The organism is Arthrobacter sp. efr-133-R2A-120, assembly GCF_030209835.1.
Taxonomy (GTDB): domain Bacteria; phylum Actinomycetota; class Actinomycetes; order Actinomycetales; family Micrococcaceae; genus Arthrobacter.
The window spans coordinates 1-57075 of sequence record NZ_JARVRF010000029.1 but is presented as its reverse complement, the minus strand read 5'-3'; the positions used below and the strand labels follow the sequence as shown (position 1 = coordinate 57075).

Below are 57075 nucleotides of genomic sequence, written 5' to 3'. Positions count from 1 at the left end.
GTGGCGGCGGACCCCGAGGCCAATCCGGAATTGGTAGCCCGGGCCATTGTTTTGCGCCAACTGACCAACTCGCCCAAGAGCAGGCTTCAGCTTGCACGCAAACTGGCTGAGCGGAATGTGCCGGAAGATGTGGCCGAAGCAGTGTTGGACCGCTTCGAGGAAGTCCGGCTCATTGATGACGCCGACTTCGCCGAGATGTGGGTTCGCAGCCGTTCCCAGTCGAGGAAACTCGCCCGGGGTGCGTTGAGGCGCGAATTGGCGGACAAAGGCATCGACACCGAAACCGCAGAGCAGGCACTGGCGCAAGTGAGCGATGAGGACGAGCTGAGTGCGGCCAGGGACCTGGTCGCGCGCCGTTTGAGGTCCGGCACGGACCTTTCCGACAGGACTGAGCGGGACAAGCAAACCCGGCGGCTCGCGTCGATGCTTGCCCGCAAGGGCTACCAGCCATCGGCGGCGTTCCGGATTGTTGGCGAGGTCCTGGACGAAGCCTTGGCGGGGGAACCGGAGTCCTACCGTACCGGGCCGGAGTCACACAGTATCGGGTCACTCGGTGGTCCGGACCCGGACGACTTCGGCTAAGCTGCGCTGCCTGGGAAACTGAGAGCTGCCTGTGAGTATTGCCCCGGGCAGCGGGGTTGGGTGGCTTCTTGATGGTCGTCGGCTAAGGTTCTTGACTAGTGTTCCGAGTCGGGAAGCAGGTCAGATCCAATGCATCCGTTGTCGTTACGGCTTTCGGCAATCATTGTTCCCTTGCTCGTCGCGTCGCTTCTCCAGGCAGGCCCGGCCTCCGCAGACGATGATGCGCCGCCGTCGGGCTATCCCAGTTGGGCAGAGGTACAGCAGGCCCAGGGGAACGAAGCTGCCGCAAGCGCCGAAGTGGACCGTATCAACCAGTTATTGGCCGGCCTCCAGCAGAAGTCCGGAGAACTCGGCGCGGCAGCCATCAAAGCGGGAACCGAGTACGCGAAGGCCCATGACGCGCTGCAGCATCAGCAGGCAGTCACCCAGAAACTGGCTGAGGCGTCCCGACAGGCCAAGGCAAAAGCCGATTCATTGAGGAAGGCCACTTCCTCCCTGGTGGTCAAGGCATACGAGTCGGGCGGCTTCGATCCCGGGCCGTGGTCCCTCGCGAACGCCGCCATCGCACCAGACAACATTCAGAATTTCGCCTTGCTGAACAGGGTTCTGGATCGTACTGCGAAGCTCCACGATGATGCCCTGAGCGCGTCCCAGGCATCCGCTGCCGCGACCGCCCAGGAACAAGCTGCCCGCGACGTCCTGGCCCAATTGGACAGCGACGCCGCGGCAAAGGCGCAGGCCGCAGAATCTGCCAGGCGTGCTGCCGAAGACAGCGTTGCCGCCACGGACGGCCAGCGAAAGACCATGGTCGCCCAGCTCGCGTCCTTGACGTCCACTTCTGCCGCAGTTGCGCAGAAATACCAAGAAGGCCAAGTGGCGCTTGCCGCCTATCAGGCCGCCCAGGAAGCCAAGAGGGAAGCGGCGCAGCGCCAAGCGGAAGCCGCTGCGGCGGCCGCCGCGGCGGCAGCTGCCAGTAACCAGCCAGTCGTCCAGCCGCCGATCAGCAGCGGCGGTGGCGGCGGCTTCGGAGGCGGGGGAGGCGGCGGGGGTAACGTCGTGAACGACCCCGCAGGTGCACGACAATATGCGTCATCCCGCCTCGGCGCCTACGGCTGGGGCCAGGACCAAATGCAGTGCTTGTCCCTGCTGTGGACCCAGGAATCAAGCTGGATGACGGATGCCACCAATCCCAGCAGCGGTGCCTACGGCGTTGCGCAGGCGCTGCCGCCGGACAAGTACTATTCGGCAGGCAGCGACTGGCTCAGCAACTACCGGACCCAGATCGATTGGGGCCTCGGCTATATCCGCGACCGTTACGGTTCCCCCTGCAACGCTTGGCAGCATGAGATGGGCTTCAACTGGTACTAGTCCGAGGGGCTACCCTAGATTGGTGAGTTCCCCTTCCGCAGCACCAGCACCAGCCTCCATCCAGCAGCCCACTCCGGCCCCTGTCATCGATCCGGCACCCGAGTTCGGGGCGAAGCGCACCTACCAGGTCCGCACCTTCGGTTGCCAGATGAATGTCCATGACTCCGAGCGCATGGCAGGACTCCTGGAGGATGCAGGATATGTGCCCTTCGACGGCGGTGTCGCCGACGTCGTGGTCTTCAACACTTGCGCCGTCCGTGAGAACGCCGACAACAAGCTTTACGGCAACCTCGGGGAACTCAAGCAGGTCAAGGCCGCCCATCCGGGCATGCAGATAGCCGTGGGCGGGTGCCTGGCGCAGAAGGACCGCGAAACCATCGTGCGCAAGGCCCCGTGGGTGGATGCCGTGTTCGGGACCCACAATGTGGGTGCGCTGCCGGCGTTGCTGGACAGGGCCCGCCACAACAACGAGGCGCAGCTTGAAATCCTGGAGTCGCTGGACGTCTTCCCGTCTACTTTGCCCACCAAGCGTGACTCCGTGTACTCGGGCTGGGTCTCCATCTCCGTCGGGTGCAACAACACCTGCACCTTCTGCATTGTGCCGTCGCTCCGCGGCAAGGAGAAGGACCGCCGTCCCGGCGAGATCCTTGCCGAAATCCAAGCGTTGGTGGACGACGGCGCAGTCGAGGTCACCCTGCTCGGCCAGAACGTGAATTCCTACGGCGTCGAATTCGGGGACCGTATGGCCTTCTCCAAGCTGCTGCGCGCCTGCGGTGACATTGACGGCCTCGAGCGGGTCCGCTTCACGAGCCCGCACCCGGCTGCCTTCACCGACGACGTCATCGACGCGATGGCCGAGACCGCCAATGTCATGCCGCAGTTGCACATGCCTCTCCAGTCCGGCTCGGACAAGGTCCTCAAGGAAATGCGCCGCTCCTACCGCTCTACCAAGTTCCTGGGGATCCTGGACAAGGTCCGTGACAAGATTCCCCACGCCGCGATTACCACCGATATCATCGTGGGCTTCCCCGGCGAGACGGAAGAGGACTTCCAAGCCACGCTCGACGTCGTCGAGAAGTCACGCTTCGCCTCAGCCTTCACTTTCCAGTACTCCAAGCGCCCGGGCACCCCGGCCGCGGACCTTCCGGACCAGCTGCCCAAGGCCGTTGTCCAGGAACGCTACGAGCGGCTGACCGCCCTCCAGGACCGCATCGCGGCCGAGGAGAACGCGAAACAGCTCGGACGCCGGGTTGAACTCCTTGTCACGGCGCAGTCCGGCCGCAAGGCCGAGGAAACGCATCGCTTGTCCGGTCGCTCCCAGGACCAGCGGCTGGTCCACTTCTCCGTGCCCGAAGGCGCTGAGACCCCACGCCCCGGGGACTTCGTCACCGTGACGATCACCGAGGCAGCTGCCTTCCACCTCGTTTCAGATCCGGCGACGACGGCGGACTACAGCCTGAGGCGCTCCCGTGCCGGCGACGCGTGGGACCGCTCGCAGGCCGATTCCTGCGGCGCTCCGGCACCGACTGCCGCAGGGACCGGGTCCGGCGGCCTGAAGGCCGTCTCCCTCGGCATGCCGTCGCTCCCCGTGCGACGCGGCTAGCCCGACATGGCTGCAGCACCACCGGCCGGATCAGCTGATCCGAAGCCACCCGTGATCGCCGTCGTCGGGCCCACAGGGTCCGGCAAGTCCGATCTCGGCGTCGCCCTCGCCCTTGCGCTCGACGGCGAGGTCATCAACGCCGATGCCATGCAGTTCTACCGGGGCATGGACATCGGCACGGCCAAGATCAGCGTCGCCGAACGCAGGGGAGTACCCCACCACCTCCTCGACACGATGGATGTCACCGAGGAAGCCAGCGTCTCCGCTTTCCAGGCCGACTGCCGGGCCGCCATCCGTGATATCCATAGCCGCGGGAAGCGTGCCATCCTGGTGGGCGGCTCCGGCCTCTACGTTCGGGCAGCGTTGGATGTCCTGGAGTTTCCTGGCACGGACTCCGACGTACGGCGGCGGCTGGAGGAGGAGCACGAAACATCCGGTCTTCCAGCCCTCCAGGAACGACTCCAACATGTCGACCCCGTTTCGGCGGCCAGGCTCGGCGACGCCCGCCGCGTCATCCGCGCGCTGGAGGTTTTCGAGCTCACCGGCCGCCCGTTCAGCTCCTTCATGCCGCAGCGCGAGTACTTCCAGCCGGCCGTGCAGATAGGGCTCGACGTCGACCGTGGAGTACTCCGCGAGCGTTTGGCCGAGCGCGTTCTGGGGATGGTGGACGCGGGACTTCTTGAAGAGGTCGCCCGATTGGACGCCGCCGGACTGCGACAAGGCAAGACGGCATCGCGGGCTCTCGGATACGCCCAGTTCCTTAGGGTCCTCGATGGCGAATCCGACACGGCTACCGCGGCCGAAGAAACCATCGTGGCCACCCGGCAATTCGCCCGGCGCCAGCTCACCTGGTTCCGGGCCGACCCTCGAATCCACTGGCTTGACTGGCAGGATCCGGATTTGGTGGCCAAAGCAGTAGAAATCTGCGCGAGCCCGGCGTCGGTGATTTAGGCGCAACCCTTAGTACAGGTAGCCTTGAGCCATGGATGAAACCCTTGCATTTTCCGCCCCGCAGCCTACCGCTGCCGGCGGTTCCGTGCCCGCCTCCGGTCTTCACGGATTGGCCTTTTCCAAGGGGCATGGAACGGGCAACGACTTCGTCCTCATTGCGGACCCCGAAGACGCGCACCAGATCTCTCCGGAGCAGGTGGCAGCCCTCTGTGACCGCCACCTGGGCGTCGGCGGGGACGGGCTCATCCGAGCCGTCCCTTCACGGTTCCTGCCCGAAGGCGTCCAGCTGCTCGAAGCAGATTCCGATGCCGAGTGGTTCATGGACTACCGGAACGGCGACGGCTCGCTGTCCGAGATGTGCGGCAACGGTGTCCGCGTCTTCGTCCAATTCCTCATCGAGCAGGGTCTTGTCACGCTAAACGCCGGTGAATCCCTGACCATCGGGACGCGCGGCGGTATTAAGAAGATCGTCCGGACCTCTGAGGGATATGCGGTGGACATGGGTCCGTGGGAGTTCATTTTCCCCAAGGATGCCACCAGTAAAGCAATGGACTCCCTCGTCAGCGCCGACGGACTGGAAGTCGCCCGCCCAGCCCTTTCTGTCAGCATGGGCAATCCGCACACTGTGGTGGCATTGGCCGAGCTTTCAGAGCTCAAATCCACGCAGCTCTTCAAGGCGCCCGTCGTCGATCCCAAGCCAGCCAATGGCACCAACGTCGAATTCGTGGTTCCCGCGGAGCCCCTCGTCCACGAAGGCGTCGGAAACATCACGATGCGCGTCCACGAACGCGGCGTCGGTGAGACCCAATCGTGCGGCACCGGCGCCTGCGCGGCCGCCGTCGCGATCCGCCACTGGGCCGGCGAAGGCGCACCCGACACGTGGCGCGTCAAAGTGCCGGGCGGCGTCGTCGGCGTGCGGTTCTTCCCTGGAGAAAGCGGCCGCGAACACGTTGAGCTCAGCGGGCCCGCCGTGATTGTCGCTAGCGGGACGCTTTCCTGATCCGCAGGATGCGGAACGATTTCGACGTGCTCTCCCGGGACACCGAGAAGGAATCGTCGAGGGTCTCGGCCAGCCAGCGCTGAAGCGAGTCCGCTCCGAGGTTTTTCTGCACCACGAGCCACGCGTTTCCGCCTGGGGCAAGCCGTGGCAGCCATGTGAGCAGCAGCTCGTGGAGTCCATCCTTGCCGATGCGGATGGGCGGGTTGGACCAGATGGTGTCGAACGTCACGGCCGGGTCGACGTCGTCGGGCAGGCTCGCGGTGACGTTCCCGAGCTCCAGCAGGGCCGCGTTCTCGTTCGTCAAGGTGACGCAGCGCTCGTTGACATCCACGGCGTAGACGCGTGCGTGCGGAGCCATGAGCCCCATGGTCAACGCAATGGGACCCCAGCCGCAGCCGATGTCCAGCAGGTTTCCCTGCGGCGCCGGCGGTGGAACCTCGGAGAGAAGGATTGCGGTTCCCTTGTCGATCCCGTCGGGGCTGAAGATGCCGCCCGAGGTCTGGAGCCGGCGGGTCGCGCCGGCCAGTTCCACCGTGAGGGGCTTGCGGGTGAACGGCCCCGCGGGCTGTGCGCTGAAATAGTGAGCAGACTCCATAGCTTGCCAGATTAGTGGCCAGCAGCGGGCAAGGGAAACCGCGGGTGGGCAAGGCTGAACTTGACGGGGTCTGATAGTCTGATGCGCATGTTCTTGATCTTTGAGTAGCTGGCACCGCCCGCGACGTAGGCCTGCCTCATGTGCAGCGCCATTCCGCCTTGGCATGTCCGTTCCAGTCGTTGCTTCGTGACGCCTGGACACTCAGCAGATCGTCCCCTCCCCATCCCGGGATCTGTGCACGCAATCCGCGCAGCCCGTCCCGGATGGAGACCCCAGACAGTCAGCAGAGCCTTGCCAGGCATCAGCCCTGCGCGAATTCCGCGCCACAAGAGACGAAACGGCACTATTCTGGAAGTGCCGAACCCCCTAAAGGAGACCATGACCACGCAGAAGAACACCGGACCCGATTCCGACGCCCAGGACATGAGTCCTGAAGAAATCCAGGCTGTCATCGACCGGATTCTCTCCAAGGACGCACCTGCCATAGTTCAGGACCGCGACGAACCGAGGGGCGTGTTTGGCAAGGCCCAGGCGATCTCCCGCCTGGACGAAGAACACAGCATCTACGACGGCGATCAAGAGGATCTGGCCGAGCGCCGGGCCTTGCGCCGTACTGCGGGCCTGTCCACGGAACTTGAAGATGTCACCGAGGTCGAATACCGGCAGTTGCGCCTTGAGCGCGTGGTGCTGGCAGGCCTCTGGACCGAAGGCACCTTGGCCGACGCCGAGAATTCCCTGCGGGAACTTGCCGCCCTGGCCGAAACGGCCGGCTCGGAAGTCCTGGATGGCATTGTCCAGCGCCGCATGAAGCCGGACCCCGGCACGTTCCTTGGCTCGGGCAAAGCCATGGAGCTCAAGGACATCGTGATGTCCACCGGCGCGGACACCGTGGTGGTCGACGCCGAACTGGCGCCGTCCCAGCGGCGCGGCCTTGAGGACATCGTCAAGGTCAAGGTGGTGGACCGCACCACATTGATCCTCGACATCTTCGCGCAGCACGCCAAGAGCCGGGAGGGCAAGGCCCAGGTTGAGCTGGCACAGCTCGAATACCTGTTGCCGCGCCTGCGTGGCTGGGGCGATTCCATGTCCCGCCAGGCCGGTGGCCAGGTGGGTGGTGCCGGTGCCGGCATGGGTTCCCGTGGTCCTGGTGAAACCAAGATCGAACTGGACCGCCGTCGAATCCGCACCCGCATGGCCAAGCTACGGCGCGAAATCGCCGCGATGAAGCCATCGCGCGAGACCAAGCGGGCCAACCGCCGTCGTAATGCCGTTCCTTCGGTTGCTATCGCCGGTTACACGAACGCCGGAAAGTCGTCGCTGCTCAACCGCCTGACGGATGCCGGTGTCCTCGTGGAGAACGCGTTGTTCGCCACCTTGGATCCCACGGTGCGCAAGGCCCAGACCCCCGACGGGATCGGCTACACGCTCTCGGACACCGTCGGCTTCGTGCGTTCGCTGCCCACCCAGCTCGTGGAGGCTTTCCGCTCCACGCTGGAAGAGGTGGCCGACGCCGATCTGATCCTCCACGTGGTGGACGTTTCGCATCCCGATCCGGAAGGCCAGATCGCGGCCGTCCGCACGGTGTTCAGCGAAGTGGATGCCCGCAAGATCCCGGAAATCATTGTCCTGAACAAGGCGGACGCCGCGGATCCGTTTGTCATTGAGCGGCTCAAGCAGAAAGAGCCCCGCCACGTCGTCGTGTCCACGCGCACAGGGCAGGGCATTGCCGAACTCCTTGGAGCCATCAGCGAGGCTATTCCGCGTCCCGGCGTGCGCCTTGAGGTTCTGATTCCGTACAACCGGGGCGAGCTCATCAACAAACTGCACAACACCGACGCCGAAATCCTCAGCCTTGAGCATGAGGAGGAAGGCACCCGCGTGGTGGCCATGGTCCACGAGAACCTGGCAGCCGAGTTGGAGTCGTTCGTCAGCAATGGTTGATCCAGAGGCGGGGGAGCGCGGCGAAACCGTGGGGGAACGGACCGCCCTCGAACTCCTGGACAAAGCCGTTGCCGGTATGGGCGGGCAAAACCGCACGGGCCAACACCAGATGGCAAGGCAGGTGGCGCGGGCGATCGAGACCGGCGAACACCTCCTGGTTCAGGCGGGCACGGGCACGGGCAAGTCCCTCGCGTACTTGATTCCGCTGATTGCGCACGCAATGGAGAGCAACAAGCCCACCCTCGTGTCCACGGCCACCCTCGCCCTGCAGACGCAGATCGTGGGCCGGGACTTGCCCAGGCTCCTGGAAACCATCAATCCGGAGCTGGAGCGCCCGGTCAGCATCGCCCTGGTCAAGGGCCGGGCCAACTATGTGTGCCGGCACAAGCTGGAGGGCGGTTTCCCCAGCGAGGAGCCTGCCGAGGGGCAGTTGTTCTCCCTCGGCGAGGACACCAGCGTTCCGCACCTCGCCGCAGCCATCGGCGGGCCTGCCTCGCAGCTCGGCAAGGAAGTCCTGCGGCTGCGCGAGTGGGCCGGGAAGACCACGACGGGGGACCGGGACGAACTCATGCCGGGCGTTACGGACCGGGCCTGGCGCCAGGTATCCGTCACGTCAATGGAGTGCCTCGGGGCCCAGAAGTGTCCGATGGCGGAGGAGTGCTTCAGCGAGCTCGCGCGCCACCGTGCCGCGGAGTCCGACGTCGTGGTCACCAACCACGCGATGCTTGCCGTCAGCGCCTTCGAAGGCCTGGCCGTGCTGCCCGAATACGACGTTGTCGTGGTGGATGAGGCCCACGAACTCCAGGACCGCGTGACGGGTGCCGTGTCCGGGCAGCTGTCCGTGGCGATGATCCACGCCGCAGCCTCGAGCGCCCGCAAACACACGGCCATCACCGTGGACGCGCTGAACGCGGCCGCGGACCGCTTGGAACTCGCGATCATCGGTGCACCGTCAGGCCTCCTGCCCAACGGGCTCAATGACGAACAACTTGATTGCGTGGACCAGCTCCGGGAAGCCTGCCGTGCGGCCCTTTCCGATTCGAAGGGGGATTCCTCCAACGCGGTCGACGGCGGACGCCAGCTCGCGCGCTCACGGCTGATGCTGATCCTCGAGCTGTGCGAACGGCTGCTCTCCGCCCGGGAAAACAGGGAAGTCGTCTGGCTCTCCCGGAACAGTACCTTCGATCCGCAGCAGGGCTACACCGCGCCCGACGAGGACTCGCCCGCGCTCATCAACATCGCGCCGCTCAGCGTTGCCGGACGCCTCCGGGAAGGGCTCTTCGCGGGCCACACCGTGGTCTTGACCTCTGCCACTTTGGCTATCGGCTCCGCATTCGAGGCCACCGCCGGGGGGCTGGGCCTGACTGGCCAGGGCGCCCCCAGCTGGACGGGCGTGGATGTAGGCTCGCCCTTCGACTACCCGAAGCAGGGCATGCTGTACGTCGCCAAGCACCTGCCCAAGCCGGGGCGCGGCACTTCGCCCGAAGCGCTTGACGAACTTGAAGAGCTCATCAGGGCCTCGCACGGCGGGGCTTTGTGCCTCTTCTCGTCCCGACGTGCAGCCGAGGACGCCGCGGAAGCGATGCGGTCGCGCCTGGACGTGGACATCCTGTGCCAAGGCGAATCGACCATGGCCGCGTTGGTCAGGCAGTTTGCCGAGGAGGAAGACACGTGCCTGTTCGGCACGATGTCCCTCTGGCAAGGCGTTGACGTTCCAGGCGGCTCATGCCGGCTGGTAGTGATTGACCGGATCCCGTTCCCTCGTCCGGACGATCCCCTGATGACGGCACGGTCCCGCGCGGTGGCGCAGGCCGGAGGCAATGGTTTCATGGCCGTGTCTGCCACGCACGCGGCTATCCGGCTGGCACAAGGGGCGGGCCGCCTCATCCGCTCAACGGGGGACAAGGGCGTGGTGGCAGTACTGGATTCACGGCTTTCGACCGAGCGCTACGGCAACTTCCTCCGGGCAGCGTTGCCGCCCTTCTGGCCCACCACGGACCGTTCAGTAGTGCGCGGTGCGCTCGAACGGCTTTACGCCGAGTCGGCTTGAAGAGACCGCATCAGCAAGCAGCGGCCTCAGGCCCGCGAATCCGGCGCTTGTTTCCGACCCCGGAGCCGGTTGGCCCGGAGTTGGAAACAAGCCCCAGTGGTGGTCATCCGTCGTGCCAGTGCGAGGGCACTTCCAGATCCGAGGGCAGCAGAGTTGCGCGACTGCCTCTGGCGGCGTTGAGCTGCGGCTGGGTTAGATACATTGCCTTGGATAGATCAGTGCGTTCAAGCCATGCATCCCTGAGGTCTGCGCCGAGCAGATCGGCCCCCGATAAGTCACTGTCCCGCAGATCCGCGGCAATCAGGTAGGCCCCTCTGAGGTTTGCCCCGCATAACCGGCGGGACCTGAGATTTTTGCCCATCAGATCAGCTCCCGGCTTCAGCGCGGAATCAAGATGATCGCCTCCGGTGGCGAAGTAGGAGGCCCGTACTTCTTCGCTGACTTCCATGAGCGTTGACCTCACCTGGGAGTGAAGTTCTTGAATGTCCAGTGAAAGCAGGTCCGGCAGCTCGCCGCCGACTGCCTGTTCGATCGTGTTCCGGAGCTGTATCGCACGATGTGAGGAGTCGGGATCGAAAGTTCGTGCCTGTGCGTCAGCCAGGTACCAAAGCATCTCATGTAGCCGTCTGGCGGCTTTGAATGCCGAAAACATCTCGTCTTTTATATCAGGGTACGCAAGCCAGCTCTTTCCGGCGAAGAACCCTTGCGATACGTTCTGGCCGGCCCCGAAGCAGTCAAAGACCGTGCAGCCACGAAAGCCTCTTGGGCGCAGGCTGTCGTGGATTGTGCAGGAGAAGTCAGCTGCAAGGTTTTGGCACGGAGAGCCTGCGGGTTTGTCGAGTGCGAAATCTGCAGAGCGGGAGAACCCGAACGCTGTGCAGCAGAGGGCAAAGCAGTTTCCGCAGTCAGGGCGCAGGGATTGCCGGTCGAGGGAAGGTGATGAGGGTTCGGTATGGTTCGCTGACGTTGTTTGCATGTGATCTTCCAGGAGTGAGTTCGGTGTGGGCCGGTGAGCAGGGGAAGTCCATATGGAGTTCCCCTCGCGGGCGCACGGAAACACTGCTCGCTAAGGAGCGGCCTGGAATCGCTGAGAGGCCTGTGGGTCACAGAGAAAGATGAAGTATCACTGGCAGCAGAATACCTGACTACTACCACCGGCGGAGAGGCGGCAGGCCACGGGCCCAGTGCCGTCAAAGCTACCGTGCCGTCAAAGCTACCAAGGACTAAAGCGAGCGCAGGACCGAGACGACTTTGCCCATGATGGTGGCATGGTCGCCCAGGATAGGCTCGTACTGCGTGTTCTGGGGGAGCAGCCACGTGTGGCCGTCGCGCTGCCGGAAGGTCTTGACGGTGGCTTCGTCGTCCAGGAGTGCGGCCACGATGTCGCCGTTGAGTGCGTCGTTCTGCCGCCGTACCACCACCCAGTCTCCATCGCAGATAGCGGCGTCGATCATGGAATCTCCGGCGACCTTCAGCATGAAGAGCTCGCCATGTCCTACCAACTGCCGGGGCAGCGGCAGGACGTCTTCAACGGTCTGGTCCGCCAGGATGGGTCCACCGGCGGCAATGCGCCCTACAAGGGGAACCATGGCCGTGTCACTGGCACTCGCGAGCTCGGTGACGGCCAGGCCGCCGGCGCTACGGAGTTTCGCCGGCGCTTCAACGCCGGGGATGACGGAGCCGCCGTCAAGGGTCAACGGCATGAGGACTTCCATTGCGCGAGGGCGCTTGGGATCGCGGCGAAGATAGCCGAGCTTCTCGAGCTGTGACAACTGGTGCGTGACGCTGGACAAGCTGGCCAAGCCAACGGTGTCCCCGATCTCGCGCATCGACGGCGGATAACCGTGATCGTTCACTGAACGTTGGATGGTCTCCAGGATTTTCTTCTGGCGGACGGTCAGGCTCTTGGGGGCCTTTTGCGGCTGCTGGCTCCGCGCCGAGGCCGACCCGCTGCCAGTGGCTTTCGCTGCCATGTTCGCCAACGCCCTTCCGTTCCACCCGTGCGGCCCTGAGGCGCTTGCCGGGACTAGCGGCCTGAAATGTCAGACCCTCCTGTTGCACTGATTCAGTGCTCGTTCCTTCACTCAAACGTAGGGCAGGCGCAGGCGTTTATCAAACATTTGTTCTAGCGAGTCTCGACATCGTTCGTTGATAAGTGCTAAAAATGTCGTAGCAAAGTTCGAATATGTGTTCTATAAAAGTGATGCAGGCTCCGGTTGTTCGTTCGAATCGTTCGAAGACAACAACGAACAACCGTCCTGCAAGCACTGACTGAAGGCAAGAATTGGCAGCCGCAACCAGGGATTCCGGGACGCGGCATTGTTCAGAAGGGCTCAGCTCATGTCCGCAATCACCATCACCCACACGCCCGGCCGCAATGCGGCACGTGGCCGGCTCCGCCTGACCCGCCGGGGCCGCATGGTCTTCTTCGGCTTCCCGGCAATGCTCCTGGTTGCAGCCCTGCTGAGCCTGGCGGGATTCCTGAATTCGCCGGCCAAGGCTGCTGATTCCACCGCGGAGCTGCAGCCCACCTCCAGTACGAGCGTCACGGTACAAGTGGGCCAGTCTTTGTGGGGGATTGCGGGAATTGCCGCACCGTCCCGGGATCCGCGCGACGTTGTGGCCGAGATTATCCAGCTGAACAACCTCCAGGACGGCCACATCGTGCCAGGCCAGCAACTGTTCATTCCTGCCACTTAGCAGCAACGTTGACCGGGTTGCATGTGCCTGGAACGGTCCCCGGGCCGTCACAGTTTCAGGGCATCCGCCGCTGCACCTTAAACTGTCATGGTGAGTGAGCAGCTTGAACGACTTGACCGACTTCCCCTCCGGACCAACCTCCGCGGCCTGAGCCCGTATGGCGCGCCGCAGCTTGATGTTCCGATTTTGCTCAACGTCAACGAAAACACTCATGGCGTACCAGCTGATGTCCAGGCGGCCATCACCGAAGCTGTCGCGGCGGCCGCCGTCGGACTGAACCGCTATCCGGATCGCGAGTTCACCGAACTGCGCGAGGCCCTCGCGGAATACCTCGGCCACGACCTTGCGGCCGAGAACATCTGGGCAGCCAACGGCTCCAATGAAGTGTTGCAGCAGATCCTCCAGGCTTTCGGTGGCCCCGGCCGGACCGCGCTCGGTTTCCCGCCCACGTACTCCATGTACCCCCTGCTGGCCAGCGGAACCGACACCGCGTACATCGCGGGAGTCCGCGCTGAAGACTATGGACTCGATGCAACCTCGGCCGCCGCGCAGGTCCGCGAGCTCAAGCCGAATGTCGTGTTCCTCTGCTCTCCGAACAACCCCACCGGCACCGGACTCGGCCTCGACGTTGTCGAAGCCGTATACAAAGCCGGCGAGGCGAGCCAGACAATGGTGATCGTGGACGAGGCCTACCACGAGTTCGCCCACGACAACACGCCAAGCGCATTGACGCTCCTCCCCGGCCGGGAGCGCCTTATTGTCTCCCGCACCATGAGCAAGGCGTTCGCCCTTGCCGGTGCACGCATCGGCTACATGGCAGCTGCCCCCGAGGTCGCCGATGCGATCCGCTTGGTCCGCCTTCCGTACCACCTCTCCGCCATCACGCAGGCAACCGCGCTGGCGGCCCTCCGGCACCGCGAAGCCCTCATGGCCGACGTCGAAGACATCAAGGTCCAACGAGATCGCATTGTCAGCGAGTTGACCCGGATGGGCTTCAAGCCGGCCGCCTCGGATTCGAACTATGTGTTCTTCGGCGGAATCGACAACCCCCACGCCCTGTGGCAAGGCCTGCTGGAGCGCGGAGTCCTGATCCGCGACGTCGGCATACCAGGCCACCTCCGGGTCACGGCCGGCACGGAGCCGGAGACCACGGCCTTCCTTGAGGCGCTTGAAGCCTTGCTGGACGGCCAGGCCTCCACACCGGCCTAGACTTGGACAAGCCCCACCACTCCTTCCTCCTAAGGACATATCAATGAGCGAAAACGGCGCCAGCACGGCGGCCGCCCGGACAGCACGCATGGAACGCACCACAAGCGAGTCCTCCGTCCTGGTTGAAATCAACCTCGACGGCACGGGAGTCTCGGATATCAGCACCTCGGTGCCGTTCTATGACCACATGCTGACGGCGCTCTGCAAGCATTCGCTCATCGACATGACCGTCAAGGCGACGGGGGACACCCACATCGACGCCCACCACACCGTGGAGGACGTGGCCATCACCTTCGGCGAGGTCTTGCGCACCGCCCTGGGTAACAAAGCGGGCATCCGTCGCTTCGGCGAGGCCACAGTTCCGTTGGATGAAGCGTTGGCCCACGCCGTCGTCGACGTCTCCGGACGCCCCTATCTGGTTCACGGCGGTGAGCCCGCCGGCCAGGAATACCACCTGATCGGTGGACACTTCACCGGTTCGCTGACCCGTCACGTCTTTGAGGCCATCACCCTGCACGCCGGCATCTGCCTCCACATGAATGTCCTGGCTGGCCGGGATCCGCACCACATCGTGGAGGCACAGTTCAAGGCATTCGCCCGTGCACTGCGTTCCGCCGTTGAGTCGGATCCCCGCGTCGAAGGCATTCCGTCCACCAAGGGTGCCTTGTGAGTACGCACATCCTCAAGGATGGCGCGGTGGTGGATCCGAACGCTGCCGGCCGCATCGTCTCGCCTGAGGGAAAGCCGACCGTGACCGTCCTTGACTATGGCTCGGGCAATGTCCGCTCGGCGGTCCGGGCGCTTGAGCGTGCCGGCGCGGCAGTCACATTAAGCGCCAAGCCAGAAGATGTCCTGAACGCCGATGGGCTCCTGGTGCCCGGCGTCGGCGCCTTCGAAACAGTGATGCGCGAACTCAAGGCAGTCGACGCCATCCGGATGATCGGCCGTCGTGTTGCCGGGGGCAGGCCCGTCCTGGGTATTTGTGTCGGGCTCCAGGTGCTGTTCGAGGCCGGAGTGGAGCACGGAACCGAGGCCGAAGGGATGGGCGAGTGGCCGGGCAAGGTGGAGCTCCTTCCCGCGCCCGTTGTCCCGCACATGGGCTGGAACACCGTGGACGTGCCGGAAGGCTCAAAGCTGTTCGCCGGCGTCGAGCACGAACGCTTCTATTTCGTGCACTCGTACGGCGTGCAGAAGTGGGAATTCGACGTCGTCCAGCCCCGCATGGCTCCGCCGAAGGTGACCTGGTCCGAACACGGCGCCCCCTTCATTGCCGCCGTGGAAAACGGACCGTTGTGCGCCACGCAATTCCACCCCGAGAAGTCGGGCGACGCCGGAGCGCGGCTCCTGCGAAACTGGGTTGAGGGCTTGCGACCGCAGGCAAAACCCCAGCCGCAGGCGAGCGAAGCCGGAGGCGCTGCCTAGTATGTGGTCCGTTATCTTCATGGGCACCGCCGGGCTGCTGGTTGGCGGAGGAATCTCCTTCCACCAGCAGAAGCGTCCCGCCTGGGTCTCCATTTCGTTCTACGTACTTGCCGGCTTGGCATTGCTGGCCGCCTACCTCTTCACCCTGCCTGCCAAATAACTGCGCCTGCCAAATAACTTGCCGGGCAATTGACGCCCGTCCCCACAACACCGAGGACTTCAATGACCACCGCCTCCGAACTGCCTGTTCTGGAACTCCTGCCCGCCGTCGACATCGTGGACGGCCAGGCCGTCCGTCTCCTTCAGGGAGAAGCCGGCTCCGAGACCAGTTACGGCACCCCGCTCGAAGCAGCACTTAACTGGCAGAACGCCGGAGCCGAGTGGGTGCACATGGTGGACCTGGACGCAGCGTTCGGCCGCGGCAACAACGCCGACCTCATCAGCGAAGTCGTCTCGCAGCTGAACGTCAAGGTGGAGCTGTCCGGCGGATTGCGCGACGACGAATCCCTCGAGCGCGCGCTTGAGCTCGGCGTCGCCCGCGTGAACCTGGGTACCGCCGCGTTGGAGAACCCGGAATGGACCCGCCGGGCCATCGACCGCTTCGGTGACAAGATCGCCGTCGGGCTCGACGTCCGCGGCACAACGCTCGCGGGCCGGGGCTGGACCAAGGAGGGCGGGGATCTCTGGGAGGTTCTGGCCCGCCTTGAGGACGCCGGCTGCGCCCGCTACGTGGTCACCGACGTCACGAAGGACGGAACCCTGCAGGGGCCCAACGTCGAGCTGTTGCGCCAGATGGTCGAAAAGACCGGCAAGCCTGTCGTTGCATCGGGCGGCATCTCCAGCCTCGAAGATTTGCGCGTCCTGCGGGAACTCGTTCCGCTCGGGGTCGAAGGAGCGATCGTCGGCAAGGCGCTGTACGCCGGTGCTTTCACGCTCCCGGAAGCCCTGGACGTCGCCGGCCGTCGCTGATGTCGCAGGATCCACAGTCCCCGGCTGCCCACAAGGCTTCGACTCCGGCCCCACGGCAGTTGCCTGGGCACATCGCGGCGGCCCTGGCAGGTGCGGGGGGCGCAGGCGATTCTGCCGGCCAGCCCTGGGCCGGCCGCGACCTGAGCAGCGACGCCGCCAAGATCCATAATTTCGAGGACGACGACGGAACGGCCGACGCCGGGTACCTCGCCGCCGTCGCGGCCCTGCTCGCCGGTACCGGCACCGAGGCGGGCGTGGTGGCTTCCTTGGCAACGGCGAGGGTGTTTGTCCCGGTGGTGGCCCAGCTCGCTGAGGAAGCCGAGGGCGTGGACGGACTCCATGCGGACAAGCAGGCCGACATGGCGCTCGTGACCCTGAAGGCGCCGGACGGCCGCACGGCCATGCCTGTGTTCACGTCGGCTGCCGCCCTTGAAGCCTGGCATCCGCAGGCCCGTCCCGTCGCTGTTTATGCGGCCCGGGCGGCGCTGTCTGCAGTCTCGGAGGGAGCCCAGCTGCTTGTCCTGGATCCCGGTTCGGAGGTCACCTTCGTCGTGCGCCGGCCTGCCATGTGGTCACTGGCACAGCAGCGCGACTGGACGCCGTCGTACCTTGATGATGAACTGGAGTCTGCTCTCAATTCCTTGGCAGGGATGTACCCGGCCGTGCGGCGCCTGGAGGTGCGGCCGGGATCGGGAATGGCTTCGCGCACGGCTGACGGATCGGCCATGGCCGGCGGGGGACCCGGGCCCGAATTGCGCGTGGTGCTGTACCTCGAAGACGGCCTGGACGCCGCCGCGGTACAGGATCTCGTCTCCGGGCTGAACGGGCGTTGGGCGCAGAACGAATTGTTCGCCGAGCGGGTTGACTCGATCGAGGTCAGCTTGCAGCGGGCGGCACAGTAGCCGAAGGCACAGGGGGAACGTCCTTGTCCTGCCCTCGGCAGAACAGAGGATGTAGCTCGTGAATTTCTCTCTCTACCGGGAGATGCTGTCCATCACGTCCGTGCGGCGTCTCTTGTTGGTGGGCATGGTGGCCCGCATACCGCACTCGGCAGCGGGGGTCCTGCTCACCTTGCACATCGTGCTGACCTTGGGCAAGGGATATGCTGCCGCCGGCGCTGCCGCCGCGGTTTTCACCATCGGCATCGCCATTGGCGCGCCGTGGCGCGGACGGCGCGTGGACACCGTGGGCCTGCGCAAGGCGCTTATTCCTTCGGTGGTGTCGGAGTTGGTGATTTGGTCCGTAGTGCCGCATGCGAGCTACGAATGGATCCTTCCGCTCGTCTTCGTCGGGGGCCTGCTGACGCTGCCGATCTTCAGCGTCATCCGGCAGTCCCTCGGTGTGCTGGTTGACGGCGAGCAACGGCGTTCGGCCTATGCCTTGGACTCCATTGGCACCGAAGTGGTTTTCATGATCGGCCCCGCGGTGGGCGCGGTCGTGGCTACCAGCGGCTTCACGGTCCTCGGCCTGACCATCGTGGGTGTGTGCACTTCGGCCGCAGGGCTCTTCCTGCTGTGGTTCAACCCGCCCACCCGCAGTGAGGGCGTCCTGGATGCCGGCCAGACGGCCGACCGGGATGCGGACGAGCTCCATGCGGCTGAAGCCGCAGTGGTGGCATCGGCGCCGGCCCATCTCCAGGAAGCAGCTTCAGAGATGGCACCGACGGCTTCGCAGCCTTCGGGGCTGCGGGGGAAAATGGCCAGGAACTTCACATGGTTCACTGCGGCGGTAGCTGCCGTGTTCGCCGTCGCCGCAGGATCCGGCATGGTGCTGAGCGGCACCGACGTCGGGATCGTCGCGGTGTTGCAGCGCGGCGGGCACGAGAGCCAGATCGGAATTGTCTTCTTCTTCTGGTGCGCCTCGTCGGTAGTCGGCGGGCTCATCTATGGTGCCATGCACCGGCCCGTCTCACCCATCCTGCTCCTGCTTGGCATGGCGGCCCTGACCATCCCGATGGGCTTCGCCGGGGACACCTGGACCCTTGCGTTGTTGTCCCTGCTTCCGGGCCTGCTCTGCGCGCCGGTGTTGTCGGCGGCGTCGGAAAAAGTCGCCGACCTCGTGGATGAGGAGCGGCGCGGCGAGGCGATGGGCTGGTATGGCTCGGCTCTCACAGCAGGCGTGGCCTTCGGTTCGCCGGTTGCAGGCCTCTTTATCGACGGCGTGGGGCCGTGGGCCGGCTTCGTCGCCATCGGGACGGCGGGAGTGGTGCTGTGCCTTGCCGGGCTGCTCCTCCAGCTGCGTCGGCGCCGGATCATGACCACCACCCAGGCCGGCGCGGGGGACCCCGCCAACTGAGTTGCGCCCAAGCCGCCGGGAGACGACGACGGCGGGCCGGCCGAAGAGGCCAGCCCGCCGTCGCGGTCCAACAGGTGGTCCGGGTCAGTTGACCGGGCCGGTGAACTTCTCGCCCGGGCCCTTGCCCGGCTCGTCCGGGATCAGTGACGCTTCCCGGAACGCAAGCTGCAGGGAGCGGAGGCCATCGCGCAAGGGGCCGGCGTGCTGCGAGCCGATTTCCGGCGCTGCGGCGGTGACCAGTCCGGCCAAAGCGGTGATCAGCTTGCGGGCCTCGTCCAGGTCCTTGAGCTCCTCGGCCTCGGGGTCGTCGGCCAAGCCCACTTTGACGGCTGCTGCGCTCATGAGGTGGACGGCGCCGGTGGTGATGACCTCAACAGCCGGAACTTCCGAAATGTCGCGGATCTGCTGGCCTACTCCGGCGTCAGTGCCGTTGGGCTCGTGGTCGAGGGAATTGCTGTCTGAAGTGCTCATGCTGGTAAGCTTGTCACAGACCGACTGGAAGTTGCCATTTTCCATGGCACACGCAGAGCTCGGCCACCCATCGTTAATGTGCGGTTGGTTGCCGATTTCTGTAGAATTGATTTTCAGTTTGCAAGCGGAGTTCTCTCCCACCCGCGTCAGCCGTTTCCCTTCGGGGATGTAAGTTGCCGGGTACCTGGTCGGACACCGTTCAAGGTCAGCCTTGGATGGTGCGAACGCCCCCATTGAGGGGCAGTATCCGATCTTCGAGGCCTTCGATTGCGCCAGCAATTGGGGGCCTTCTCTATTTGCCGGTGGAATACTCATCACAACAACAGGAGCTTTGACATTAGCGAGCCAAGAATCAATGAGCGTATCCGCGTCCCCGAGGTGCGTTTGGTCGGTCCTGCCGGCGAACAGGTTGGAATCGTCCGTATTGAGGACGCCCTACGTCTGGCTGCCGAGGCTGACCTGGATCTCGTTGAAGTTGCACCGCAGGCGAAGCCTCCGGTGTGCAAGCTGATGGACTTCGGCAAGTACAAGTACGAAGCCGCTGTTAAAGCCCGTGAGGCCCGCAAGAACCAGACCAACACGGTCCTCAAGGAAATCCGCTTCCGCCTGAAGATCGACACCCACGACTACGAGACCAAGCGCGGCCACGCGCTTCGCTTCCTGGGCGCCGGTGACAAGGTAAAGGCCATGATCCAGTTCCGCGGACGTGAGCAGCAGCGCCCTGAAATGGGCATCCGCTTGTTGCAGCGCTTCGCTGAGGACGTTGCCGAAGTTGGCGTGATTGAGTCCAGCCCGCGCATCGATGGCCGCAACATGGTCATGGTGATCGGTCCGTTGAAGAACAAGGCCGAGGCCAAGGCCGAGGCCCGCCGCGCGGCGCAGCGTGCAGAAGCCAAAGCCCAGAATGAAGCCAAGGCTGCAGGCCGGATTGACGTTTCAGGCGAGGATGCTCCCTTGACCCAGTCACTCGCGGACTTGCTCCCGGCAGAACTCTTGACCCAGGTTGAGGAAACCCAGGCCGAGGAAACCGCGCCGGAGGCCGTTGAGGCGGAGGTCGCTGAAACCGAAGAGGCTCCGGTCGCTGAAGAAACGGTTGCCGACGAGGCCCCTGTGGTTGAAGCAGTTCCGGTTGCTGAGGAAGCAGTTGTTGTCGAAGAGGCTCCCGTGGTTGAAGCAGCTCCGGTAGTCGAAAAGGCTCCCGTAGTTGAAGCAGCTCCGGTTGCCGCACCGGCACCGGCAAAGGCTCCGGAGCAAGCAGCTCCGAAGCCCGTTGTGCCGGCTGCTCCCAAGCCTGCTGCCACACCAGTACCGAAACCGATGGCGAAGCCCGCGGTTCCGAAGCCTGCAGCTCGACCGGCAGCCCCCAAGGCCGCTCCGAAGCCAGCGGCACGCAAGACCAACTAGTCACGCCGCCGGAGGTATCCCCTCCGCCCGGCTCGAAAGCAGCAGCCGCCCCCTATGGGATGGCTGCACGAAAGAACTGCAGACCCAGTCTGCGGACACGTAAGGAGATCGGTTCCCATGCCGAAGATGAAGACCCACAGTGGTGCTAAGAAGCGCTTCAAGCTGACCGGTACCGGCAAGCTGAAGCGTCAGCAGGCCAACCGCCGCCACTACCTGGAGCACAAGTCCTCCACCCTGACCCGTCGCCTTGCCGGCGACAAGATCGTCTTCAAGGGCGATGCCAAGGTCATCAAGAAGATGCTCGGCGTCTAAGTTCCAAGTTTTCTGGTCGCTGCCATCCGGTAGCTGCCGACTACACCAAAGCCTTCTCAGGCCGGCCGGATTTCCCGGCAGTAGCAGCTTGGGATAAGAATTTTGAAGGAGTACGCACGTGGCACGTGTGAAGCGGGCGGTAAACGCCCACAAGAAGCGTCGGGTTGTCCTTGAACGGGCCAAGGGTTACCGCGGTCAGCGGTCTCGCCTGTACCGCAAGGCAAAAGAGCAGCTGCTGCACTCGTTTGTGTACAGCTACGGCGACCGCCGCAAGAAGAAGGGTGACTTCCGTCGCCTCTGGATCCAGCGCATCAACGCTGCATCCCGCGCCAACGGCCTGACCTACAACCGCCTGATCCAGGGCCTGAAGGCCGCTGAGGTCGAGGTTGACCGCCGCATGCTGGCAGAGCTGGCCGTCTCCGACGCCAACGCTTTCGCCGCGCTGGTCAAGGTTGCCAAGGACTCCCTGCCTGCCGACACCTCCGCTCCGGCCGCCAAGGCCGTGGCAGCTCCGAAGGCCGCCGCCAAGGCTGCTCCGGCTGCAAAGACCGCTACCGCTGTCAAGGCCTCGGTTTCCGAGAAGCCTGCCATCGAAGGCGCTGTTGTTGCCGTTGAAGGCGAAGCTGCACCGGAAGGCCACGCCATCAAGGGCAACGCCGAGTCGAACAAGTACCACGTTCCGGGTTCCACCTGGTACGACGTCACTGTCGCCGAATACTGGTTCTCCACGGTTGAGGCAGCAAAGGCTGCAGGCTTTGAGCCTGCCGGCGGCGAAGCCCGCCAGCAGATCAAGAACTAGTCGCAACTGCCACTAAAGTTCTGTATATGAACGAAACCGGGCGCCCGCAAGAACTTCCGATGTCCAACCCCCGAGCCGATCGGGTCAGGGATGTCGCAAAGCTTGCAGGGCGCCCGGCCCGTTTAAAGCGCGGCCGGTTCCTCGCGGAAGGGCCCCAGGCTGTTCGCGAGGCGCTGGTACTCCACCGGGAGCGGACGACGGCGGGGGAGCCCGGCGTCGTACACGAAGTCTTCGCGAGCGAAAGCTGCCTGGACCGGCTCCCCGAACTGGCCGAGCTCGTCGACGGCGTTGCCCTGCGGCTCGCGAATGACGATGTCCTGGCCGCCATGGCGGATACCGTCAATCCCCAGGGGATTGTGGCCGTCTGCAGTTTTGTGGACGTCAGCCTTGAATCAGTGCTCGACGCCGGGCCGCGGCTGATCGCCGTCATGTGCCAGGTGCGGGACCCCGGCAACGCTGGAACAGTGCTTCGGGCCGCTGATGCGGCCGGGGCGGATGCCGTGGTCTTGACTGCCTCCAGCGTCGATATCTACAACCCGAAGGCTGTGCGGTCCACGGCAGGTTCACTCTTCCACTTGCCGGTAGTCCTGGGAGCGGACGTCGAGGAACTCGTGGCCCTCTGCAAGGAGCGCGGCATCGGGATCCTCGCAGCGGACGGCTACGGCACCCTCAATCTGGACAAGCTCCAGGACGAGAACGCGGCGCGCCGCCTGGGTGCTTCGGCAGCCGCCTCCGACTACGCCCTCGAAGCCCCGACCGCCTGGCTGTTCGGTAACGAGGCGCAAGGACTTTCGGACTCCGAGCTGGCCCTTGCCGACCATCGTGTCGCAGTTCCCGTTTACGGCTCGGCAGAAAGCTTGAACCTCGGCACGGCCGCCACGGTCTGCCTTTACGCCAGCGCACGCTCGCAACAAGGTTCCTGACACTCTCGCTACAGGTACGGTATTGCTTGCAGGGACGCACCCCCTTACGATCCGTTCCTGCCGATTCACTCACATCCCCTGAACCGAAGAAGAGGTGGAGCCCCCGTGGCTGCAAATGGCGGTACCAAGGCAATCGTGGCGGCATTGAGCGCCAACCTGGCGATCGCTGTGCTCAAGTTCGTCGCATTCGTCCTGACGATGTCGTCGTCCATGTTGGCCGAGGCAATCCACTCCGTAGCCGATTCCGGCAACCAGTTGCTCCTGCTGCTTGGCGGGAAGCGGGCGCAGCGGGCCGCAAGTCCCGAGCACCCATTCGGCTATGGCCGTGAGCGCTACATTTACGCCTTCATCGTCTCGATCGTGCTGTTCAGCGTGGGTGGCCTTTTCGCACTGTATGAATCCTGGGAGAAGTTCCAGCACCCCCATGCCATCGAAGGCGATTTCTGGTGGGTCCCACTGGCCGTGCTGCTCGGTGCCATCGTGGCGGAATCCTTCTCCTTCCGGACCGCCATCCACGAGTCCAATCCCTTGCGCGGCAAACAGAGTTGGATCAAGTTCATCCGCAACGCCAAGCAACCGGAATTGCCCGTGGTCCTCCTGGAGGACTTCGGAGCCCTCCTGGGCCTTGTTTTCGCGCTGTTCGGCGTGAGCCTGACCCTTCTCACCGGGAACGGTGCGTGGGACGCGGCGGGAACAGGAATGATTGGGCTGCTGCTTGTGGCAATCGCCGTGGTGCTCGCGGTGGAAACCAAGTCCTTGCTGCTCGGCGAATCAGCCACCAAAGAGGACAACGTGCGGATCACGGAAGCCATTGAGTCCGACGGCACGCGCATCATCCACCTCAAGACCATGCACCTTGGCCCGGAAGAGTTGCTTGTCGCTGCGAAGATCAGCGTGGGCGCGGCAGATACCGGGCAGGCGATTGCTAAAGCGATCGACGACGCCGAACTCAGGATCCGCACGGCAGTACCGATCGCCCGGGTCATCTACCTGGAGCCCGACGTCGAGCGCGTCCAGGTCTAAGCAGCCCCGGGGCAGCACTATGCGGCCAGCGGCCTCTTCCGTTCCAACCAGCCGCTGATGCCCGCGACGCCGAGCCCCAGGATTGCCAGGACAGCCCCGACAAGGGCTGGTGCAACGTAGCCCCAACCCCAGGCGATGACCACCCCGCCGAGGAAAGCGCCAAGGGCGTTGGCGATGTTGAGTGCGGAATGGTTGAGCGAGGAAGCCAGGGAAGGTGCGTCCGGCGAAGCGTCGAGGAGGCGCGTCTGCAGGGGCGGGATAAGCATGGAGCCGATGCCGCCCACGATGAAGACCATGACGTATGCCGACCACGCCCAGTGGGCTGCGACCGCGTAGACCACCAGCGCCAAGGCGATGAGGGGCAGGACCCGGTAGATGGTTCCCATGACCGACTTATCGGCGATGCGGCCGCCCAGGATATTGCCTGCCACCATGCCGAGTCCGTAGAGGGCAACGACGAGGGGTATCAGCGCCTGCGGGATTCCGGCCACGGACGTCATGGTGTGGGAGATGTACGTGTAGGTGGCGAAGAAGCCGCCAAAGCCGATGACGCCGATCAGCAACGCCAGCCACACCTGGATGCGCTTGAGGGCACCAAGTTCCCGGCGGATACTTGCCTCGGGGTGGGCAGGCTCAAAGGGGACAAACTTCCACAGCAACACGCTGGTGGCCAGGCCGATGACGCCCACAACCACGAAGAGCAGGCGCCACCCGAAAGTCTGGCCGAGCCACGTAGCCGCGGGAACGCCGATGACGTTGGCGACCGTGAGACCGCCCATGACCATCGAAATCGCCCAGCCGCGCTTAGTGGGCGCAACCAGGCTCGCGGCGATGACTGCGGCGATCCCGAAGAAGGCGCCATGGGGCAGTCCTGAGGCAAACCTCGTGATCACCATGGTCCCGTAGTCCGGTGCAATGAAGGACGTCAGGTTTGCTATCGACAGGAACAGCATGAGTCCCAAGGCAAGTTGCTTGCGGGGGAGCCGGGCGCCAAGTGCCGCGAAGATAGGCGCCCCCACCACGACACCCAAAGCGTAGGCGGAGATCAGGTTCCCGGCCTCGGGAGTGCTGATGTTGAGTCCTTGCTCGATCTCCTTGAGCAGGCCCATCATGGTGAACTCCGTGGTCCCGATGGCAAATCCGCCCATGGCAAGGGCGAAGATCGCCAGCGCAACGTGCCGGCTTCCGGTCTTTTGGGAGGTCTTGCTGACAGCGGTAGTGGTCATCGTCCTGTTTCTTGGGGGCGAGCGGGAGGCGACTCGAAGGGAACAAAGCCGACTTTCAAGCTTAGTGCGAGACTCCGGCGAATGACCCTGAATGTGACAACTTCCATAGATGAGGGTGGTTACCTGAGGGCCAATAGACTGTTGCGGTGACTGGACTAATAAGCGTGGCCGGCGCCGCCGTCGTCGATTCCCTTGAAAATCCGAAGCGGCTGCTCGTCGCAAGGCGCAGCGCCCCTCCGCAATTCGCGGGAATGTGGGAGTTCCCCGGCGGCAAGCTGGAGGCCGGGGAATCCTTCGAAGACGCGCTGCACCGCGAACTTCTTGAGGAACTCGGGATCACTGTCCGGCTCGGGTCTGAGGTTGAGCCGGACGCAGGCGCCGGTTGGCCGCTGAACGAGCGGGCCGTCATGAGGGTATGGTTCGCCGAGCTGCTTGACGGCGAACCGCGTCCGCTCCAGGACCACGATGAACTCCGGTGGGTTCCGCTTGGCAGTGGGGACGAGGCGTTCACCTTGCCGTGGATTCCTGCCGACCTGCCGATTGTCCGTGCACTGTTGGAACGGGTGGCTTCCGGCCTGCTCGGCTAGAAGAGCGTTGGCTAGAAAAGAGTGGGCTGGCCCGCAGTTGGAAAGGAAGCAGTTGGAACGGAACCCGGCGTTTCCTTGCCCGCAGTGGCGTTCCTGTGGCTGAAGCCGCTGCTGCCGGAGAAACCGTGACGAGCCTTGAAGTACTTGATGCGGCCAGTCAGCCACGTCCGGTATTCCTTCGAGGCATACGAGCCTTGGCCGTAGAGACGCCGGTATTTGCCTACGAGGCCGGGGTGGTTTTCCGCCAGCCATTGCATGAACCATTCCCGCGTGCCTGGTTTCAGGTACAAGGCCCCGGCGGTGACACCAGTGGCACCGGCGTCGGACAGGGCCGTAAAGAGCGACTCCAGGGCCTCATCGCTATCCGTCAGCCACGGCAGGATGGGCATGGCCATGACACCACAAGGCAGACCGGCCTCGCGCAACCGGCGGATGAGCTTGAGCCTGGCGCGTGGTGCGGGCGTGCCGGGTTCCACGGCCGAGGCCAGCGCTTCGTCAGTCATGGCCAGCGAGATGCCCAGATCCACGGGCACCTGGCTGGAGGCGTGCTTGAGGAGGGGGATGTCGCGGCCCAGGAGGGTTCCCTTGGTGAGGATGGAGAACGGAGTACCGGAATCAGCCAGGGCCCGGATGATCCCCGGCATTAGCTGGTAGCGCCCCTCTGCCCGCTGGTACGGATCCGTGTTGGTGCCGAGGGCCACTTGATGGTGGCCCCACGACGGTTTGGACAGTTCCTTGCGCAAGACCTCGGCCGCGTTGATCTTCACAATCACTTGGGAATCGAAATCGTGTCCGGCGTCGAACTCCAGATAGGTGTGGCTCTTGCGCGCAAAGCAGTAGACACAGGCGTGACTGCATCCGCGGTAGGGGTTGACCGTCCATTCGAAAGGCATCTGGGAACCGGACGCCACCTTGTTGAGCACCGATTTGGCGGTGACCTCATGGAAGGTGACTCCGGAGAATTCGGGGGTTGAGACGGAACGCACAAGCCCGGCCAGCGGCAGCAGTGCGTCCGTTGCTGGGGCGGCTCCGGACGGAACGCTGTTGCTGTTGTCTCCGGGTGCCGGATCACGTTGTGGTGAAAGTGCTTGTGCGTCCCATCTCATGGCCTCCATTCGAATATATGTTCGAACTCTTGTCAAGGCCCGTCGAAAGAAAGCCTGCTGAAAGTTCGAACGGGGAACCCGGAAGCCGGGTCAGCTGTTGCTATGGTGGCTTCATGATTCTGCTGACGGGATTCGAGCCTTTTGGTGGCGATTCCAGCAACCCTTCGTGGGCTGCCGTCCTCGAAGCGCAGGAAATTTTGCGCTCCGAAGGGCATGGGGTGGAAACGCTCGAACTACCGTGCGTTTTCGGTGAATCAGCTGCGGTCCTGCGCGAGGCCATGGGGAGGCTGCGCCCGGATCTGGTCATCTGCGTCGGGCTCGCAGGAGGCCGGGAACGGCTCTCCCTGGAGCGCGTGGCCATCAACTGCGATGACGCCCGGATTCCGGACAACGCCGGAAACAGGCCCATCGACGAGCCGGTGGTCCCGGAGGGCCCAGCGGCGTATTTCAGCACACTGCCGGTGAAGTCCGCGCTCCGGGCGCTGCAGATCGCGGGAATCCGCGCCGAAGTCTCGCAGACTGCCGGGACCTACGTTTGCAACCACGTGTTCTATGCCCTGATGCACGAGCTCGCCGGGGCTGTTGCGTCCCGCCCGCGGGGCGGCTTCATCCACGTGCCCTATGACGAGGCCCAGCTGCCGCAGGGTAGTGCCGCGCCTGGCATGGCGACGCTGGACATGGGCCGGGGGATCGCCGTCGTCGTGCGGACTACGCTCGAGACTCAGGTGGACGCGAAGCTGTCCGCCGGCGCTGTTCACTAGGCCGGCGCTGTTCATTAGGCCGGCGCTGCCGAGTCCAGCTCCCACTGCACCACCACGTTCGCGGAAACCGCCACGGATCCAGCTTCAATGGGCACGCCTTCTCTCGCCGAGGCGCGTTTCATGTCGCCCATCATCGGCACCGGCGATCCGTGCTCCGGCCGCTGATCGACGGATAACACGCGCCCCAAGCGGCCGCCGGCAAGTGACGCAAAGCGGGCCGCCTTCGCTTCGGCCTCCCGCCACGCCGCCTCCTGTGCGCGCGCTGCGACGGTGGAGGAATCCGTGAATCCTTGTTCGATCCCGTTGATGCGAAGGCTGTCACCGCCTGCAGCCACCGCCGCGGAGATGGCCGCGGGGGCCGCCGACGGCGGGCCGAACCGGGCAACCATGGTGGTTGATGCAACATAACCAGTGACCTTTTGCCCTTGATTTTCGGCCCAGACGAGTTCGGCACGCAGATTGAGGCCGCTCGTCCGCAGGTCAAGACCGGCCACGCCGTGCCCCCGCAAGGCCTCCGTCACCGCCGAGGCGACCTCACCGGCGCCGCCATAGGCCGCTTCGGCGGCGTCGCGCCTGACCTCGACTGCGAGCGTGAGCGTAAGAAGGTCGGGAACGGCCTCGGCGGTTCCCTCTCCGGTGACAGTGATGGTGCGGACCGGTGTCATGAGGCCATGCTAGCCCCGGGCACCGGCGAACGGCGGCCCAGCCGTGTCACGGGTTAAATCCCCGCCGGACCCTTCTACTAGACTGGGTGTTAGTGCCCGCCGGACCCGTCCAGCGAGCATCGCTCCTGCTTTTGCCATGGCACTGCCTGGTGAAGACCATTTCCGACTCGTAGCTAAGAACAGTAGATGACTGACACTTTGCCGGGCGCTGCCATCCCGAACCCTCTGGATGAAGCCGCCATCACCGCTGCCGTTGAGGATGCCGTCGCCGCGATTGCTGCTGCATCCTCCCTCGAAGAACTCAAAGCCGTCCGCTTGGCGCACACCGGCGAGAAGTCGCCGTTGAGCCTTGCCAACCGTGAAATCGGCAGCCTGCCCAAGGAGCAGAAGGCGGCCGCAGGCAAGCTCATGGGTTCCTCCCGTGGCCGCGTCAACCAGGCGCTCGCAGCACGGACCGCTGTGCTCGAAGCGGAAAACGACGCCCGCATCCTCGTGGAGGAAACCGTCGACGTCACGGCAGCGCCGCGGCGGCGCCGCGCCGGTGCCCGCCACCCGCTCTCCACGCTGCAGGACCGCGTGGCGGACATCTTCGTCGGGATGGGCTGGGAAATCGCCGAAGGACCCGAGGTCGAGTCCGAGTGGTTCAACTTCGACGCCCTCAACTTCAAGCCGGACCACCCGGCCCGCGAAATGCAGGACACCTTCTTCGTGGAACCTCCCGAGGCCCACCTGCTCATGCGCACGCACACATCACCGGTGCAGGTCCGGTCCATGCTGGAGCGCGAAGTGCCCATCTATGTGCTGTGCCCGGGCAAGGTCTTCCGCACCGATGAACTCGATGCCACCCACACGCCCGTATTCCACCAGTTCGAAGGCCTGGCCATCGACAAGAAGCTGAGCATGGCCGACCTGCGCGGCACCTTGGAGCACTTCGCCCGGCAAATGTTCGGTGATGAGGCACAGATCCGCCTGCGTCCCAACTACTTCCCGTTCACCGAGCCCTCCGCGGAGCTGGACATTTGGCACCCCGGTGCCAAGGGCGGGCCTCGCTGGATCGAATGGGGCGGCTGCGGCATGGTCAATCCCAATGTCCTGCGCGCTGCCGGCATCGACCCGGACGAGTATTCAGGCTTTGCCTTCGGCATGGGCATCGAGCGCACGCTCATGTTCCGCAACGAGGTCGGCGACATGCGCGACATGATCGAAGGCGATGTACGTTTCAGCGAGCACTTCGGGATGGAGATCTAACAGTGCGTATCCCACTTTCATGGCTGCGTGAATTCGCGCAGGTTCCGGCCGACGCCACGGCCGAAGACGTCATGGCGGAACTCGTCAAGGTCGGTTTTGAAGAAGAAGCTGTCCACCGCCCCACGGACGAACTCAAGGGTCCCATCGTGGTGGGCCAGGTCCTGAGCCTCGTCAAGGAACCGCAGTCCAACGGCAAGACCATCAACTGGTGCCAGGTCCGCGTGGTCCCCGAAGGCCAGGAGCAGACCCTGACCGGCAAGGGCATCGACCCGTCCGGCGTGCAGGGCATCATTTGCGGCGCCCACAACTTCGTCGAGGGAGACAAGGTTGTGGTGACCCTCCCGGGCGCCGTGCTCCCGGGTGATTTCCATATTTCCGCGCGCAAGACGTACGGGCACCTTTCCGCAGGGATGATCGCCTCGGTTCGTGAACTCGGCATCGGCGAGGACCACGACGGCATCCTGGTGCTTTCCCGCATTGGCCTCGATCCGGAAATCGGCACCGACGCCATGACCCTCCTTGGCCTCTACGACGAAGCCGCCGAAATCAACGTCACTCCGGACCGCGGCTACGCGTTCTCGATCCGCGGCGTGGCTCGCGAGTATGCCCACGCCACCGGAACCGTCTTCACGGACCCGGCTGCCAAGGTCAATGCCCCCGCGGCACTCTCGGGCGGCTATGGCGTCAAGCTCAACGACGACGCTCCCATCTACGGCAAACCCGGTTGCGACCGCTTCGTGGCCCGCACGGTCCGCGGCGTGGACGCCACCCGCCCCACCCCGCCGTGGATGGTCTCCCGGCTGCGCCTGGCGGGCATCCGCTCCATTTCGCTGCCTGTGGACATTTCCAACTACGTGATGCTCGAACTCGGCCAGCCGAACCACTGCTACGACCTCGACAAGCTTTCGGGCGACATCGTGGTGCGCCGCGCCGTCGCGGGGGAGAAGATCACCACCCTCGACGACAAAGTGCGTGCGCTCGACGTCGAAGACCTCCTGATCACCGACGACTCCGGCGCAATCGGCATCGCCGGCGTCATGGGCGGAGCGAACACCGAGGTTTCCGATTCGACCACCAACATCCTGGTCGAGGCAGCGCACTTCGACGAGGTGTCGATCGGGCGCTCGCGCCGCAGGCACAAGCTGCCGTCAGAGGCGTCCAAGCGCTTCGAACGCGGAGTGGATTGGCAGGTCGCCAACGTGGCTGCCCAGCGCGTCGTTGACCTTCTGGTTGAACTTGCCGGCGGGACGGCGGACGAAGCCGGTACCGACGTCGGGACGGCGCCCGACGCCGTGACCATCGAGCTTCCGGCAGGCTACGCGGCCTCCCGGATCGGGATCGACTTCACGGAAGAACAGATCACGGGTTCCCTCAAGGACCTGGGCGCCATTGTCCTGAAGGACGAAGTGGGCGGCTCCTATGTGGTCACGGCACCGAGCTGGCGCAATGACCTGGAAACCAAGGAAGACCTCTCCGAGGAAATCGCGAGACTCTTTGGCTACGACAACATCCCGGCCACCCTGCCCGTGGCCCCTCCAGGCCGCGGCCTGACCCGTACCCAGCAGCAAAAGCGCCGTGTGGTCCAGGCCCTCGCCGACGCCGGGCTCACCGAGGTCCTCTCTTATCCGTTCGTCTCCAAGTCGGCCAACGATACCTTCGGCGTGGCCGAGGAAGGCGCGGCACGGACCGCCCTCAAGTTGGCCAACCCGATCAGCGAGGAACACGGTTACCTTCGTACCTCGGTGCTTCCCGGCCTGATCGAGGTTGCCCGCCGCAACCACTCCCGCGGGTTCCGCGACCTCGCCCTCTTCGAGGCAGGCTCGGTGTTCCTTCCCGACGGTCAGCTGGGTACGGCGTCCATCCCGCCGCTGGGCGTCAAGCCTTCCGACGAGGTCCTTGACGGACTGTACGACGGCGTCCCGGACCAGCCGCTGCACATCGCCGCTGTTTTGACCGGCCATGATTCCCCGGCCGCCGCGGCCCACACTCCGCGTGCCTGGGACTGGGCCGACGCCTTGGATATTGCCCGGCTCGTCGGCGACGTCCTCGGCGTGGAACTCGTGGTCCGCCAAGGCAGCCACCAGGCGTTCCACCCGGGCCGTGCCGCCCAGTTGGCGCTTCGCTCGGGCGACGTCGTGGGCTACGCCGGCGAATTGCACCCGAAGCTGCTTGCAGCCCATGACATGCCGGCACGCTCCGTGGCCCTCGAGCTCAATGCGGACGCACTGTTCGACGCAGCTCCGGACGTCATCGTTGCCAAGCACATCTCCGGTTTCCCGGTGGCCACGCAGGACGTTGCCCTCGTGGTGCCGCAGGATGTTCCGGCAGACGCCGTACTGGCTGCCCTCCGGGAAGGCGCCGGCGAACTCCTCGAAGACGTCGCCTTGTTCGATGTCTACGCGGGCCAGGGCATCGAAGACGGCAAGAAGTCGCTCGCCTTCGGGCTTCGGTTCCGTGCCACGGACCGCACCTTGACAGCCGACGAGGCATCGGAGGCCCGCGAGGCCGCCGTCGCCGTCGCCGCAGAGCGATTCGGAGCAGTCCAGCGCTGACGAGTATCAACCCGGGGATCCAGGGGCTGGCTGTTCACATCCAGTCCCTGGATCCTGCCGATTCCGCCGCCATCGAAAAGATCGCGGCGGAATTGCTGTCTCCGGCCGAAACCCTTAGGGGAAACGCCATGGCACCGGCCCTGCGCCTCGAGTTCCTGGCATCCAGGCTGGCCCAGCAAGACTTTGCGGCCACCCTTCTGGGTGTTCCCGCCTCGAAGCTCCAGGCGGCCTATGAGTGCCCGGACTGCGGCTCTGGCCCGGACGTTGTGCATGGACGGCCCGGATACGTCCTCGACGGCGTCCGCGCACCCCTGGCGCTCAGCGCCTCACGGTCATCGGGCTGGGTGCTGTTTGCCGCCGTCGTGCATCCGGAGCCTGGGCTCCGGGTGGGCGTCGACCTGGAAAACGCGGCGGGCACAGAGTTCGCCGGCTTCGACGACGTTGCCCTGACCGCGCGCGAGCACCGCCGTCTCGACGCGCTCAAACCCGGGCGCCGGGCCCATGAGCGCGCACGATTGTGGGCACGCAAGGAAGCATGGTTGAAGATGACGGGCGAAGGGCTCAGGGTGAGCCCGGACTCCCTCGATGTGCTTGAAAGGCCAGGGTTGTGGGACCTGGATCTCCCGGCCAGCGTTGACGGCCGGGCTCTTCCGCCGGGACTGCTTGCCGCCCTCGCGGTAACGTCCCGCTGAATCCTTGGATTGCCTGAATTCCAGGGTCAGCCGAAAGCGGGCAGCCTTGCCTGGTACAGCCACGGTTCCAGGACTGTGGCCGCGTCGAGTCCCGGGACGTAAGTGTTGGCCGTAGCGATGAATTCCGCCGTGGACACCGAGCCGTGGCGCTTGGCCTCCGTCCAATGCCGCAGCAATCCGAAGAACGCTGCGTCACCGCACGCACGACGGACGGCGTGGAGGGCGAGAGCTCCGCGCTTGTAGACGCGGTCATCGAACATATGCTCCGGTCCGGGGTCGCCGATCACGAGGTCCTGTGCGCCCATGTCGAGCTTGCGCCACGCGGCCCTTGCGCGGTTGGCGAGGGACATGACGCCGGCTTCCTCGGACCAGATCCACTCCGCGTAGCAGGCGAAGCCCTCATGCAACCAGATGTCCCGCCAACTGCTCACGGTGAGCGAGTTGCCGAACCACTGGTGGGACAGCTCGTGGGCAATGAGGCGCTGTGCGTCCCACGATTGCTCCATGTGGTTCCGGCCGAAGATCGAGAGGGTCTGGGCCTCAAGGGGGATTTCCAGTTCGTCCTCGGTCACGACGGCGGTGTATTCCGCAAAGGGATACGGGCCGAAACACTCCACAAAGGTACGCATCATGTCGGCCTGCCGTGCCAGGCCTTCGCGGGCCTCAGTCAACAAACCGGGGGAGACAGCAACGAATTGGGGCACCGGAGCCTGCCGCAGGGCTTCGGCGTGATGGGCCGTTCCGGTGCGGAATCCGCCGAGGGCGGGGCTGAGCTGGTGAAGCCGGTAGCGCCCGATTTGTACGGTGGCGAGATAGCTTGCCATCGGCTCGCCCTGTTCGTAGACCCAGGTTTCGCGGCTTGATTTCCTGCTGTGGGAGACGAGGCGGCCGTTGCAGATGGCGCGGTAGTTGTCGTCGGTGGTGATGCTGATCAAGTAGCTGGACTTGTGCCGCGGATGGTCGTTGCACGGGAACCAGGACGCCGCGCCGTTCGGCTGCCCGGCAACCAGCACGCCGTCTTCGAGCTCTTCCCAACCGACTTCGCCCCACAGGCCCCGGCGCGGCTGCGGATTCCCGTCGTAGCGGAGCTCAACCGTGAAGTGCTGGCCTGCCCGCAACTGCTCTTTTGTGGTGATCACGAGGTGCTCGCCGCGCGGGCTGAACTTCGGCACTTTCTTGCCGTCGACAAGGATTTTGGAAGCCTTCAGGCCCACCAGGTCCAGGATCACGGAGGCCGTGTCTTCCAGCGCTACGCACCGGAGCAGCGCGCGGCCGTTGAGCCGGTTGCTGCCCAGGCTGTAGTCCAGGTCCAGCTCATACCTCAGCACCTGGAATGCCGTGCTCCCGTGGTGCAAGGTGTACGGATCGGCGGCAGTTGTGGTTGTTTCCTGCGCTTGGGTTGTTCCGGGTTCGCTGCGGCTCATGTGCGCTGGCTGCCTCCGTCTAGCTTGGCGTGCTGCTGTCATTGTGGGCTTATATTTCACGCCCTCTTGCCAATCTATGCTACGGCCCCGACCAAGGGCTGACGGGGTTGCCCATCCAGTACGTGCCCGCGGGCACAGTTTCGCCCCGCATGACGAGCGACGCCGGTCCAACCGTTCCGCCCGCCCCGATACTGGCGCGCGGCAGGATGACGCCGTGCGGGCCCATCGTGGCGCCATCTCCGAGGACCACGGTGTCTATGCTCATGATGCGGTCGTGGAAGAGGTGTGTCTGGACCACGCAGCCACGGTTGACCGTGGAGCTTTCGCCAAGCGTGACGAGGTCCGCTTCGGGTAGCCAGTAGCTTTCGCACCAGGTACCCCGGCCGATTTTCGCGCCGAGCGCCCGGAGCCACCACACCAACGCAGGCGTACCGGATGCCGAACGTGCGAACCACGGAGCGCTGACCATCTCGATGAAGGTGTCCACCACTTCGTTGCGCCAGATGAACGAGCTCCACAGGGGATGCTCGCCCTCTTTGATGCGTCCTACCAATATCCATTTCGCGGCGACTGAACTTGCCGCAGCCACGGCACCTGCCGCGAGGACCACGACGCCCCCCAGGACGGCTGCGAGCCAGTAGGTGGTCTCAGTGGCGATCCAGTCGAGGACCAGCATGATGCCGACGGCGATCCCCACCGTCAGGATGACCGGCACCAGCCGGCACAATTCCCAAAGTGCCCGTTTGGTCTTGAGTGCCAGTGGCGGGTTGAAGGTCAGGCTCTGATCTGCGTTGACGGCGGTCCGGCGCAGCCGGACGGGCGGACTGCCCAGCCAGGAGGTGCCCGATTTGGCCTTGGCCGGCGTGGCGGACAGCACGGCGACCAGCGAATTCTTGGGCACGCTGCGCCCTGCGGCGGTCATGCCGGAGTTGCCGAGGAACGATCGTTTGCCGATCTTGGCCGGTCCGATCTTCATCCAGCCGCCGCCGAGCTCATAGGAGGCCACCATGGTGTCGTCGGCGAGGAATGCACCGTCGCCGATGGTCGTCATGCGTGGTAGCAGCAGGACCGTGGAGGCCTCCACGTTACGGCCTACTTTGGCGCCCAGCAGGCGCAGCCACACAGGCGTGAAGAGGCTGGCGTAGATGGGGAAGAGCAGATCCCGCGCCATGTCCAAGACCCGTTCAGTGGCCCAAACCTGCCAACCGACGCGGCTGCGAACGCGGTAGTACCCCTCGGCGAGACCGATGCCCAGCATCCGGGTTGTCGCCAGGATCAGCAGGAGATTACAGAGGAACCAGGCCAGTGCTGCCGGAGGTATAGCAAGCAGGATTTCCGGGAAGGCATCCTGCAGGGAATTCTTGCCTTGGATGAAGGCCAGGACCACGCTAGCGCCGACGAATGCCGAGACGTAGGGGATCAGCGCCAACAGTGCTGAAGCCGAAGCAAATGCCGCGAACCAGAGCCGGCCGATCAGATGGTGCGACGACGGGGTCTCCGGCCACCCGTTCTTGGCTTTGCCACGGCGTTCGGCGGGGGAGCCGGCAACAAGGTGCCCGGCCTTGACCTTGCCCAACACCGCGGAACCGGGCTCCACGCGTGCGCCCGCGCCGATACTGGTTCCTGGCATGAGGGTGCTGCGGGAGCCCACTGTGGCGCCGGCGCCTACATGGATGGAGCCGATGTGGACGTAGTCGCCGTCGATCCACCAGGCGGAGAGATCCACTTCGGGTTCGATGTTGCAGCCGCTGCCCAATGAAAGCAGTCCCGTGACGGGAGGCAGGGAATGCAAATGGACGTTGTTCCCGATCTGCGCCCCCAGTGCCTTGGCATAGTACGGAACCCACGGCGCGCTGGCGAGGCTGATGGCTCCCGAGAGGTCCTGGATCTGTTCCGCAAGCCACAACTTCAAGTGGACTTTGCCGGAGCGCGGGTAGGTTCCGGGCCGGACTCCACGCAAGAGGGTCCTCGCGGCAAGGATCGAGATGGCCATGCGTCCCGGCGGGCTGACGAACACGAGCCAGGATGCTAGGATCCACCACCAGGACACCACGGGAGCGGCTGCGAAACCGGCGAAGTCGGCCAGCACATGATTGGCGGCCATCAGGTAGGTGAGCCATCGCATGCCCACCAGGATGTTGAGGAAAATCCCCATCAAGGTCTGGAAGATCTGCGATTTCCGGGAGGTCGGGCGAACCGTGCGTTCGGATGCCGGCCCCAGGATGCCGCCTTCCGGCAGTGACTGCCGCGCGGCATCGATCAGGGCACCAACTCGCGGGGTCGCGTAGATTTCCGCCACGGTGATGGTGGGGTACCGCACGCGCAGGGCCGAGACGAGCTGGGCCGCGGCGAGGGAGCCGCCGCCATAGGCGAAGAAGTCGGCGTTGAGCGATGTGACGCTGGAACCTAGGATCCTTTCCCATTGCTCGACCACCCAGTGGGCGTCCTCGGGCAGGTTGAGTGGTGCCTTGTCGGCATCCGCGGCGCCCGCGCCCGCCAACGGCCAGGGAAGGGAATGCCGGTCCACTTTGCCGCTGGTCTTCGTCGGAAGCGAGTCCACGACAGTCAGCAGGGGGATCAAAGCAGCGGGAAGGCTTTCCGTGAGCAAGCCGCGGGAAGCTGCGAGGTCGATGTCCTCGGGTCCGGCCGGAGCCAGGTAACCGACCAGTATCTGGTTCCCGGCCGCCGTCGTGCGGACCGCGGCGGCGGCGCCCGCGACTCCCGGGAGGGCCTGCAGGGCGGCGTCGATTTCGCCGAGTTCGATGCGCCGGCCACCAAGCTTGACCTGTTCATCCGCGCGGCCCTGGAAGATGAGGCCGGCTTCCTCGTAGCGGACCAAGTCGCCGGAGCGGTAGGCACGTTCCCACCCCAGGGATGGCATGGGGGCGTACTTTTCGGCGTCTTTGGCCGGATCGAGGTAGCGGGCCAGTCCGACGCCGCCGATGATCAGTTCGCCTGTTTCGCCTTCCGCGACCGGAGCCCCGGCGGCATCGACGACGGCGAGGTCCCAGCCGTCCAGCGGCAGTCCGATCCGGACAGGGCCGTCCCCGCCCAGGGGAGCCGCGCAGGCCACGACGGTAGCCTCGGTGGGGCCATAGGTGTTCCACACTTCGCGGCCGTCCACTGCGAGGCGCTCGGCGAGTTCGGGAGGGCAGGCTTCGCCGCCGAAAATGAGCAGGCGCACGTTCTCGAGGGCTTCCGCGGGCCATAGCGCCGCGAGCGTGGGAACGGTGGACACCACTGTGATGCCGTGGTTGATCAGCCAGGGCCCAAGGTCCATGCCAGAACGCACCAGAGCGCGCGGGGCCGGGACGAGGCAGGCACCGTGCCGCCACGCCAGCCACATCTCTTCGCAAGAAGCGTCGAAGGCCACTGAAAGGCCGGCGAGCACCCGGTCCTGCGGTCCAATCGGATCTTCCTGGAGGAAGATCCGAGCCTCGGCGTCAACAAAGGCTGCGGACGAACGGTGCTGCACGGCCACGCCCTTGGGCGTGCCCGTGGACCCCGAGGTGAAGATGACCCAGGAATCGTCATCCAGCCCTGGGGCACGCGGAGCCGGGTGCGGTGTTGGGCGCTCCCCGGATACCTCGATCCTGCGGCCCTTTGTGACGACGGCAGACACTTTGGCTTCTCCGAAAACCAGCCGTGCCCGTTCCTCGGGATCGTCCGCGTCGACGGGCACATAGGCGGCCGCGATCGAGAGGATTGCGAGGATGGCAATGTAGAGATCGTTGGACCCGGAGGGAACCCGCACGCCGATCTTGTCTCCGGGTCCCAGTCCGGCTGCGTTGAGCGTGGCCGCAAAACCGCGCACCTGGGCCATGAGCTCGGAGTAACTCAGCGACTTTTGCCCGTCATCGAGGGCAGAGGCCTCCGGGAATGTCCGGGCCGTGTCCTCGAGGAGCTCAATGAGCGTGCGCGCTGGCGGCGCTGCTGCTGAGCCTTGCAGCTGGGGCAGATGCGCCGTTTGGAGTTCCAGGCTGTCCGCCGGGATTTCATGTTCCTGGGTCACGTTCGAAGCTTCTCGGATTGAGGTGAACAGAAGGTGTCAGCGGTCGCGTGGCCGTTGCTTCGATTATGGGACTAAGAGTAGCTTGCCCGTGGTTTTGCGGCCTTCCAAGTCGCGATGGGCCTGGGCGGCTTCGGCGAGCGGGTACGTTCCGCCAATCCGGACTTTGAGCGCGCCGCTGGCGGCAGCACCGAAGACCTCGGCCGAACGCCAGCGCCGCTCTTGCGGGTTCTGCAGGAAGTGGCCAAGGGTCGGGCGGGTCAGGGACAACGATCCGCCCGCGTTCAGTCGCTGGGGGTCAAACGGCGGCACCGGTCCGGATGCTGCGCCGAACAGGACGAGCGAGCCGCGGATGCGCAGGCTCGCAAGGGAGCCGTCAAAGGTATCCTTGCCGACGCCGTCGTACACCACGTTGACGCCTTCGCCGTCGGTGAGTTCGCGGACCTTGTCCGCAAATCCGGTGTAGCGCAGGACTTCGTCCGAGCCGGCTTCCCGTGCAAGTGCTTCCTTCTCGTCCGAGGACACCGTGGTGATGACGCGGGCGCCCCGGGCCTTGAGCAACTGCGTCAGGATGAGTCCGACGCCGCCAGCGCCGGCATGGGTCAGGACGGTCTGGCCCGGTTCCACGCGGAAGGAAGAGTTGATCAGGTAGTGCGCGGTCATTCCCTGCAGCGGCAGGGCCGCCGCTGTGTGGTCGTCGACGCCGTCCGGCACCGGAAGCGCCTTGTCGGCGTCTACGAGGGTGTACCCCGCGTAGCTGCGGGCTCCTTCAGCGGTAGCGACCCTGTCCCCGACGGCGAAGTCCTCGACGCCTGCGCCGATGGCCTCCACGGTGCCTGCCGACTCGGAGCCGGGGGTGAACGGATACTCGACCTTGTAGATGCCACTGCGCTGATAAGTGTCGATGAAGTTCACTCCGGCGGCTGCAACTTTGACGAGGAGCTGTCGCGGGCCCGGAACCGGAACCTCTGCTTCGGTGAGTTCGAGGACTTCGGGTCCTCCGGCTAGCCGGGCAATGATCGCTTGCGTCATGTGTCTCCTTCTCCGTCGAGGCACTTTCGTGCCCGCATTCACACAACCATCCTAGGGAGCGGAGTCCGTCGAGTGTCCAGTCAGCGGTTTAGCGCCGTGGTTCGCCGTAATGTGCCCTGGGTCTTCCGGGCGTGTCAGCCCCTGCCGTGCGCGGAGGCAACGGGGCAGTCAAAGCCGCGGCCCGCGGCGAGTCCTACCTCGTTGAGGTACCGCACAACGATGGCGTACGACTGCATCAACGTGGTTTCGGTGTAGGGAATGGAGTGCTTTTCGCAGTAGCTTCGAACGATCTCCGAGGCGCGGCGCAAGTGCGGGCGGGCCATGTCCGGGAACAAGTGGTGCTCCGCCTGGTGGTTGAGGCCGCCCAGGAGGATGTTCATGAAAGGGCCGCCGGAGATGTTTCTGGCTGTCAGGATCTGGCGACGCAGGAAATCGACGCGGGAGTCTGCCGGGAGGACCGGCATGCCCTTGTGGTTCGGGGCGAAGGAAGCACCCATGTAGAAGCCGAACACCATGATCTGGACGCCCAGGAAGGCAAATGCCATCCCAAGCGGAAGGAAGGTGAAGGCGAGGACCGGCAGCGCGAGAAGCCGTGCCAGGAGGATGGGCGTCTCTACCCAGCGGTGCTTGATGGCTCCGGGCCGGCAGATGTACATCAACGACTCCCACTGCAGGCTGATGCCCAGCAGCATGAGGAGCGGGAAGAAGAACCAGCCTTGCCGGCGCGTGAGGAACGCGAAGCGTCCCTGCCTGCCTGCGGCGGCTTCAACATGGAAGGCCAGGGCTCCGGTCTTGATGTCCGGGTCCTTGGAAATCACGTTCGGGTTGTTGTGGTGTGCGCCGTGCTTCTGTTCCCACCAGGAGTAACTGATGCCGGCAACCGACGTGGCCAGGATGCGGGCGGACCAGTCATTGGCCCTGCGCGAGGCAAAAATCTGGCGGTGGCCGGCCTCATGGGCCAGGAAGCTCAACTGGGTGCAAAGGATGCCCAGGGCCGCCGCGATGAGAAGCTGGTACCAGCTGGGGCCGATCAGCGCGAAGCCGAACCAGGTGCCGGTCAGCAAGAGGACCAGGGAAGCAAAAACGCTGATGTAGAAGCCGACGCGGCGCTTCAATAACCCTTCCGCGCGGACCGTCTTGAGGAGTTCGGAATAGCTGAGCACGACGGCGTTGGGTGGCCGGACGCCCTTGGTAGGACGTTCCGTAGTGGAGGTCTGTGACATATGCAGTTGCCCCGTAACACATTAACGGGCAACGCTGCAGCCGACGATCGGCTGCACGGTCTAGATCACCCTCTATTCAGCATACGCTCCCTAAGAGGCTGTGCCGAGACGAGATGCTCCGATAGGGTCCAAAAAAGGCCGTGCATAAATATCGGCAACTATGAATAGTTTTGCTGTATAGTCTTGCCATGACTATTTCTGTTGCCGTCTCCGGTGCCAGCGGCTATGCCGGGGGAGAGGTGCTGCGCCTCCTGGCAGGCCATCCGGACGTGACCATTGGTGCCATCACTGCGCACAGCAATGCCGGTTCCAGACTAGGGGAGTTGCAGCCGCATCTCCATGGTTTGGCCAGCCGGATTCTCGAGGACACCAGCGTGGAGAACCTCGCGGGCCACGACGTCGTGTTCCTCGCGCTCCCGCACGGAGCCTCGGCTGAGATCGCGGCGCAGCTGCCGGAAGGCACGCTGGTGATCGACGCCGGCGCGGACCATCGGCTCGAAGACCCCGCGGCTTGGGAAAAGTTCTATGGCTCGGCCCATGCCGGAACCTGGCCCTACGGGCTGCCGGAACTCCCCGGCCAGCGCGACGCCCTGAAGGGGGCGAAACGGATTGCCGTGCCCGGCTGCTACCCGACGTCGGCCCTCCTCGCCCTCACGCCCGGCTTCGCCAACAAGCTTCTCCAGCCCGACGACGTGGTGATAGTTTCCGCCTCCGGCACGTCCGGCGCCGGCAAGGCGGCCAAAGTGAACCTCATTGGTTCAGAGGTCATGGGCTCCATGAGTCCCTATGGCGTGGGCGGCGGACACCGCCACACCCCCGAGATCGAACAAGGACTTTCCAATGCGGCCGGTGAACCCGTCACTGTGTCCTTTACTCCCACTCTCGCGCCCATGAGCCGCGGCATCCTGAGCACGGCAACAGCCAAGGTCAAGGCCGGCGTCACGGCTGCCGAACTCCGCACTGCCTGGACTGAAGCGTACGACGACGAACCGTTCGTCCACCTGTTGCCCGAAGGCCAATGGCCCACAACCAAATCGGTGCAGGGTTCCAACCACGCCGTCCTGCAGTTGGCCTTCGACGAGCATTCCGGCCGTGTGATTGTCACGTGCGCCATCGATAACCTGACCAAAGGGACCGCCGGCGGCGCTGTGCAGTCCATGAATATTGCCCTCGGCCTGGACGAATCCGCCGGCCTCAACGTCCAAGGAGTTGCCCCGTGACCATCACCGCCCCCCAGGGATTCCGGGCCGCCGGCGTCAAAGCAGGCATCAAAGCATCGGGCAATCCCGACCTCGCCCTGGTTGTCAACGACGGCCCGCTCAAAGCCGCAGCGGCCGTTTTCACTTCCAACCGCGTCGCCGCGGCTCCCGTGCACTGGTCCCGCCAGGTTCTCTCCGACGGGCGCGTTGACGCAGTGGTGCTGAATTCCGGTGGGGCCAACGCCTGCACCGGTCCGCAGGGATTCCAAAATACTCACGCAACCGCCGAAAAAGTGGCGGCTGTCCTAGGGATCTCTGCCTCCGACGTCGTGGTCTGCTCCACCGGACTGATCGGTGAGCAACTGCCCATGGACAAGATCATCCCGGGCATCGACGCGGCGTACGCGGAGCTTTCGGAGAACGGCGGTCCGGCGGCCGCTACGGCGATCATGACCACGGACAGCGTGGCGAAGGAAGCAGTCTTCACGGGCACCGATGCCGAGGGCAACACGTTCACGGTAGGTGGCATCGCTAAAGGCGCCGGCATGCTGGCTCCTGGCCTCGCAACCATGCTGGTGGTGCTCACCACTGATGCCCAGGTCCCGGCGGAAGAGCTCGACGTCGTGCTCCGCGACGCCACGCGCGTCACCTTCGACCGCACGGACTCGGACGGCTGTATGTCCACCAACGACACCGTCGTCCTGCTGGCCTCCGGAGCCTCCGAGGCCATCCCGTCCGCCGAGCAGCTCGGCGCCGGAATCACCCAGGTGTGCGCCGAGCTTGCCCGCAAGCTGATCGGTGACGCCGAAGGCGCCAGTCACGATATCGCCATCCGCACGTTCAATGCGGCGAGCGAGCGCGACGCCGAAATCGTGAGCCGTTCCGTGGCCCGCTCCAACCTCTTCAAGACCGCCATCTTCGGCAAGGACCCCAATTGGGGCCGCGTCCTGTCCTCGGTGGGCACCACGGACGCGATCTTCGAGCCGGACCAGCTCAACGTCTCCATGAACGGTATCCAGATCTGCCGTAACGGCAGCATCGGTGACGATCGCAACCTCGTGGACCTTGAACCCCGCGAGGTGCTCGTGGAAATCGACCTGCAGGCCGGCGACGCCGAGGCCACCATTTGGACCAACGACCTCACGCACGAGTACGTGCATGAGAACAGCGCCTACTCAAGCTAGATGGGATGACCATGACTGCGCACACCCGCGAAAATACGTCGATCGGCGCCGATTCGGCAAAAACAGCCCAGGACAAGGCCGCGACCCTCATCGAGGCGCTGCCGTGGATCCAGCGCTTCGCCGGCACCACCATGGTGATCAAGTACGGCGGCAATGCCATGGTCAACGAGGAACTCCGACGTGCCTTCGCGGAGGACGTCGTCTTCCTCCACCACGTGGGTATCCACCCTGTCGTGGTGCACGGGGGCGGCCCGCAGATCAACTCGATGCTGGGCCGGCTCGGCATTGAATCCGAATTCAAGGGCGGACTGCGCGTCACCACCCCCGAGGCCATGGACGTGGTCCGCATGGTGCTCACCGGACAAGTGGGCCGCGAACTCGTAGGCCTCATCAACTCCCACGGGCCTTACGCCGTCGGCATGTCGGGGGAGGACGGCGGACTTCTGCGTGCCGTGCGCACCGGCACCGTGGTGGACGGCGAAGAAGTGGACCTCGGCTTGGTGGGCGAAGTAGTGGGAGTCGATCCCACGGGTATCGAGGACATCCTCGCAGCCGGCCGCATCCCGGTGATTTCCACGGTCGCCCCCGAGATCCTTGACGAAGGCGACGGCACGGGCTCCACCACAGGCCAGGTCCTCAACGTCAACGCAGACACCGCCGCAGCGGCGGTCGCCTCAGCACTAGGCGCATCCAAGCTCGTCATCCTGACCGACGTCGAGGGCCTCTACGCCAACTGGCCGGACAAGTCCTCGCTCATCTCCTCGCTTACGGCGACCGAGTTGCGGGAGATGCTGCCGCGCCTGGAGTCCGGCATGATCCCGAAAATGGCCGCCTGCCTGAAGGCCATCGATGAAGGAGTGGAGCAGGCACACATCGTGGATGGCCGCCTGCCGCACTCCATGCTCCTGGAAACCTTTACGACCGCGGGCATCGGAACCCAGGTTGTCCCTGATGAGGAAGTGAACGCATGAACGAAACTGTTGGTTCTCGCTCGACCGGCGATAGGGGCCCCGCCCGCTTCGCGGTGCCCGACCACACCCGGGCCCCTATCGCCGGATCGAGCACCAAAGCTTCCGTCATGACTGGGGTAAGTAGTGGAGCCGACTGGCTTGCCCGCTATTCTTCTTCGCTCATGGGCGTCTTCGGCACCCCGCAGCGGGTCCTGGTCCGTGGTGCGGGGGCCCTTGTGTGGGACGCCGACGGCAAGGAATACCTGGACCTCCTGGGTGGGATTGCCGTGAACGCCCTGGGCCATGCCCATCCGTTCGTCACGTCGGTCATCGCCAGCCAACTGGCCACCCTGGGCCATGTTTCCAATTTCTTCACGAGCCCCACGCAGATCGCGCTCGCCGAGAAGCTGCTGGCCATCACCAAGGCCCCTGCCGGCTCCAAGGTGTTCTTCGCCAACTCGGGCACCGAGGCCAACGAGGCCGCGTTCAAGCTGGCGCGGCGCAACAGTTCTGGCAAGCGCACCAAGATCATTGCCCTCGAAGGCGCCTTCCATGGCCGCACGATGGGTGCCCTGGCCTTGACCGCCAAGGAAGCCTACAGGGCTCCCTTCGAGCCGTTGCCCGGCGGCGTCGTCCACATTCCGTTCGGCGACATCGAGGCGCTCCGTGCCGCCGTCGACGAAAGCACAGCGGCCGTGTTCCTTGAGCCCATCCAAGGCGAAGCGGGCGTCCGCCCGCTCAGCGTCGAGTACCTGCGGGCCGCCCGCGAAGCCACCAGCAAGGTAGGCGCGCTGCTGATCCTGGATGAGGTCCAGACCGGCATCGGCCGCACAGGAAAATGGTTGGCCTGCGAAGACGCCGGCATCGTCCCCGACGCCGTGACCCTCGCGAAGGGCCTGGGCGGCGGCTTCCCGGTCGGCGCGCTCATCACCTTCGGGGAGCCGACGTCGTCGCTCCTGACAGCCGGTCAGCACGGCACCACGTTCGGCGGGAACCCGGTAGCCACGGCTGCAGCCCTCGCCACCCTGCATGCCATCGAAAGCCAGGGTGTGCTGGAGAACGTGCGCACCGTCGGCGCGCGGCTGCGGGCCGGTCTGTCCGACGTCGACGCCGTCACCGAAGTGCGGGGCGAAGGCCTCCTGATCGGTTTCGACCTTGACGCCGACATCGCGCCCGCCATGGTGACTGCTGCGCTCGATGCAGGGTTCATCATCAACAGCCCCGGCCCGCACACCATCCGGCTGGCTCCGCCGCTCATCCTGACCACCGAGCAAGCCGACCGTTTCCTCGACGCGCTGCCCGGCATCATCAAGGCGGCGGCAGCCCAAACCGCTAAGGACGCACAGTGAACACCACCCGTCACTTCCTCAAGGACACGGACCTCACACCGGCCGAGCAAGCCGAAGTGCTCGATCTCGCCGTGCGAATGAAGGCCGCCCCGTACAGCGTCCAACCGTTCGCAGCTGACGGCAACGGTCGTAAGACCGTCGCCGTCATCTTCGACAAGACCTCCACCCGTACCCGTGTCTCCTTCGCCACCGGCATCGCCGACATGGGCGGCAACGCGCTCATCATCAATCCGGGCGAGGCGCAGATCGGCCACAAGGAATCCGTTGAGGACACCGCAAAGGTCCTCGAACGCATGGTCTCCACCATCGTGTGGCGCACCTCGGCGCACTCCGGTCTCGTAGCCATGGCCGAAAACTCGAAGGTTCCCGTCATCAACGCCCTGTGCGATGACTACCACCCCTGCCAGTTGCTGGCGGACCTCCTCGCGGTCAAGGAGCACAAGGGCGAACTCAAGGGCCTCACCATGGCCTACCTGGGCGACGCCGCGAACAACATGGCCAACTCCTATCTCTTGGCCGGTGTCACGGCGGGCATGCACGTCAGGATTTCGGGTCCGCAAGGCTACTTGCCAGCGGCCGACATCGTGGCGGCAGCGGAAGAGCGCGCTGCCGAGACCGGCGGTTCCGTGCTCATCACCACCGACGCCACGGAAGCCCTCCGCGGCGCCGACGTCGTCGCCACCGACACGTGGGTGTCCATGGGCCAGGAAGCCGAAAAAGAAGCCCGGATGCAACTCTTCCGCGAGTACTCCGTGGACGAGGCCGCCATGGCGCACGCCGCACCGGACGCCGTCGTGCTCCACTGCCTGCCCGCCTACCGGGGCTATGAAATCTCCGCAGGTGTTATCGACGGGCCCCAGTCCATCGTGTGGGACGAAGCCGAGAACCGCTTGCACGCCCAGAAGGCGCTCATGGCCTGGCTGATGCACAAGTCGGGACTCGCGTTCGTCGACGGTCTTTCCCCCGTTGGGGGCACCGCTTCTCCCGGAAAAAGCGCTGGCGAGAGCACGTTCTAGTGTCCACCCATCCTGCGTCGCAAGGCGCCAGCCCCGCCACCAAGACTGCCCGGCAAGCGCGGATCACCGCGATCCTGACGGGTCAGTCGGTGCGCTCGCAGGCGGAGTTGGCCGCTTTGTTGGCGGACGACGGCGTACAAGTCACCCAGGCGACCCTCTCCAGGGACCTCGTGGAACTTGGGGCGGTTCGCGTGCGCGGCAAGGACGGTGCCCTTGTCTACGCGGTTCCCGGCGAGGGTGGCGACCGCAATGCAAAAAGCGGCGTCACCCAGGAAATCCTGGACGCGCGCCTGTCTCGACTGTGCGGCGAACTGCTGGTCACCGCCGAGGCTTCGGGCAATATCGTGGTGCTGCGGACGCCGCCCGGTGCCGCCAACTTCCTCGCCCTGGCCATCGACCACTCGGTGATGCCGTCTGTATTGGGTACGATCGCAGGCGACGACACCTTGCTTTTGGTTGCCAGGGACCCCGACGGCGGGGCCGAACTGGCGGCCCGATTCCTCCAGCTGGCCCAGGAAGCCGGACCGGGAAACTAGTCCAGGCCGGCAACTGAACCATTCCGGCACTATTCCACCCGGGCCTTCGGCCCGACCCAAGCATTTGACTCAAAAGAACCAAGCAACAACAAAGGAGCACTCTCGTGACTGAGCGCATTGTTCTGGCCTACTCCGGTGGCCTCGATACTTCCGTAGCCATCGGCTGGATCGGTGAAGCCACCGGTGCCGAGGTCATCGCCGTGGCGGTCGACGTCGGACAGGGCGGCGAGTCGCTGGAGACCATCCGCCAGCGCGCCCTCGGCTGCGGCGCCGTCGAGGCCTACGTGGCCGACGCCCGCGACGAATTCGCGAACGAATACGCGATGCCCACGCTGAAGGCCAACGCCCTCTACCAGGGCCACTACCCGCTGGTTTCGGCGATCTCGCGCCCCGTGATCGTCAAGCACCTCGTCAAGGCCGCCCGCGAATTCGGTGCCACCACCGTTGCGCACGGTTGCACGGGCAAGGGCAACGACCAGGTCCGCTTCGAGGTCGGCATCCAGACCCTGGGCCCGGACCTGAAGTGCATCGCACCTGTCCGCGACCTCGCCCTGACCCGCGACAAGGCCATTGCCTTCGCCGAGGAAAAGGGACTGCCGATCGAGACCACCAAGAAGAACCCGTACTCGATCGACCAGAACGTCTGGGGACGCGCCGTCGAAACCGGTTACCTCGAGGACATCTGGAACGCTCCCACCAAGGACATCTACGACTACACGGCCACCCCGGAATTCCCGCCGGCACCGGACGAAGTCACCATCACCTTCGAAGCCGGCGTGCCGGTGGCCATCGACGGCGTCAAGCGCACTCCGCTCCAGGTCATCCAGGAGCTGAACCGCCGCGCCGGTGCCCAGGGCGTTGGCCGCATCGACGTCGTCGAGGACCGCCTGGTGGGCATCAAGTCCCGCGAAATCTACGAAGCTCCAGGCGCGATGGCCCTCATCACCGCCCACAAGCACCTCGAGGACGTCACCATCGAGCGCGAGCAGGCCCGCTTCAAGGCCACCGTCGGCCAGCGCTGGTCCGAGCTGGTCTACGACGGCCAGTGGTTCTCCCCGCTCAAGCGCTCCCTGGACGCCTTCATCGAGGACACCCAGAAGTACGTCTCCGGCGACATCCGCATGGTCCTGCACGGCGGCCAGGCCATCGTCAACGGACGCCGCTCCGACACCTCGCTCTACGACTTCGACCTCGCCACCTACGACACCGGCGACACCTTCGACCAGTCGCAGGCCAAGGGCTTCATCGAGCTGTGGGGAATGTCCTCCAAGGTCGCCGCAGGCCGCGACCTGCGGGTTTCGGTCAAATGACGTCGGTGGGCCCACGGACGCCGGGGTCCCCGGCCGAGCGCAGCGAGGTTGGGGAGCGTTCGGGGACGAAATCGGAAGCAACGAACACTGGCGCACTGTGGGGCGGCCGGTTCGCCGGCGGCCCCGCGGACGCGCTTGCCGCGCTGAGCAAGTCCACGCATTTTGATTGGCGGCTGGCCCGATACGACATCGCCGGTTCCAAGGCGCATGCCCGCGTGCTGCACAAGGCGGGGCTGCTGGACGACGCCGAACTAGAAGGCATGCTCGCCGCGCTCGCCCAGCTGGATGACGACGTCGCGAGCGGCGCCTACCAGCCTGCCGAGAGCGATGAGGACGTCCACGGTTCCCTCGAGCGCGGGCTCATTGAGCGCGCGGGAACCCACCTGGGCGGCAAGCTCCGTGCAGGCCGTTCGCGCAACGACCAGGTGGCCACCTTGGGCCGAATGTTCCTGCGCGACCACGCCCGCATCATCGCCCGCGGTGTGCTCGCCACGATCGACGCCCTTGTTGATCAGGCCAAGGCCCACCAGGGCGTCGCCATGCCTGGACGGACGCACCTGCAGCATGCCCAGCCTGTCCTGCTGAGCCACCACCTGCTTGCCCACGCCTGGGCACTGTTGCGCGACGTGCAGCGGTTCCAGGACTGGGACAAGCGGGCCGGCGTCTCGCCGTACGGGTCCGGCGCCTTGGCCGGTTCCTCGCTTGGACTGGATCCTGAGGCCGTCGCCGCGGACCTCGGGTTCTTCTCAGCGGTCCACAATTCGATCGACGGCACTGCCTCGCGCGACGTTTTCGCCGAGTTCGCGTGGATCTGCTCGATGATCGGCGTGGACCTGTCGCGCGTCTCCGAGGAAGTCATCCTGTGGGCCACCAAGGAGTTCTCCTTCGTCACGCTCCATGATTCGTACTCCACGGGGTCTTCGATCATGCCGCAGAAGAAGAACCCGGATGTCGCCGAGCTCGCCCGCGGCAAGGCGGGGCGCCTCATCGGCAACCTGGCCGGCCTGTTGGCAACGCTCAAGGGCCTGCCGCTCGCGTACAACCGCGACCTGCAGGAGGACAAGGAACCGGTTTTCGACGCCGCGGACACCTTGGAAGTGCTGCTCCCCGCCGTCTCGGGCATGATCGCAACGCTCACCTTCAATACCGGGCGCATGGCATCGTTGGCACCGCAGGGCTTCGCGCTTGCCACGGACATCGCCGAGTGGCTTGTCCGCCAGGGGGTGCCGTTCCGGGAGGCACACGAGCTCTCCGGTGCCGCAGTGAAGCTGGCTGAAGGACGCGGCGTTGAGTTGTGGGACCTGACGGACGAAGAGTACGCGGGCATTTCGGAGCACTTGACCCCCGAGGTGCGCACCGTGCTCAGCACCGAAGGCTCGCTCAACAGCCGCAACTCGCAGGGCGGAACGGCCCCGGCCGCCGTCGAACGCCAACTGCTTGCCCTCGAAGCGGAGCTCGCAGCAGTACGGACGTACGCGGCCTGACAACAAGGCCCCACGCCGGCAGTTCGCGGCGGTGTTTTCGAAAGACACCGCCGCGAAATGCCGGCCGTTGTCAGTTAATGGTCGTTAACAGCCGTTAACTCTGTCGGATACTATGGCGCTATGACCGAGATCACTACCTCAGCGCTTCTTGCCGAGCTCCACAAAGCAGCCGGCACTGTCACCGACGTTGTCGCCAAACTCGACGACGCCGATGTTGCTGCTCCCTCCGAGCTGCCCGGGTGGACCCGCGGCCACGTACTGGCCCACATTGCCGGCATTTCGAACGCCATGGCCAGGCAGCTGGAATACGCCGCGCGCGGTGAGACCATCGACATCTATGACGGCGGCTACGAGGGCCGTACGAAGGCCATTGAGCTGGCAGCGAGCCACAGCCTCGCTGAACACCGTGACGCCACCGAAGCGGCCCTCTCGCGGGCCCTGAGGGCCTTCGACGGGCTCGTGGAGTCCGGCTGGAACACCCGGATCAGGTTCCGGAATGGAACAGTGCTCGACGGCGGCCTGGCGCTCTGGCGCGAACTGGTCATCCACGTCACGGATCTGGGAATCGGTCGCGGCCCGGAAACCTGGAGCCGGCAATTCTGCGAGCACCTCTTCGATTTCCTCTCTGCCCGCGTGCCGGCAGACCAGAAATTCGTGCTTCAGCCCCTGGGCCTCCCGCAGCTGGTCATCGGCTCGGGGCGGCAGTCAGTCGCCATCAACGGCATGATCACGGATATCGCGGCCTGGCTCGCCGGCCGGACGCCTACCCTAGGGAGCCTGCGGGCTTCTGCCGACGCGGACGGTGTTGACTTGCCGGAGCTTCTCCCGTGGCCATCGAGCGTTCCCGCGGCGAACTAGCGCTGACGCGCGTGCTTGCCGCCGCCCGCCACAGATGCATCGTGGCGTAGGAACGCCATGGGCTCACGTTGCGGAAGTCGGCAGGCAGGCCTTCGGCGGCCGCTAGATTCTTGAGGCCGTTCCGGACCGCTGCATCGTTGGCGAGGAAGACGTCCGGATCGCCGATGACCCTCATCGCCATATAGCCCACGGTCCACGGTCCGACGCCGGGCAGGGGCAACAGTTTGTCAGCGAGCGTTTGGGGGTCGTCGCCGTAATCGAAGTCGAGTTCCCCGCTGGCCATTGCTGTTGCCGCTGCCAGCACGGAATCGATGCGGCGCTGCGGGCCCCTCAGCAATTCCCGGCCTGAGCGGGCGATTTCCTCTGCCGTGGGAAACAAACGGTCCAGGCCCAGTGCGTGCCCTGCGTGCCCTTCCGGCAGGCGGGTTCCAGCATCGGAAAGTTGGGTCAAAGCGGTCCGGGCGGCGGCTACCGTGATTTGCTGGCCGATCATCGCCCGGATCAGCAGTTCGTGGGGATCCACGGCCCCCGGGACCCTGATCCCGGGCGTATCGCGAACTGATGGGCCGAGCCTGGCATCGGAGGCCAACGCCTCGTCCACGGCCACGGGATCGGCGTCGAGATCGAACAATCGCCGCACCCGGCTCAACAGGACGGGAAGGTCGTGGAGATCCAAGGTGCTGACGGCCAGGGTCAGCGCTCCGCCGCGCGCCCCGGCGTCGTACTCCACCGTGAACACCGCATTGCCGCGGGGCAAGCGGAGGGTTCGCGTATAGCTTGTTGAACTCGCCAGTTCGACGCCGGGAACCGCGCGGGCCGCGAGGAAATCGAAAATCCCCGCGTCGAAAGGCTCCCGGTACGGGAGCTTGAGGGTCAACGAAGTGGCCTCGCCCTGCTTGCCTTGATGGCCTAAGGGCTTCGCGGTGGCCCGGAGTGCTGTGGGAGTCAGGGTGAAGACTTCGTTGATGGTGTCGTTGAACTGGCGGACACTGTTGAACCCGGCAGCGAACGCCACGTCCGAGAGTTTCATCGAGGTGGAGACCAGGAGCGTCCTGGCGGTCTGCGCCCGGCTGGCCCGCGCCAAGGACAGGGGACCGGCGCCGAGTTCATGGCTCAGGATCCTATTGAGCTGGCGGGAGGAGTAACCCAGCCTGGTGGCGAGTCCTTCGACGCCGACCCGGGAGATCGCGCCGTCGTTGATGAGCCGCATGGCCCTGCCGGCGATGTCCGAGCGCAGGTTCCACGCAGGCGTGCCCGGAACGGCCTCCGGAAGGCAGCGTTTGCACGCGCGGTACCCCGCCTCGTGCGCCGCGGCCGAGGTTTCGTAGAACGTGACGTTTTCGGCCTTGGGTGTCCGTGCCGGGCACGACGGCCGGCAGTAGATGCCCGTCGAGCGGACGGCGGTGAAGAACTGGCCGTCGAACCGGGGATCCCGCGCATCGATGGCACGGTAGCGTTGCCAAAAGTCCATGACTTCATCCTTTCAGCATCGGCAAGCACTTCCTAGCGGAAATCGGACATTGCCGACGACGGGTCCAGCTGGCGGTTTTTTGCTAGGGTCTGGGCATGACAACGCAGGGTGCATCCCCGGACGCCATCCGGCGCCTCCTTTCCGGAGATCCGCGCGACGTTGCCCCCTTGCTTCTCGGCGCCGTGCTGAGCCACCGGACACCCGAGGGCACGGTGTCCGTCCGGATCAGCGAGGTGGAAGCGTATCTGGGTCCGCGGGGCTCGGCCCAACCCGATCCTGGATCCCATACCTTTGGTGGACCCACCGCCCGGAACGCTCCCATGTTCGGTCCGGCAGGCCACCTCTACGTCTATTTCACGTACGGCATGCACTATTGCGCCAACATTGTCTGCGGTCCCGACGGCGTTGCGTCCGCGCTGCTGTTGCGGGCAGGCGAGGTGGTGGCCGGCCAAGCCCTGGCACAGTCCCGCCGTCCGGCGTCGAGATCGCTGACCGATCTTGCCAGCGGGCCCGCCCGGCTAGCGTCCGCCCTGGGGCTGACCACGGCGGACAGCGGCCGGGATGCCCTGGCCGAGCCCTTCGGCCTCGAACTTCCGGTCACCCCGGCAGCGCCATCGGCAGTCGCGAGCGGTCTCCGCGTAGGAGTATCGGGCGACGGCGGTTCCGCCGACTACCCATGGCGGTTCTGGCTCTCCGGGGATGCCACGGTGTCCCGCTACAAGCCGGGCCGAAGTCGCGCCGCCGAGAAGCCTTTGTAGGAGCCCAGGAGGAATCCGTCAGGCGGCGTGTTCGGTCCGGGCAGGCTCGGCGACATACGCACAGTGGTTGTCGGGCACCTCGAAGGGCGCCAGGCGGCCAAGCAACGACTCGCGCACGCGGGGCCATTCCTCGCGCAGGATCGAGAAGACCGCCGTGTCGCAGCGGCTGCCGTCGGGGGCGAATCGGTGCCCGCGCAGCGTGCCCTCGTAGCTGGCCCCGAGACGCTGAATGGCCGAGGCGCTGCGCGTATTGCGGGCATCGCAGCGGAAAGCAACCCGGTGTACGTCCAGCACATCGAACGAGTAGGCCAGCAGCAGTTGCTTCGCTGCCGGATTGACGTGGCTGCCCCAGAACGGGCGGCCGTAAAAAGTGCCGCCGATTTCCAGGCGCTGCTGGCGGGGACTGTACTCGCACAGGGAGCTGGTTCCGAGCAGCGCACCAGTGCGCTGTTCGACCACGGCAAACGGTATGGTTGCCGGATCTTCGAGGCGGGCTGCGAAGAGTTCGGCCAGTTCCGCGGCGCTCAAGGGCTGCTCAGCGGCCATGCCGGACCACATCCCGGAGTCTACAAAATCGAAGAGCGGACCGGCATGTGCGGGGGAGAGCGGGACCAGGCTGATGCCGTGTCGGGTCAGGGCAACGTCGTGCTGCATTGCAGCATTGAAGCACCACCGGGGCCGGACTGAAAAGCCCAGGAGGTTAGCGCAGGGTGAACATTGCGTGACGCACCGGCGCGCGGGCAGTTTCACACACGTCAAGCAAAACCGCTGTAGAATGGACGGTCCGTCTTTTTCGATAGGGGAACGTTTCGATGCACGACGCTGATTTGATCCACGAACGGGAGTACGTGGCCGGTCTCTACTCGCGTCTGGATGAGCTGCGGGAGGAAAAGCGCCAACAGCTGGCGCAGGTCCGGCGCGCCGGAGCGGTGGGCACCATGCAGAACGTTTCCGAAAGGGACGCGTTCGCGGCACTGTACGAGGACCGCCTCGCTCAGCTCGACGCCGTCGACGACCGTCTCGTGTTCGGGCGCCTCGACCTGGACACCGGAGAGGCGCAGTACATCGGCCGCATCGGACTGTCCACAGCGGATCTCCAGAGGCTCATGGTCGACTGGCGCGCCCCGGAAGCCGGCCACTTCTACCAGGCGACCGCCTTCGACCGGCAGGGCGTCCGCCGTCGTCGCCACCTGATCCTGCAGGGCCGTGAAGTCAAAGCGATCGAGGACGATGTCCTGGATGCCAGCATGCTGGCGGACAACGCCTCGCTCCAGGGTGAGGGGGCACTCCTTGCCGCCCTGAATTCCAAGCGCACCGGCCGCATGTCGGACATCGTCGGCACCATCCAGTCCGAGCAGGACCGGATCATCCGTTCGTCCATGTCGGGTGCGTTGGTTGTCCAAGGCGGTCCAGGCACCGGCAAGACAGCCGTGGCGCTCCACCGCGCCGCCTACCTGCTGTACACCCACCGCGACCGCTTGAAGTCCGCGGGCGTGCTGCTCGTTGGACCCTCGTCGTCGTTTATGCACTACATCGAGCGGGTCCTGCCTTCCCTCGGCGAGACCGGCGTCGTCATGGCGAGCCTTGGCCGCCTCATGCCCGGGATCCATGCCGTGCCTGAACAGGATCCCGATGTCGCAGCGCTCAAGGGCAAGCTGAACATGGCCGACGTGATTGCGAACGCTGTGGCCAACCGGCAGCGGACTCCCGCCGAGGACCGCATCCTCGAGGTTGACTCCCGCAAGCTCACGCTGTCCGTGCGGCAAGTCCGCCGCGCCCGGGACAGGGCACGCGCCACAGGCAAGCCGCACAACGAAGCACGCGTGTCGTTCGTGAAGATCCTGCTGCGCGAGCTCACCGAGCAGCTGACGGAGATCGTCGAGGAATCGAACATCGGCAACAATGCCGACCGTTCCTACCTTGCCGAAGACGTCCGCTCGGCACGCGACGTCAGGATCGTCCTGAACCTGTGCTGGATGCCCATGACTCCCGAGAAGCTCGTTTCCGAGCTCTTCAGCAAGCCAGCCATCCTGGAGGCCTGCACCCCGCACCTCACGCCGTCGCAGCGGGCCCTGCTGCTTCGCCCCGCGGATGCCCCGTGGACAGAAGCCGATGTTCCGCTGCTCGACGAGGCCGCTGAGCTCCTCGGCGAGCTGGATCCTGCCGCCGGCAGGGGACTGGCGCAACAAGAGCACGACCGTGCCCGTGACATCGCCAACGCCAAGCAGACCCTCGTCAACATGGAGGCCATGGGCGTCGACGTGTTGATGACGGCCGAGGAGCTGGCGGACCAGAACCAGGAACGCGAAACACGGCTGACCGCGGCAGAACGTGCCACGAGCGACCGTTCATGGGCGTTCGGACACATCGTGGTGGACGAAGCCCAGGAGCTCTCGCCCATGCAATGGCGCCTTTTGGTCCGCCGCTGCCCCCTGAAGTCCTTCACGATCGTTGGCGACATCGCCCAGACGAGTTCCTCCGCCGGTGCGAATTCCTGGCACAGTGCCCTCGCGCCGTCGTTCGGGGACCGCTGGCAGCTCGAAGAACTCACCGTCAACTACCGCACCCCCTCGCAGATCGCCGAAGCGGCGGTCCGCATGGCGAACCGCGCGGGCCTGGTTGTCTCGGCTCCCAAGGCCGTGCGCGAAGGCAAATGGTCGCCCATCGTGGACCGCGTGGACGAAACCGGGATGGTGGACCGGCTCGTTGAGATCCTCCCGGAAGAACTGGAAGCGATCGACGGCGGCCTCCTCGCCGTGATTGCCGACGGCGCCCTCCTGCCTCGGGCTGCAGCAGCCCTCCGTGGGGTCTATGGCCACCGCGTAGGCACTGGAGCGGGCAGCTACTCCCAGGACATCGTGGTCATCAGCCCCCGGGAAGCCAAGGGTCTGGAGTTCGATGGAGTGGTGGTCCTTGAGCCCGCTGCCATGCTGAACCACGAACACGGCAAGGTGGGCGATCTCTACGTTGCCATGACCCGTCCGACGCAGCGGTTGCGCCTCATCACCGCGGCGCCGTTGCCTGCGGGTATCGAGCGCTGAGCCATGTACGCAAGCTGATCGGCAATCCTGCTAACTTAGAACTCGTGTCACACGTAAACAACCTCGAGTCCCAGCACAACGACCCGGGCTTTGCCAATATCTGGCAAGAGCTCAAATGGCGCGGCCTTATCCACGTTTCCACTGATGAAACGGAACTGGAAAAGCTGCTCGCCGGGGACCCGATCACGTATTACTGTGGCTTCGACCCCACGGCTCCGTCACTGCACCTTGGCAACCTTGTCCAGCTCCTGCTCATGCGCCGTCTGCAGTTGGCCGGCCACAAGCCGCTCGGCCTGGTGGGCGGCTCCACCGGACTGATCGGCGATCCGCGCCCGACGGCGGAACGCACCTTGAACACCAAGGACACCGTTTCGGAGTGGGTCGGCTACCTTCAGGCCCAAGTCCGACGCTTCCTCAGCTTCGAGGGCGACAATGCCGCACGCATGGTGAACAACCTTGACTGGACCGCGCCCCTGAGCGCCATCGATTTCCTGCGCGAAATCGGCAAGCACTTCCGCGTGGGCACCATGCTCCGCAAGGATGCAGTTGCCTCCCGTCTCAGTTCCGACGAGGGCATCAGCTACACCGAATTCAGCTACCAGATCCTGCAGGGCATGGACTACCTCCAGCTCAACCGCGACTACGGTTGCGTGCTGCAGACGGGTGGCTCGGACCAGTGGGGCAACCTCACGAGTGGCACGGAGCTCATCCGCAAGGTCGACGGCAAGGTTGTCCACGCCCTGGGCACGCCCCTCATCACCAACTCGGACGGCACCAAGTTCGGTAAGAGCGAAGGCAACGCCATTTGGCTCGACGCCCACATGTGCAGCCCCTACGCCTTCTACCAGTTCTGGGTCAACACCGCTGATGCCGACGTCGTTGACCGCCTCAAGGTTTTCACCTTCCTTAGCCGCGCCGAGATTGAGGAACTCGCAGCCGCTGTTGCCGAGCGCCCGTTCGCACGCGAAGGCCAGCGCAGGCTCGCTTTCGAGGTCACCTCGCTGGTGCACGGTGTGGACGCGACCGAAAAAGTGATCGCCGCTTCGGCTGCGTTGTTCGGCAACGGCGACCTCTCGGTTCTGGACGAAATGACCTTGGCGTCCGCAACTGCCGAGCTGCCGTCTGCCTCGATCGGCGCGGATGGCCTGGGGATCATCGACCTCTTGGTTGCGTCCGGACTTTCCGAAAGCAAGTCCGCTGCTCGACGTACCGTGGGGGAGGGCGGCGCCTATGTGAACAACAGCAAGGTGACTGACCCCGACGCGGTCATCGACCCGGCGGAACTGCTTCACGGCCGTTACCTGTTGCTGCGCCGTGGAAAGAAGAACCTGGCTACTGTCGAAGTGACCGTCTGACGCTTATGTAGCTCCATGGCGTGTTCCGGTGTGGGCGCGCCAGACGGAGTGTTGCACGCCCTATTGCACGCTCCTCCGAAGCCGACTTGCGCGGCTCCGGGGGAGCGTGTATCGTTTTCTGAGTTGCTGCCGCTGAAGCGGATAAATTGCGACAAAATCCCATTGAATGTGAATAATCCGGTTTAGACCAAAAGTCTGGAAATCGGACGATTTATCGACTCTATGGGTAAATTCGATTCGCTTGGGTGAATTTCCGGAGAAATCCTGGATTTGCAAAGTTGAAATGAATGAAATAAAGTAGAAACATCGCAGCGAGGAAATGCGGAACGTCGAATTCAATTGAATTTGTTCCGAGAAGTAATCGGATTGTGTCTGTTGTTTGAGAACTCAATAGTGTGCCAAGTTTGTTGATACCGATTTAT

The 57075-nt window shown here is 65.0% G+C and carries 51 protein-coding genes; 37 read left to right on the top strand and 14 right to left on the bottom strand.

Annotation, left to right across the window (positions count from 1 at the left end):
- The 5 genes from QRN52_RS14665 to dapF all read left to right on the top strand — a co-directional run bounded on the left by QRN52_RS14665 (window position 1) and on the right by dapF (window position 5504).
- Window positions 1–582, top strand: coding sequence for a regulatory protein RecX (locus QRN52_RS14665; protein WP_284753597.1), 582 nt, complete (start codon window positions 1–3; stop codon window positions 580–582).
- Window positions 583–711: 129 nt separating this feature from the next.
- Entirely contained in the window at window positions 712–1950 is a 1239-nt protein-coding gene (locus QRN52_RS14660; protein ID WP_284753595.1) for an aggregation-promoting factor C-terminal-like domain-containing protein, read from the top strand.
- Window positions 1925–3553 carry a tRNA (N6-isopentenyl adenosine(37)-C2)-methylthiotransferase MiaB gene (gene miaB / locus QRN52_RS14655; protein ID WP_502869712.1) on the top strand — a complete coding sequence of 543 codons (1629 nt, stop codon included), beginning with the start codon at window positions 1925–1927 and terminating at the stop codon, window positions 3551–3553. The genes QRN52_RS14660 and miaB overlap by 26 nt, the downstream gene beginning before the upstream one ends.
- Window positions 3554–3559: 6 nt before the next feature.
- Window positions 3560–4504, top strand: coding sequence for a tRNA (adenosine(37)-N6)-dimethylallyltransferase MiaA (gene miaA / locus QRN52_RS14650; protein WP_284753594.1), 945 nt, complete (start codon window positions 3560–3562; stop codon window positions 4502–4504).
- Window positions 4505–4535: 31 nt separating this feature from the next.
- Window positions 4536–5504 carry a diaminopimelate epimerase gene (gene dapF / locus QRN52_RS14645; protein WP_284753592.1) on the top strand — a complete coding sequence of 323 codons (969 nt, stop codon included), beginning with the start codon at window positions 4536–4538 and terminating at the stop codon, window positions 5502–5504.
- Here dapF and QRN52_RS14640 read toward each other — a convergent pair.
- Together QRN52_RS14640 and QRN52_RS14635 are read right to left on the bottom strand one after the other, a co-directional pair.
- Window positions 5485–6099, bottom strand: coding sequence for a class I SAM-dependent methyltransferase (locus tag QRN52_RS14640; protein ID WP_284753591.1), 615 nt, complete (start codon window positions 6097–6099; stop codon window positions 5485–5487). The two genes, dapF and QRN52_RS14640, sit on opposite strands and share 20 nt — an antisense overlap.
- An 11-nt stretch (window positions 6100–6110) precedes the next feature.
- Window positions 6111–6251, bottom strand: a complete 141-nt coding sequence (locus QRN52_RS14635) for a hypothetical protein (RefSeq protein ID WP_284753589.1) — start codon at window positions 6249–6251, stop codon at window positions 6111–6113.
- A gap of 226 nt (window positions 6252–6477) precedes the next feature.
- On the opposite strand from QRN52_RS14635, the gene hflX reads away from it, so the two are divergent.
- Entirely contained in the window at window positions 6478–8040 is a 1563-nt protein-coding gene (hflX, locus tag QRN52_RS14630; RefSeq protein WP_284753588.1) for a GTPase HflX, read from the top strand.
- Window positions 8033–10090, top strand: coding sequence for an ATP-dependent DNA helicase (locus tag QRN52_RS14625; protein WP_284753587.1), 2058 nt, complete (start codon window positions 8033–8035; stop codon window positions 10088–10090). The genes hflX and QRN52_RS14625 overlap by 8 nt, the downstream gene beginning before the upstream one ends.
- A gap of 103 nt (window positions 10091–10193) precedes the next feature.
- Here QRN52_RS14625 and QRN52_RS23955 read toward each other — a convergent pair whose 3' ends face one another.
- Both QRN52_RS23955 and lexA read right to left on the bottom strand, forming a co-directional pair.
- A complete protein-coding gene (locus QRN52_RS23955) occupies window positions 10194–10742 on the bottom strand; it encodes a pentapeptide repeat-containing protein (RefSeq protein WP_350225154.1) in 549 nt (182 codons plus the stop codon).
- Between the two features lie 571 nt (window positions 10743–11313).
- Window positions 11314–12063 carry a transcriptional repressor LexA gene (lexA, locus tag QRN52_RS14615; protein WP_059387803.1) on the bottom strand — a complete coding sequence of 250 codons (750 nt, stop codon included), beginning with the start codon at window positions 12061–12063 and terminating at the stop codon, window positions 11314–11316.
- 367 nt (window positions 12064–12430) lie between these two features.
- Between lexA and QRN52_RS14610 the strand changes: the two genes are divergently transcribed.
- From QRN52_RS14610 to QRN52_RS14575, 8 genes are all read left to right on the top strand, one after another.
- Entirely contained in the window at window positions 12431–12790 is a 360-nt protein-coding gene (locus QRN52_RS14610) for a LysM peptidoglycan-binding domain-containing protein (protein ID WP_284753584.1), read from the top strand.
- 90 nt (window positions 12791–12880) lie between these two features.
- A complete protein-coding gene (locus tag QRN52_RS14605) occupies window positions 12881–13999 on the top strand; it encodes a histidinol-phosphate transaminase (protein ID WP_284753583.1) in 1119 nt (372 codons plus the stop codon).
- Window positions 14000–14042: 43 nt separating this feature from the next.
- The gene (gene hisB / locus QRN52_RS14600) at window positions 14043–14669 is read left to right on the top strand and encodes an imidazoleglycerol-phosphate dehydratase HisB (RefSeq protein ID WP_234753135.1); all 627 of its coding nucleotides are present in this window, start codon (window positions 14043–14045) and stop codon (window positions 14667–14669) included.
- Window positions 14666–15421 (top strand): imidazole glycerol phosphate synthase subunit HisH, encoded by a 756-nt coding sequence (gene hisH / locus QRN52_RS14595; protein WP_284753582.1) that lies wholly within the window; start codon window positions 14666–14668, stop codon window positions 15419–15421. Before hisB ends, hisH begins: the two co-directional genes overlap by 4 nt.
- A gap of 1 nt (window position 15422) precedes the next feature.
- Window positions 15423–15581 (top strand): CG2302 family histidine operon protein, encoded by a 159-nt coding sequence (locus QRN52_RS14590; protein ID WP_284753581.1) that lies wholly within the window; start codon window positions 15423–15425, stop codon window positions 15579–15581.
- A gap of 62 nt (window positions 15582–15643) precedes the next feature.
- Complete coding sequence (gene priA / locus QRN52_RS14585; protein WP_184735761.1) at window positions 15644–16390, top strand: bifunctional 1-(5-phosphoribosyl)-5-((5-phosphoribosylamino)methylideneamino)imidazole-4-carboxamide isomerase/phosphoribosylanthranilate isomerase PriA; 747 nt, start codon at window positions 15644–15646, stop codon at window positions 16388–16390.
- Window positions 16390–17292 carry an SseB family protein gene (locus tag QRN52_RS14580; protein WP_284753579.1) on the top strand — a complete coding sequence of 301 codons (903 nt, stop codon included), beginning with the start codon at window positions 16390–16392 and terminating at the stop codon, window positions 17290–17292. The genes priA and QRN52_RS14580 overlap by 1 nt, the downstream gene beginning before the upstream one ends.
- 58 nt (window positions 17293–17350) lie before the next feature.
- Entirely contained in the window at window positions 17351–18685 is a 1335-nt protein-coding gene (locus tag QRN52_RS14575; protein ID WP_284753577.1) for an MFS transporter, read from the top strand.
- An 84-nt stretch (window positions 18686–18769) separates the two neighbouring features.
- Here the strand turns inward: QRN52_RS14575 and QRN52_RS14570 are convergent, their stop codons facing one another.
- A complete protein-coding gene (locus QRN52_RS14570; RefSeq protein WP_284753575.1) occupies window positions 18770–19156 on the bottom strand; it encodes a DUF1844 domain-containing protein in 387 nt (128 codons plus the stop codon).
- 378 nt (window positions 19157–19534) lie between these two features.
- On the opposite strand from QRN52_RS14570, the gene infC reads away from it, so the two are divergent.
- The 5 genes from infC (at window position 19535) to QRN52_RS14545 (ending at window position 23617) form a co-directional block, all read left to right on the top strand.
- A complete protein-coding gene (gene infC, locus QRN52_RS14565) occupies window positions 19535–20560 on the top strand; it encodes a translation initiation factor IF-3 (RefSeq protein WP_476901780.1) in 1026 nt (341 codons plus the stop codon).
- A gap of 117 nt (window positions 20561–20677) precedes the next feature.
- Window positions 20678–20872: a 50S ribosomal protein L35 gene (gene rpmI, locus QRN52_RS14560; RefSeq protein WP_059387794.1), complete on the top strand. Its 195-nt coding sequence runs from the start codon at window positions 20678–20680 to the stop codon at window positions 20870–20872.
- Window positions 20873–20990: 118 nt separating this feature from the next.
- Entirely contained in the window at window positions 20991–21671 is a 681-nt protein-coding gene (rplT, locus tag QRN52_RS14555; RefSeq protein WP_284753569.1) for a 50S ribosomal protein L20, sunset domain variant, read from the top strand.
- Between the two features lie 26 nt (window positions 21672–21697).
- Complete coding sequence (locus QRN52_RS14550; protein ID WP_284753568.1) at window positions 21698–22594, top strand: TrmH family RNA methyltransferase; 897 nt, start codon at window positions 21698–21700, stop codon at window positions 22592–22594.
- Between the two features lie 105 nt (window positions 22595–22699).
- Window positions 22700–23617, top strand: coding sequence for a cation diffusion facilitator family transporter (locus tag QRN52_RS14545; RefSeq protein WP_284753567.1), 918 nt, complete (start codon window positions 22700–22702; stop codon window positions 23615–23617).
- A 17-nt stretch (window positions 23618–23634) separates the two neighbouring features.
- Here QRN52_RS14545 and QRN52_RS14540 read toward each other — a convergent pair whose 3' ends face one another.
- Window positions 23635–24843, bottom strand: coding sequence for an MFS transporter (locus tag QRN52_RS14540; protein ID WP_284753565.1), 1209 nt, complete (start codon window positions 24841–24843; stop codon window positions 23635–23637).
- A 146-nt stretch (window positions 24844–24989) separates the two neighbouring features.
- Between QRN52_RS14540 and QRN52_RS14535 the strand changes: the two genes are divergently transcribed.
- Complete coding sequence (locus QRN52_RS14535) at window positions 24990–25430, top strand: (deoxy)nucleoside triphosphate pyrophosphohydrolase (RefSeq protein WP_284753564.1); 441 nt, start codon at window positions 24990–24992, stop codon at window positions 25428–25430.
- A gap of 11 nt (window positions 25431–25441) precedes the next feature.
- On the opposite strand, the gene QRN52_RS14530 is transcribed toward QRN52_RS14535, so the two are convergent.
- Window positions 25442–26536 (bottom strand): Rv2578c family radical SAM protein, encoded by a 1095-nt coding sequence (locus QRN52_RS14530; protein WP_284753563.1) that lies wholly within the window; start codon window positions 26534–26536, stop codon window positions 25442–25444.
- 113 nt (window positions 26537–26649) lie between these two features.
- On the opposite strand from QRN52_RS14530, the gene pcp reads away from it, so the two are divergent.
- Window positions 26650–27297: a pyroglutamyl-peptidase I gene (gene pcp / locus QRN52_RS14525; RefSeq protein WP_284753562.1), complete on the top strand. Its 648-nt coding sequence runs from the start codon at window positions 26650–26652 to the stop codon at window positions 27295–27297.
- A 14-nt stretch (window positions 27298–27311) separates the two neighbouring features.
- Here the strand turns inward: pcp and QRN52_RS14520 are convergent, their stop codons facing one another.
- Entirely contained in the window at window positions 27312–27962 is a 651-nt protein-coding gene (locus QRN52_RS14520) for an SIMPL domain-containing protein (protein ID WP_284753561.1), read from the bottom strand.
- Between the two features lie 186 nt (window positions 27963–28148).
- On the opposite strand from QRN52_RS14520, the gene pheS reads away from it, so the two are divergent.
- The 3 genes from pheS to QRN52_RS14505 all read left to right on the top strand — a co-directional run bounded on the left by pheS (window position 28149) and on the right by QRN52_RS14505 (window position 32454).
- Window positions 28149–29210, top strand: coding sequence for a phenylalanine--tRNA ligase subunit alpha (gene pheS / locus QRN52_RS14515; protein WP_284753560.1), 1062 nt, complete (start codon window positions 28149–28151; stop codon window positions 29208–29210).
- Window positions 29211–29212: 2 nt separating this feature from the next.
- Window positions 29213–31762, top strand: a complete 2550-nt coding sequence (pheT, locus tag QRN52_RS14510) for a phenylalanine--tRNA ligase subunit beta (protein ID WP_284753559.1) — start codon at window positions 29213–29215, stop codon at window positions 31760–31762.
- 128 nt (window positions 31763–31890) lie between these two features.
- On the top strand, window positions 31891–32454 hold the full coding sequence (locus tag QRN52_RS14505; RefSeq protein ID WP_284753558.1) for a 4'-phosphopantetheinyl transferase family protein: 564 nt from the start codon (window positions 31891–31893) through the stop codon (window positions 32452–32454).
- Between the two features lie 26 nt (window positions 32455–32480).
- Here the strand turns inward: QRN52_RS14505 and QRN52_RS14500 are convergent, their stop codons facing one another.
- From QRN52_RS14500 to QRN52_RS14485, 4 genes are all read right to left on the bottom strand, one after another.
- Window positions 32481–33878 (bottom strand): M1 family metallopeptidase, encoded by a 1398-nt coding sequence (locus QRN52_RS14500; RefSeq protein ID WP_284753557.1) that lies wholly within the window; start codon window positions 33876–33878, stop codon window positions 32481–32483.
- A 79-nt stretch (window positions 33879–33957) separates the two neighbouring features.
- Window positions 33958–37890: a Pls/PosA family non-ribosomal peptide synthetase gene (locus tag QRN52_RS14495; RefSeq protein ID WP_284753556.1), complete on the bottom strand. Its 3933-nt coding sequence runs from the start codon at window positions 37888–37890 to the stop codon at window positions 33958–33960.
- A 63-nt stretch (window positions 37891–37953) separates the two neighbouring features.
- Window positions 37954–38919, bottom strand: a complete 966-nt coding sequence (locus QRN52_RS14490; RefSeq protein WP_284753555.1) for a quinone oxidoreductase family protein — start codon at window positions 38917–38919, stop codon at window positions 37954–37956.
- Between the two features lie 134 nt (window positions 38920–39053).
- On the bottom strand, window positions 39054–40142 hold the full coding sequence (locus QRN52_RS14485; RefSeq protein ID WP_284753554.1) for a fatty acid desaturase family protein: 1089 nt from the start codon (window positions 40140–40142) through the stop codon (window positions 39054–39056).
- Between the two features lie 188 nt (window positions 40143–40330).
- Between QRN52_RS14485 and argC the strand changes: the two genes are divergently transcribed.
- The 9 genes from argC to QRN52_RS14440 all read left to right on the top strand — a co-directional run bounded on the left by argC (window position 40331) and on the right by QRN52_RS14440 (window position 50028).
- Entirely contained in the window at window positions 40331–41362 is a 1032-nt protein-coding gene (gene argC / locus QRN52_RS14480; RefSeq protein ID WP_284753553.1) for an N-acetyl-gamma-glutamyl-phosphate reductase, read from the top strand.
- Window positions 41359–42525, top strand: a complete 1167-nt coding sequence (gene argJ / locus QRN52_RS14475) for a bifunctional glutamate N-acetyltransferase/amino-acid acetyltransferase ArgJ (RefSeq protein WP_284753552.1) — start codon at window positions 41359–41361, stop codon at window positions 42523–42525. Before argC ends, argJ begins: the two co-directional genes overlap by 4 nt.
- A gap of 11 nt (window positions 42526–42536) precedes the next feature.
- The gene (gene argB, locus QRN52_RS14470) at window positions 42537–43496 is read left to right on the top strand and encodes an acetylglutamate kinase (RefSeq protein ID WP_284753550.1); all 960 of its coding nucleotides are present in this window, start codon (window positions 42537–42539) and stop codon (window positions 43494–43496) included.
- Between the two features lie 107 nt (window positions 43497–43603).
- Window positions 43604–44824 (top strand): acetylornithine transaminase, encoded by a 1221-nt coding sequence (locus tag QRN52_RS14465; protein WP_284753549.1) that lies wholly within the window; start codon window positions 43604–43606, stop codon window positions 44822–44824.
- Window positions 44821–45840, top strand: coding sequence for an ornithine carbamoyltransferase (argF, locus tag QRN52_RS14460; RefSeq protein ID WP_284753548.1), 1020 nt, complete (start codon window positions 44821–44823; stop codon window positions 45838–45840). The genes QRN52_RS14465 and argF overlap by 4 nt, the downstream gene beginning before the upstream one ends.
- The gene (locus QRN52_RS14455) at window positions 45840–46376 is read left to right on the top strand and encodes an arginine repressor (protein WP_078105637.1); all 537 of its coding nucleotides are present in this window, start codon (window positions 45840–45842) and stop codon (window positions 46374–46376) included. Before argF ends, QRN52_RS14455 begins: the two co-directional genes overlap by 1 nt.
- 104 nt (window positions 46377–46480) lie before the next feature.
- Window positions 46481–47686, top strand: coding sequence for an argininosuccinate synthase (locus tag QRN52_RS14450; protein WP_284753547.1), 1206 nt, complete (start codon window positions 46481–46483; stop codon window positions 47684–47686).
- Complete coding sequence (gene argH, locus QRN52_RS14445) at window positions 47683–49170, top strand: argininosuccinate lyase (protein WP_284753545.1); 1488 nt, start codon at window positions 47683–47685, stop codon at window positions 49168–49170. Before QRN52_RS14450 ends, argH begins: the two co-directional genes overlap by 4 nt.
- A gap of 120 nt (window positions 49171–49290) precedes the next feature.
- Complete coding sequence (locus QRN52_RS14440; protein WP_284753544.1) at window positions 49291–50028, top strand: maleylpyruvate isomerase family mycothiol-dependent enzyme; 738 nt, start codon at window positions 49291–49293, stop codon at window positions 50026–50028.
- Here the strand turns inward: QRN52_RS14440 and QRN52_RS14435 are convergent.
- Entirely contained in the window at window positions 49934–51499 is a 1566-nt protein-coding gene (locus QRN52_RS14435) for an AlkA N-terminal domain-containing protein (RefSeq protein ID WP_284753542.1), read from the bottom strand. The genes QRN52_RS14440 and QRN52_RS14435 overlap by 95 nt on opposite strands.
- A 95-nt stretch (window positions 51500–51594) precedes the next feature.
- Here QRN52_RS14435 and QRN52_RS14430 point away from each other — a divergent pair, with 95 nt between their 5' ends.
- On the top strand, window positions 51595–52257 hold the full coding sequence (locus tag QRN52_RS14430; RefSeq protein WP_284753541.1) for a DNA-3-methyladenine glycosylase: 663 nt from the start codon (window positions 51595–51597) through the stop codon (window positions 52255–52257).
- A gap of 18 nt (window positions 52258–52275) precedes the next feature.
- On the opposite strand, the gene QRN52_RS14425 is transcribed toward QRN52_RS14430, so the two are convergent.
- Complete coding sequence (locus QRN52_RS14425; protein ID WP_284753540.1) at window positions 52276–52911, bottom strand: GNAT family N-acetyltransferase; 636 nt, start codon at window positions 52909–52911, stop codon at window positions 52276–52278.
- Between the two features lie 158 nt (window positions 52912–53069).
- Here QRN52_RS14425 and QRN52_RS14420 point away from each other — a divergent pair, with 158 nt between their 5' ends.
- Together QRN52_RS14420 and tyrS are read left to right on the top strand one after the other, a co-directional pair.
- The gene (locus QRN52_RS14420) at window positions 53070–55298 is read left to right on the top strand and encodes an AAA family ATPase (protein WP_284753539.1); all 2229 of its coding nucleotides are present in this window, start codon (window positions 53070–53072) and stop codon (window positions 55296–55298) included.
- A 44-nt stretch (window positions 55299–55342) separates the two neighbouring features.
- Window positions 55343–56653 carry a tyrosine--tRNA ligase gene (tyrS, locus tag QRN52_RS14415; protein ID WP_284753538.1) on the top strand — a complete coding sequence of 437 codons (1311 nt, stop codon included), beginning with the start codon at window positions 55343–55345 and terminating at the stop codon, window positions 56651–56653.
- Window positions 56654–57075 lie beyond the last annotated feature (422 nt).

What these genes read in the sequence shown, in the direction of transcription:
- QRN52_RS14660 (WP_284753595.1), top strand. Translation starts at nt 712, where the DNA reads ATGCATCCGTTGTCGTTACGGCTTTCGGCAATCATTGTTCCCTTGCTC.
- argB (WP_284753550.1), top strand. Translation starts at nt 42,537, where the DNA reads ATGACTGCGCACACCCGCGAAAATACGTCGATCGGCGCCGATTCGGCA.
- QRN52_RS14640 (WP_284753591.1), bottom strand. Translation starts at nt 6,099, where the DNA reads ATGGAGTCTGCTCACTATTTCAGCGCACAGCCCGCGGGGCCGTTCACC.
- QRN52_RS14610 (WP_284753584.1), top strand. Translation starts at nt 12,431, where the DNA reads ATGTCCGCAATCACCATCACCCACACGCCCGGCCGCAATGCGGCACGT.
- rpmI (WP_059387794.1), top strand. Translation starts at nt 20,678, where the DNA reads ATGCCGAAGATGAAGACCCACAGTGGTGCTAAGAAGCGCTTCAAGCTG.
- argH (WP_284753545.1), top strand. Translation starts at nt 47,683, where the DNA reads ATGACGTCGGTGGGCCCACGGACGCCGGGGTCCCCGGCCGAGCGCAGC.
- QRN52_RS14485 (WP_284753554.1), bottom strand. Translation starts at nt 40,142, where the DNA reads ATGTCACAGACCTCCACTACGGAACGTCCTACCAAGGGCGTCCGGCCA.
- QRN52_RS23955 (WP_350225154.1), bottom strand. Translation starts at nt 10,742, where the DNA reads ATGTTTTCGGCATTCAAAGCCGCCAGACGGCTACATGAGATGCTTTGG.
- QRN52_RS14635 (WP_284753589.1), bottom strand. Translation starts at nt 6,251, where the DNA reads ATGGCGCTGCACATGAGGCAGGCCTACGTCGCGGGCGGTGCCAGCTAC.
- QRN52_RS14580 (WP_284753579.1), top strand. Translation starts at nt 16,390, where the DNA reads ATGTCGCAGGATCCACAGTCCCCGGCTGCCCACAAGGCTTCGACTCCG.
- QRN52_RS14625 (WP_284753587.1), top strand. Translation starts at nt 8,033, where the DNA reads ATGGTTGATCCAGAGGCGGGGGAGCGCGGCGAAACCGTGGGGGAACGG.
- QRN52_RS14500 (WP_284753557.1), bottom strand. Translation starts at nt 33,878, where the DNA reads ATGAGCCGCAGCGAACCCGGAACAACCCAAGCGCAGGAAACAACCACA.
- QRN52_RS14550 (WP_284753568.1), top strand. Translation starts at nt 21,698, where the DNA reads ATGAACGAAACCGGGCGCCCGCAAGAACTTCCGATGTCCAACCCCCGA.
- pcp (WP_284753562.1), top strand. Translation starts at nt 26,650, where the DNA reads ATGATTCTGCTGACGGGATTCGAGCCTTTTGGTGGCGATTCCAGCAAC.
- QRN52_RS14490 (WP_284753555.1), bottom strand. Translation starts at nt 38,919, where the DNA reads ATGACGCAAGCGATCATTGCCCGGCTAGCCGGAGGACCCGAAGTCCTC.
- hflX (WP_284753588.1), top strand. Translation starts at nt 6,478, where the DNA reads ATGACCACGCAGAAGAACACCGGACCCGATTCCGACGCCCAGGACATG.
- QRN52_RS14420 (WP_284753539.1), top strand. Translation starts at nt 53,070, where the DNA reads ATGCACGACGCTGATTTGATCCACGAACGGGAGTACGTGGCCGGTCTC.
- QRN52_RS14425 (WP_284753540.1), bottom strand. Translation starts at nt 52,911, where the DNA reads ATGCAGCACGACGTTGCCCTGACCCGACACGGCATCAGCCTGGTCCCG.
- priA (WP_184735761.1), top strand. Translation starts at nt 15,644, where the DNA reads ATGACCACCGCCTCCGAACTGCCTGTTCTGGAACTCCTGCCCGCCGTC.
- QRN52_RS14540 (WP_284753565.1), bottom strand. Translation starts at nt 24,843, where the DNA reads ATGACCACTACCGCTGTCAGCAAGACCTCCCAAAAGACCGGAAGCCGG.
- QRN52_RS14505 (WP_284753558.1), top strand. Translation starts at nt 31,891, where the DNA reads ATGGCACCGGCCCTGCGCCTCGAGTTCCTGGCATCCAGGCTGGCCCAG.
- QRN52_RS14530 (WP_284753563.1), bottom strand. Translation starts at nt 26,536, where the DNA reads ATGAGATGGGACGCACAAGCACTTTCACCACAACGTGATCCGGCACCC.
- QRN52_RS14570 (WP_284753575.1), bottom strand. Translation starts at nt 19,156, where the DNA reads ATGAGCACTTCAGACAGCAATTCCCTCGACCACGAGCCCAACGGCACT.
- QRN52_RS14435 (WP_284753542.1), bottom strand. Translation starts at nt 51,499, where the DNA reads ATGGACTTTTGGCAACGCTACCGTGCCATCGATGCGCGGGATCCCCGG.
- QRN52_RS14590 (WP_284753581.1), top strand. Translation starts at nt 15,423, where the DNA reads ATGTGGTCCGTTATCTTCATGGGCACCGCCGGGCTGCTGGTTGGCGGA.
- QRN52_RS14440 (WP_284753544.1), top strand. Translation starts at nt 49,291, where the DNA reads ATGACCGAGATCACTACCTCAGCGCTTCTTGCCGAGCTCCACAAAGCA.
- miaA (WP_284753594.1), top strand. Translation starts at nt 3,560, where the DNA reads ATGGCTGCAGCACCACCGGCCGGATCAGCTGATCCGAAGCCACCCGTG.
- lexA (WP_059387803.1), bottom strand. Translation starts at nt 12,063, where the DNA reads ATGGCAGCGAAAGCCACTGGCAGCGGGTCGGCCTCGGCGCGGAGCCAG.
- pheS (WP_284753560.1), top strand. Translation starts at nt 28,149, where the DNA reads ATGACTGACACTTTGCCGGGCGCTGCCATCCCGAACCCTCTGGATGAA.
- hisB (WP_234753135.1), top strand. Translation starts at nt 14,043, where the DNA reads ATGAGCGAAAACGGCGCCAGCACGGCGGCCGCCCGGACAGCACGCATG.
- QRN52_RS14520 (WP_284753561.1), bottom strand. Translation starts at nt 27,962, where the DNA reads ATGACACCGGTCCGCACCATCACTGTCACCGGAGAGGGAACCGCCGAG.
- QRN52_RS14465 (WP_284753549.1), top strand. Translation starts at nt 43,604, where the DNA reads ATGACTGGGGTAAGTAGTGGAGCCGACTGGCTTGCCCGCTATTCTTCT.
- QRN52_RS14430 (WP_284753541.1), top strand. Translation starts at nt 51,595, where the DNA reads ATGACAACGCAGGGTGCATCCCCGGACGCCATCCGGCGCCTCCTTTCC.
- argC (WP_284753553.1), top strand. Translation starts at nt 40,331, where the DNA reads ATGACTATTTCTGTTGCCGTCTCCGGTGCCAGCGGCTATGCCGGGGGA.
- dapF (WP_284753592.1), top strand. Translation starts at nt 4,536, where the DNA reads ATGGATGAAACCCTTGCATTTTCCGCCCCGCAGCCTACCGCTGCCGGC.
- miaB (WP_502869712.1), top strand. Translation starts at nt 1,925, where the DNA reads ATGAGATGGGCTTCAACTGGTACTAGTCCGAGGGGCTACCCTAGATTG.